Annotated in this window: 41 protein-coding genes; 17 read left to right on the top strand and 24 right to left on the bottom strand. The window is 33.6% G+C overall.

All coding sequences use genetic code 11. From position 1 onward, the window contains the following. From CWS20_RS29265 to CWS20_RS00885, 10 genes are all read right to left on the bottom strand, one after another. A partial coding sequence (locus CWS20_RS29265) for a zinc-ribbon domain-containing protein (protein ID WP_162299508.1) occupies window positions 1-143 on the bottom strand: 143 nt, incomplete at its 3' end. Window positions 144-399: 256 nt separating this feature from the next. Then, window positions 400-978 carry a signal peptidase I gene (gene lepB, locus CWS20_RS00845; RefSeq protein ID WP_101226184.1) on the bottom strand — a complete coding sequence of 193 codons (579 nt, stop codon included), beginning with the start codon at window positions 976-978 and terminating at the stop codon, window positions 400-402. Between the two features lie 14 nt (window positions 979-992). Beyond that, window positions 993-3,524: a hypothetical protein gene (locus CWS20_RS00850; RefSeq protein ID WP_101226185.1), complete on the bottom strand. Its 2,532-nt coding sequence runs from the start codon at window positions 3,522-3,524 to the stop codon at window positions 993-995. Window positions 3,525-4,409: 885 nt separating this feature from the next. Next, window positions 4,410-5,372 (bottom strand): hypothetical protein, encoded by a 963-nt coding sequence (locus CWS20_RS00855; protein WP_101226186.1) that lies wholly within the window; start codon window positions 5,370-5,372, stop codon window positions 4,410-4,412. A 415-nt stretch (window positions 5,373-5,787) separates the two neighbouring features. Then, window positions 5,788-7,416, bottom strand: a complete 1,629-nt coding sequence (locus CWS20_RS00860; RefSeq protein ID WP_101226187.1) for a S8 family serine peptidase — start codon at window positions 7,414-7,416, stop codon at window positions 5,788-5,790. Window positions 7,417-7,498: 82 nt separating this feature from the next. Then, window positions 7,499-7,699, bottom strand: a complete 201-nt coding sequence (locus tag CWS20_RS00865; RefSeq protein WP_101226188.1) for a hypothetical protein — start codon at window positions 7,697-7,699, stop codon at window positions 7,499-7,501. A 28-nt stretch (window positions 7,700-7,727) separates the two neighbouring features. Then, window positions 7,728-8,438 carry a hypothetical protein gene (locus tag CWS20_RS00870; protein WP_101226189.1) on the bottom strand — a complete coding sequence of 237 codons (711 nt, stop codon included), beginning with the start codon at window positions 8,436-8,438 and terminating at the stop codon, window positions 7,728-7,730. After that, entirely contained in the window at window positions 8,435-8,977 is a 543-nt protein-coding gene (locus CWS20_RS00875) for a hypothetical protein (RefSeq protein WP_101226190.1), read from the bottom strand. The genes CWS20_RS00870 and CWS20_RS00875 overlap by 4 nt, the downstream gene beginning before the upstream one ends. Window positions 8,978-9,349: 372 nt before the next feature. After that, complete coding sequence (locus CWS20_RS00880) at window positions 9,350-10,252, bottom strand: Abi family protein (protein WP_158236985.1); 903 nt, start codon at window positions 10,250-10,252, stop codon at window positions 9,350-9,352. A 128-nt stretch (window positions 10,253-10,380) separates the two neighbouring features. Then, a complete protein-coding gene (locus CWS20_RS00885) occupies window positions 10,381-11,886 on the bottom strand; it encodes a hypothetical protein (protein ID WP_101226192.1) in 1,506 nt (501 codons plus the stop codon). 205 nt (window positions 11,887-12,091) lie between these two features. Between CWS20_RS00885 and CWS20_RS00890 the strand changes: the two genes are divergently transcribed. After that, window positions 12,092-12,412 (top strand): ribbon-helix-helix domain-containing protein, encoded by a 321-nt coding sequence (locus CWS20_RS00890; protein ID WP_101226193.1) that lies wholly within the window; start codon window positions 12,092-12,094, stop codon window positions 12,410-12,412. A gap of 5 nt (window positions 12,413-12,417) precedes the next feature. Beyond that, entirely contained in the window at window positions 12,418-14,385 is a 1,968-nt protein-coding gene (locus tag CWS20_RS00895; protein WP_158236986.1) for an AAA family ATPase, read from the top strand. 1,900 nt (window positions 14,386-16,285) lie between these two features. Here CWS20_RS00895 and CWS20_RS00910 read toward each other — a convergent pair. Next, window positions 16,286-16,696, bottom strand: coding sequence for a zinc-ribbon domain-containing protein (locus tag CWS20_RS00910; RefSeq protein WP_101226197.1), 411 nt, complete (start codon window positions 16,694-16,696; stop codon window positions 16,286-16,288). A gap of 107 nt (window positions 16,697-16,803) precedes the next feature. Beyond that, on the bottom strand, window positions 16,804-18,366 hold the full coding sequence (locus tag CWS20_RS00915; RefSeq protein ID WP_142385354.1) for a hypothetical protein: 1,563 nt from the start codon (window positions 18,364-18,366) through the stop codon (window positions 16,804-16,806). A 343-nt stretch (window positions 18,367-18,709) separates the two neighbouring features. On the opposite strand from CWS20_RS00915, the gene CWS20_RS28450 reads away from it, so the two are divergent. Genes CWS20_RS28450 through CWS20_RS00930 form a run of 3 tightly spaced genes read left to right on the top strand, consistent with a single transcriptional unit; the run spans window position 18,710 to window position 19,964 of the window. Then, window positions 18,710-19,204, top strand: coding sequence for a hypothetical protein (locus CWS20_RS28450; RefSeq protein ID WP_193816190.1), 495 nt, complete (start codon window positions 18,710-18,712; stop codon window positions 19,202-19,204). A gap of 3 nt (window positions 19,205-19,207) precedes the next feature. Next, window positions 19,208-19,402, top strand: a complete 195-nt coding sequence (locus CWS20_RS00925) for a ribbon-helix-helix domain-containing protein (RefSeq protein ID WP_101226199.1) — start codon at window positions 19,208-19,210, stop codon at window positions 19,400-19,402. A 37-nt stretch (window positions 19,403-19,439) separates the two neighbouring features. Continuing rightward, on the top strand, window positions 19,440-19,964 hold the full coding sequence (locus tag CWS20_RS00930; RefSeq protein WP_101226200.1) for a hypothetical protein: 525 nt from the start codon (window positions 19,440-19,442) through the stop codon (window positions 19,962-19,964). Between the two features lie 46 nt (window positions 19,965-20,010). Here CWS20_RS00930 and CWS20_RS00935 read toward each other — a convergent pair whose 3' ends face one another. The 3 genes from CWS20_RS00935 to CWS20_RS00945 all read right to left on the bottom strand — a co-directional run bounded on the left by CWS20_RS00935 (window position 20,011) and on the right by CWS20_RS00945 (window position 23,693). Further along, window positions 20,011-21,276: a hypothetical protein gene (locus CWS20_RS00935; RefSeq protein ID WP_101226201.1), complete on the bottom strand. Its 1,266-nt coding sequence runs from the start codon at window positions 21,274-21,276 to the stop codon at window positions 20,011-20,013. 15 nt (window positions 21,277-21,291) lie between these two features. Next, window positions 21,292-21,894, bottom strand: a complete 603-nt coding sequence (locus tag CWS20_RS00940; RefSeq protein ID WP_072502011.1) for a hypothetical protein — start codon at window positions 21,892-21,894, stop codon at window positions 21,292-21,294. A 149-nt stretch (window positions 21,895-22,043) separates the two neighbouring features. Beyond that, on the bottom strand, window positions 22,044-23,693 hold the full coding sequence (locus CWS20_RS00945) for a S8 family peptidase (protein ID WP_101226202.1): 1,650 nt from the start codon (window positions 23,691-23,693) through the stop codon (window positions 22,044-22,046). Between the two features lie 276 nt (window positions 23,694-23,969). Between CWS20_RS00945 and CWS20_RS00950 the strand changes: the two genes are divergently transcribed. Together CWS20_RS00950 and CWS20_RS27835 are read left to right on the top strand one after the other, a co-directional pair. After that, complete coding sequence (locus CWS20_RS00950) at window positions 23,970-24,161, top strand: hypothetical protein (protein WP_101226203.1); 192 nt, start codon at window positions 23,970-23,972, stop codon at window positions 24,159-24,161. A gap of 692 nt (window positions 24,162-24,853) precedes the next feature. Beyond that, on the top strand, window positions 24,854-24,994 hold the full coding sequence (locus tag CWS20_RS27835; protein WP_158236987.1) for a hypothetical protein: 141 nt from the start codon (window positions 24,854-24,856) through the stop codon (window positions 24,992-24,994). Between the two features lie 536 nt (window positions 24,995-25,530). Here CWS20_RS27835 and CWS20_RS00955 read toward each other — a convergent pair. Then, window positions 25,531-25,743: a hypothetical protein gene (locus CWS20_RS00955; RefSeq protein ID WP_139293181.1), complete on the bottom strand. Its 213-nt coding sequence runs from the start codon at window positions 25,741-25,743 to the stop codon at window positions 25,531-25,533. Window positions 25,744-26,358: 615 nt separating this feature from the next. Here CWS20_RS00955 and CWS20_RS00960 point away from each other — a divergent pair. The 4 genes from CWS20_RS00960 to CWS20_RS00975 all read left to right on the top strand — a co-directional run bounded on the left by CWS20_RS00960 (window position 26,359) and on the right by CWS20_RS00975 (window position 29,210). After that, complete coding sequence (locus CWS20_RS00960) at window positions 26,359-26,637, top strand: hypothetical protein (RefSeq protein ID WP_101226205.1); 279 nt, start codon at window positions 26,359-26,361, stop codon at window positions 26,635-26,637. A 183-nt stretch (window positions 26,638-26,820) separates the two neighbouring features. After that, complete coding sequence (locus CWS20_RS00965) at window positions 26,821-27,984, top strand: Alp7A family actin-like protein (protein ID WP_101226206.1); 1,164 nt, start codon at window positions 26,821-26,823, stop codon at window positions 27,982-27,984. A 13-nt stretch (window positions 27,985-27,997) separates the two neighbouring features. Next, entirely contained in the window at window positions 27,998-28,336 is a 339-nt protein-coding gene (locus CWS20_RS00970) for a hypothetical protein (RefSeq protein WP_101226207.1), read from the top strand. A 61-nt stretch (window positions 28,337-28,397) separates the two neighbouring features. After that, window positions 28,398-29,210, top strand: coding sequence for a hypothetical protein (locus CWS20_RS00975; protein WP_101226208.1), 813 nt, complete (start codon window positions 28,398-28,400; stop codon window positions 29,208-29,210). A 52-nt stretch (window positions 29,211-29,262) separates the two neighbouring features. On the opposite strand, the gene CWS20_RS00980 is transcribed toward CWS20_RS00975, so the two are convergent. Further along, window positions 29,263-29,835 carry a helix-turn-helix domain-containing protein gene (locus CWS20_RS00980; protein WP_101226209.1) on the bottom strand — a complete coding sequence of 191 codons (573 nt, stop codon included), beginning with the start codon at window positions 29,833-29,835 and terminating at the stop codon, window positions 29,263-29,265. A gap of 414 nt (window positions 29,836-30,249) precedes the next feature. On the opposite strand from CWS20_RS00980, the gene CWS20_RS28455 reads away from it, so the two are divergent. After that, window positions 30,250-30,711 carry a hypothetical protein gene (locus tag CWS20_RS28455; RefSeq protein WP_072501994.1) on the top strand — a complete coding sequence of 154 codons (462 nt, stop codon included), beginning with the start codon at window positions 30,250-30,252 and terminating at the stop codon, window positions 30,709-30,711. A gap of 361 nt (window positions 30,712-31,072) precedes the next feature. Here CWS20_RS28455 and CWS20_RS00995 read toward each other — a convergent pair whose 3' ends face one another. Continuing rightward, the gene (locus CWS20_RS00995) at window positions 31,073-31,765 is read right to left on the bottom strand and encodes a hypothetical protein (RefSeq protein WP_101226211.1); all 693 of its coding nucleotides are present in this window, start codon (window positions 31,763-31,765) and stop codon (window positions 31,073-31,075) included. A 367-nt stretch (window positions 31,766-32,132) separates the two neighbouring features. Between CWS20_RS00995 and CWS20_RS01000 the strand changes: the two genes are divergently transcribed. Next, window positions 32,133-34,814, top strand: a complete 2,682-nt coding sequence (locus CWS20_RS01000; protein WP_101226212.1) for a type IV secretory system conjugative DNA transfer family protein — start codon at window positions 32,133-32,135, stop codon at window positions 34,812-34,814. Between the two features lie 25 nt (window positions 34,815-34,839). Further along, window positions 34,840-35,520: a hypothetical protein gene (locus CWS20_RS01005; RefSeq protein ID WP_101226213.1), complete on the top strand. Its 681-nt coding sequence runs from the start codon at window positions 34,840-34,842 to the stop codon at window positions 35,518-35,520. Between the two features lie 25 nt (window positions 35,521-35,545). Here CWS20_RS01005 and CWS20_RS01010 read toward each other — a convergent pair whose 3' ends face one another. Then, window positions 35,546-35,938 carry a hypothetical protein gene (locus CWS20_RS01010; RefSeq protein ID WP_142385355.1) on the bottom strand — a complete coding sequence of 131 codons (393 nt, stop codon included), beginning with the start codon at window positions 35,936-35,938 and terminating at the stop codon, window positions 35,546-35,548. 263 nt (window positions 35,939-36,201) lie between these two features. On the opposite strand from CWS20_RS01010, the gene CWS20_RS01015 reads away from it, so the two are divergent. Next, window positions 36,202-36,441 carry a hypothetical protein gene (locus CWS20_RS01015; protein WP_101226215.1) on the top strand — a complete coding sequence of 80 codons (240 nt, stop codon included), beginning with the start codon at window positions 36,202-36,204 and terminating at the stop codon, window positions 36,439-36,441. A gap of 649 nt (window positions 36,442-37,090) precedes the next feature. After that, on the top strand, window positions 37,091-37,681 hold the full coding sequence (locus CWS20_RS01020) for a GIY-YIG nuclease family protein (protein WP_101226216.1): 591 nt from the start codon (window positions 37,091-37,093) through the stop codon (window positions 37,679-37,681). Between the two features lie 367 nt (window positions 37,682-38,048). On the opposite strand, the gene CWS20_RS01025 is transcribed toward CWS20_RS01020, so the two are convergent. From CWS20_RS01025 to CWS20_RS01045, 5 genes are all read right to left on the bottom strand, one after another. Then, a complete protein-coding gene (locus CWS20_RS01025) occupies window positions 38,049-40,157 on the bottom strand; it encodes a hypothetical protein (protein ID WP_101226217.1) in 2,109 nt (702 codons plus the stop codon). Beyond that, on the bottom strand, window positions 40,150-40,536 hold the full coding sequence (locus CWS20_RS01030; RefSeq protein WP_101226218.1) for a hypothetical protein: 387 nt from the start codon (window positions 40,534-40,536) through the stop codon (window positions 40,150-40,152). The genes CWS20_RS01025 and CWS20_RS01030 overlap by 8 nt, the downstream gene beginning before the upstream one ends. Window positions 40,537-40,694: 158 nt before the next feature. Continuing rightward, the gene (locus tag CWS20_RS01035; protein WP_101226219.1) at window positions 40,695-41,078 is read right to left on the bottom strand and encodes an ankyrin repeat domain-containing protein; all 384 of its coding nucleotides are present in this window, start codon (window positions 41,076-41,078) and stop codon (window positions 40,695-40,697) included. A gap of 18 nt (window positions 41,079-41,096) precedes the next feature. Beyond that, on the bottom strand, window positions 41,097-41,933 hold the full coding sequence (locus CWS20_RS01040) for a S1 RNA-binding domain-containing protein (protein WP_158236988.1): 837 nt from the start codon (window positions 41,931-41,933) through the stop codon (window positions 41,097-41,099). Window positions 41,934-41,982: 49 nt separating this feature from the next. Next, entirely contained in the window at window positions 41,983-42,204 is a 222-nt protein-coding gene (locus tag CWS20_RS01045) for a hypothetical protein (RefSeq protein WP_101226221.1), read from the bottom strand. Window positions 42,205-42,466: 262 nt separating this feature from the next. Here CWS20_RS01045 and CWS20_RS01050 point away from each other — a divergent pair, with 262 nt between their 5' ends. Further along, on the top strand, window positions 42,467-42,763 hold the full coding sequence (locus CWS20_RS01050) for a helix-turn-helix domain-containing protein (protein WP_072502000.1): 297 nt from the start codon (window positions 42,467-42,469) through the stop codon (window positions 42,761-42,763). Window positions 42,764-42,831: the final 68 nt, after the last annotated feature.

A 42,831-nucleotide genomic window follows, 5' to 3' on the forward strand; every position in this document is an offset into this window, starting at 1 on the left:
TTTTTATACTTTCTTATCTTTGAACAAATCCAATAGGCTTCATAATCAGAACCGTAAGAAGTATTAAAAGGAGTATTTGTCCCGTTTTTTGTAGGGTGCCATTCTGTTATAAGGTTCGGAGAATGATCTTTAACTGTAAACAAAATAAATTCACCTTTTTCTAAAAAATAATCAACTGATATTAGATTAGCACCTTCTTATATTCTCGTCTCCTGTTTTATATATGTTTTCAAAAAGGAACTCTTACTCCTATTTGACTTAGTTTTTTGCTATATACTAATCTTACTATTCTATGAATTTCATCTTTGGGTTTACCATTTATAACATTTACCATTTCTTACTTGTCTAGCTTTTTACCTTTTTATTCTTAAAAACAGCAAAAAAAGACAGAATGAAATCTCACTCTGTCTCGGCATATGTTACCTCACTTACATTCCAAACTAATTTATCAAACGGTGCCAATCGTGTTAGTGCTTTTCCTTGGATTGAATCAAGCGGGACCAAACCAAATTCCCGACTATCCATACTGTTTTGACGATTATCCCCTAAAACAAAAATATATCCTTCTGGAATAATAGATTCATTTCCTTTATCTCCAAATACAAAGTCGCTAGTAAATGGTTCTCTAAACTGGCTTTTTATTTTTTCTAAAAAAGGTTCATCCATCGCTTGTTCATTTATATAAAGCTGATCATTTTCATATCGAATAGTATCCCCCGGCAATCCAATCACTCGTTTAACAAAATCCCGTCCATCTTGACTTTTAAAAACAATCACATCAAACCTTTCTGGATTATGTAAATAGTAAGGTACTCTACTAACAATCAAACGATCTTCATCTGCTAATGTTGGATTCATAGAAGCTCCGTTCACTTCGCAAACATATCCGAATAAAAGGCGAAAAATAAACATGATACAGAGAAAGAACAAAACCCATTTAATTAAACTAATAGTTTCTTGAAAGATCAATTTAGTCATTTAGCACCCCTCCCTTATCCAACTAATCCATCGATTTCAGATTCAAGTTCAGCAATCCTCATGAAATCTTCTTCAGATAATTCCGATTTAGAGAGGATTCTCCGTTTTTCCCCTTCCAAATACTCTTTTTTCTGTTCGCGGGAGAAGGATTGTCGCTGTTGTTCTTGTGCTTCAAATTTCTGGCGAGATTGTTCTTGATAAAGACGGTTTTGCTCTTGTTGTTTCTGTTGCTGCTCTATATAGATTTCATGTTCTTGACGAAGAGCGTCTGCTTCTGTTTCCGCTTTTTGGCGCATAGCTTCTTTGTATTGTTCTTGTTCCAATCGCTGTTCTTCCACTTTTTCTGCCTCTCTTCTCCTTCTTTCCTCCATTTCTTGTTTTAGTCTCTGTTCCTCTTGTCTTAACCGTTTTTCAGCTTCTTGACGTTCTTTATTTTCTTTCTGCTGTTGACGATATTCTATTTCCCTTTGTTCGCGGGTCTTATTTGGTTCTCGGACAGCTTGTTCGACAATTTTCTTTTCATCCTTCACATCTGGATTGGAAGGACTGCTATTTACATCCGACTTCAAATTCTTTTTCTCCGCTTTTAACTTCGTTAATTCCTGCTGTAAAGCTTGGCGAGTTTGTAGATTTTGTTGCATTAAATGGTGAGGCTTACTTCCAGAAATACGAGGACGATTATAAGATTCATAAGCCGCTTCTAAATTTTTTAGTTGAGCTTCTATTTCCTTTTGACGTGCTTCGTATTGAATTACCTGTTTCTTTTTTGCATAATCATTTTTTAGAATACGCAACTCTTTTTTAGCCATCAAAACTTCTTCTTTTTTAGCAGATAGAATTTGTCGCTCACGATCTTTTAAATCCTGTAATTGTTGAGCTTGCTTTCTTTTCAGCATTTCTCTCTTTTCGGGGGAAGCCTGAGCTAATTCCTTTTTATGTTTTTCAAGCATGGCCGCTTTTGAAGTTTTAAAATTTGCCTTAGTAAGTTGATATTCAGCCTTCGCATTTTCCTTTATATCCCGGAACTTAGCTGCTTTATTATTAATATCATGAGTAAGTTCAGCAGTCCTTACCTGTCGATTCCGTTTAGCGATACTTTGTTCAATAGCTGCTAATTTCTGCTTTTTATAAGAAGAACTAATAAAGCGTTGACTTTCAATTTGCGCTTTTCCCAATTCTAATTGAGATAACATCTTTTCTTGTTTAGCAATAGACAATTTTTCATCGTAAGATATCTGCTCTCTTAATCCTTGTTGAACCGCCATTTTTTGATTTAATTTCACTTTTAATACATTTTGAGTAGCCTGAGCCTTCTCTTTTTCAGAAGCAAGAGGATTCGCATGAACTTCCTCCCATTTTGATAAAGCTCTATTTCTCTTTTCACTCAATTGGCTAATCTTCTCATTGGTTTGAACAAAACTTGTATGTTTATCCACTTTCAAACCAGCTGTATGTTGTTGAATAGTCGCAGTCTTTTCCTTAGACTTTAGCTCAGCCATTTGTCTTTTTCTGGTTTTATCAGACACAAAGCTATTTAATCCTTTTTTACTGGCTAAAGCCTGTGATTCTCTCCTTAAATCATTTGCTTTTTGCTGATAATTCTTTTCTTTAACTCTTGCCTTTTGCGCCTCTCTATCTGAAGCAACAATCCTCTCTTTGTTTTCAAACTCTTCTTGAACCTTTTCTAAGGAACGATTAGCTGCTCGTTTTTTTGATTCTTCCAATGATGATTTCAATTTTTGCTCTTTGATTATTACAGCACGCTGACCTTCCTGTTTTTTATAATTTGTCATCGAGGTTTGTAATTCTTTTTTCGCCCAAGCTTTTTTGTCATTAGCTGATAAATTTTGTAAAGCAGGATCTGTCTTTAATTTATGTTTAATTTCCCTAATCTTTTGGTTCTTAAATTCCTCTTTACGAGTATCCTCTTTAGTCTTATTAAAATTACCTAAATCCTTCTTAACTGCTTGGTTCACTAAATGTTCTTTTTCAAATTTCGTTAAATCTTTGGTCCTTGGGTCTTGATTTATCTTTTTTGTATGTTGTTCACGAAGTTCTTTTGCTTTATCTTTTCTAGAGATATTCCCATTAACATTTTCTGCTCGATTACGGACCGAACGTTTTTCTTTTGAAACAAGATTTCTATCACGTTTATTATCATATCTTTTTCCAATCATCGAAGATTGACTGGTATAACGTGCGGAAGTTGAAGAATTAGAAGTGGTAGCATTTTTCTTGGTTTGCTGTTTTTTAAAGTCCTTTTCTCTTTGAACCCTAACCTTTTCCTCTGCCCTCTTCTTACGTTTTAATTCTTCTTGCTTTCTCTTTTCCAGCTGTCTCTTTCTATCTTGCTCTAATTTCCTCCTACGCTTTTCATCCTGTCTTCGCCTTTTATCGGCTTCACGTTGCCTTCTTCTTTGTTCATCAGCTTGTCTATTTCGGTTGGTTGTTCCCCAAGTATTATTTCTTTTTTGACCAAAAGTACCTCTACGGTTAGAGCTAAATCCCCCACCCCCAAAACCACGTTTTCCTCCCATTAATGGCATAAGGATTCCTCTCTTTCATAAAATCATAAAAATATATAGATAAAAGAATAATATCACACAATAAACATAAAATTTTTTTTAAATGCTATGTATTTGATATACAAGGGAAAGAAAACGAAGGGAAAGGGGTGAATAGTGGAGTTATATCGATTTTGTGGATAATGTGTATAACTTCCTCCGGCCGAAAGAATCATAGAGATTATCGACCAAATAAATTGCGATCCAGTCCTCCCCCTTTTCCCTTCGTTAAGGTTTTTGGGTTTTTATCTTATAAGAAGAATAGAAAGAAAATTGTAATGAAAGTATTAATTCATTTATTGGGGTTGTTGGAGGACGTAGCCCACAGCGGGAGGCGTAGTGAGGTGAAACCGAGCGTGGGTTTTTAATAATGGAACAAAACTTTATATGATATAGAAACTATATTTGGTAATAATAATTAGTTAGATTTGAAATGGAAGTTAAATGATATTTTTATGTTCTACTTTTTAAGAGAAGATTACAAAAAGAAAAAAGAGTAAGAACAAAACAAAAAGATTGGTAGAAAGAGAATGATTAAGATTATAAGATAGAAAATGTTGGCGAGAAAAATGTCGAAATCCCTTGGGAGAGTAAGGTTTAAAAAATAGATTGATAATTAAATAGATAGGGTTCAGTACAAGGTTTTTTTGAGATACTTAGGAATCAGTACAAGGTTTTGAATAAAATAGTTAGGAACCAGTACAAGGTTTTGAGTAAATACTTAGGAATCAGTACAAGGTTTTTGCTAAAATACTTAGGAACCAGTACAAGGTTTTTATAATGACTTGATACAAAATCCTTGTGATTGAAGATGAATTAAATAAAAAAAGAGCAAACCATTTTGAAATGATTCGCTCTTTTTTCATCTTAGTCATGCTGCCTAAATTCTTCTCGGACGAATTCGGTATATGGATCAATACCGTTCCCATCTCTTCTGAACATAAGGTCAGGATGAATTTTATATCTAGTTTTACCTTTGGTATGTTGGAGCATAATAGCACCAGCTTCCATCAACACTTTGAAGTAATAATCAATCGTGCGATTATCAGTTACATTAGATAGTCGGCATAATTCTGCTTTTGAAATGTGTTTCAGTGCTTTTGGATTACGTTGTAAGGCTTCTAAAACAGATTCATCACCCCGGCAGATATTTTCATTCGGGTTTTTCACTAGATAATAAGTTTGATAGTGAAAAAAAGGAAGTACCGCGTGTATCATACCTAATGCAGCTGTTTGTTTTCTATCTGTATTTTTTCTACGTGACTTTCGTTTCTCAATCTTTTTAATTTCCTGAATAACTTCTTTTAGCTTATTCTGAAAAAGTTTAGTTGTGTATTGAGAAGGTTGATAGAGATTTCCTTTTCCAAAATACAATCCAGTTGAAATGTAATTAGCTTTTCTTGAATCGTCTGGGTCTTTAATCTTTTTGAAGAATCCCTTTTCAACAAACTTGTTCATCAATTTAGTTACATCAACACTATGTATGGACCAAATATCAGATAGATGTTTATTCGTTATACGATGGATTTCACCGTTTTCATCAACCATTCGTAAAGGGTTGTCTCCATATTGAACATATGGCATGAGTTCCATTAGATATCGTCGTTGATGAATGGTTAAGTCCTTTAATGCTTTATTTGGTTCTAGAACAAATTGAATATAATCCCCGCGTTGATCTAGTTCTCTTTCTTCTTCTCTTTTTAACTTTTCTTGATATGCATCGATAGAATTTCGATGGACAATTACATGATCCCCTGTGAATTCGTGGATTTTCCGTCCAGACACATCAAAGACAAAGTAGAGCTGTTCTTGTTTTTTGTCTTCACTCATACATCGTTTTCCTTCCCTTTCCCCTATTGGAAAGAAAAAGACAGAAAAAAAGCGTGGTTTGTTCTTCACAAGTTATTAAAACACATGATATAATGATTCATAGATTAATAACTTATGAACAAAAACCTTCTGTCTTTAGGATTTCTTTATTTAACTAGTTTTAGCGGGCTAATAAATAAAGAAATGTGGTTCCAGAGGGTTTTTTTTTATTGATTTTTTGCGTTTCTCTCTATTTAAATCTCATTATACTATTTATTTCGACAAACGGTTAAGAAAAATATAAAAAGTATAAACTTCTCGCTTATAATAATAAAATATAAAGGTTTAAAATGCAATTTCTATTTTGGAAGATTGATATTAAATTTTACAAACAAACAAAAGACCTCTCCTAGCCAGTAGGAAAGGTCTTTTTTTCTTAACGAGGGGAAACGGTAAAAGATACAGAAGAAGAAACACCATCGATATAACGAGGTGCTACCTCTAGCGTATAGATACCAGTTGCGAGTATTCGAGTGCTGAAGTTATAAGTGTAAACTCCATTTTTGATAAGGTAATAGTTTTTACGAACCTCTTTTCCTTGCTCGTTTCGAAGAATTACAGTGATATAACCATTATAAGGATTGCCATTTTCATCTAAAACTGTAGTTGAGGCTTTTAAATTTTCACCAGATGTCACTTGATTACTGTCTTGAAAGATTGTGATTTCAGGTTGAGACTCTCCAATTTCAAAAGAACCTATTTGTTGAGCTTCATAGCTTTCGTGACTAAGAGTAGCTTCAACTACATAATTAGTAGCAGTAAAACGTAATTGGCTGAGATCTAGTGAAAAATGATATTCTCCGTTAGTATTTGTTTTTACAGAGTAAAGATAGAATTTTTCTCCCCCACGAATATTCAAACGAACATCTGCATTCGCTAGAGGGTTTCCATTTTCATCTGTTGCTACTCCGTTTATTTCTAGTAAATCCCCTACTTGATAGCTTTCTTGACTAAATTCTAAGGTAAAAGTGGAAGGTTCCTTTACTTCCACTTCATCTTCATTTGGTTTGGTGGCTGCTTCTTCCTTATTTTCGGAAGGTGTCTCAACGGTTTGGTTTGGCAATGATGGAATTTTAACTAATCCATATCCATATTCAGTATCTCGGCCAACGATTCCTAAATCCTCTGTATTTTGTTGGAGTAGGGAGCGAATTTCTACGTTACTTAATTCTGGATAGGCTTCCTTGTAAAGAGCAAGTAATCCTGCTACAAATGGAGCTGCTTGGGATGTACCACTTGCTTTCGCAAATTGATTGTTAAGGAAAGTGGAATAGATATTAACTCCCGGAGCAACTACTTCAACTTTTGAACCAGTCGCTGAGTTGGACCAACGGATTTTAGAATCATTTACTGCCCCTACAGCAATGACAGAATCATATTTTGCTGGGTATAGAACATTATCCCCAGTTGCCTCTACATTCCCATAATTACCTGCAGAAGCTACAATCAAAATGCCTTTACTGTAAGCTTCGTCTAGGATTTCTTTCATTTCTTCATTTTCATTATTTAAGCCAATACTCATGTTGATAATATCCATATCGTGATCAATCGCCCAACGGATACCCTCGATAACATCTGCATTAAAAGCTTCGGAATTTTGATTCATGACTTTTACAGCATATAATTCAGCAGCAGGAGCAATTCCAGTAATACCGGTGTTATTATCCTTACCTCCGATGATTCCGGCTACATGAGTTCCATGACCGTGATCATCTTGGTATGATGTTGTGTAATCAACTGTAGAAACTCCACCAGCAATCGTTAAATCAGAATGTGAAGCAATACCAGTATCTAGTACCGCGATTTTCACTCCTTTTCCTGTATATCCTTTAGCTACTAATGAATCAATGCCTACAAGGTCATATCCCGGTTGTGAGAGGTTTCCTTGTGCGACATATGTCTGGATTTGCTTATCTACTGTTTCGCTTGCAAATGCGTTGTATGGAAGGCTAGTAATTACCATTCCGCTTAATACTAAACTTGTTACGATTTTTTTGATTTTCATTTTGTTTTTTTCTCCTTGGTTTATTTTTTTATAAATTTTTGATATAAAAAAACCACACTCGATATGAAAGTGCGGTTTTCGCTTATTTTTCAACTGTAATGTTATTGATTTCTTCTAGAGTTAAATCAGCAAAAGACATATCGAATCTTTCACTCTCTTTCGGCAACTTAATCATGACGTAACCATCTAAGGCCACAATTTCTAAATCTTCCATCTGAGATTCATAAAGTGAGTTTAATTGTTTGATAAGAGCTGTTTTTTCTAATGAACTTAAAGAACGCATATTTGTGTTTCCTTCTTTCTATTATTTTTTAAGATAATGGATATGGAGCGGTACCTAAATATTTACGATATTCATCAATTGATCGAGCATGTTGTTCTGGGATTAATGGAATTGAACCGAATGGTTTCTGTTCATTTGAAAACAATATAAGCAGACCAAGTGGATTGTCATTTCCCTCTAGATATATCACTTGTTCTTTAGAATAAAAGAGTTGTATTTTCTTAATCGCTTTAAAGTAATAGCGGTACTTATCTGCTTTTTTCTCTGTGTTGCCTTTTTGACTTCTTATAGGAAGAACAAAAGGGATAGGTTTTCTTTTTTCTTTTAACGAAGGAATAAGCGGGATTAGAACATTTGCTATGAAATAAAGGAATCGTTCTCTATTAAGCGTTTGGACAGAAGTCCGTAAAAGTTCAATTCTAATTTCATCCATCATATGTTGAAAAGGTTGTTCCATTCGATACAGACTTGCAACTTGATGGGCCAATTCTATATCCTCGATTTTCTTAATGATATCTCGGTTAAATGCTTCTTCATTTTTAGGTAGGCTCCAATCAGTTAATGGAGAATGAGTAGGTTCCAAGATAACTGTTTGTGTAGTGTTTTTCTTTTCTCCCCCCTTTCCAGTAGTAAAGTCTAAAATGTCATTGTAAATAGTAAATGTGACGAGTGATTTATGTTCAGCCACCTCTTCTTTTGTTAAAAAGGAGCGCGGTTGTTTCAATAATTGATAGTTCATTTGGATTCTCCTTTATTAAATGTAATTAGAAAGCTGTGTCGATCTTTATTAAAATGCTTATTTTCAACCAGAATAGCTTCTTCTTCGCGTTGGATAAATGGACGTATATATTCAGATATATAAGTCTCCCAACCTCCAATTCGGCTCGGTACCACATAAACGCTATAATCCGATGGTTTAAGGTGTACGTGATAAAGAGAACTTGCAGCTTCGAGAATAAATTGCTCAATGTAATTTCGTTCTTCTTCAAGAGGGATAAATGTCGAGAAAATCCCCTCTGCTTCTTGTAAAGTTCTTCTTTTATAAGGTTTATACCGTTCTGGTTCGGATTCCTCGTATTTATTAAGCTCTTTTAGTTTGCGAGCAAGGTGTTCCATCCGTGAACGATCAATGCTCTTTTTCACTTTAAAAATCGATTGTTTCAATGGAACAATAATAGATACCTTTGGTTGTCTTGTTGCTGATGTGAAATAAGTAAAGTGATGAAGAGTATCTCCGAGTAATTCTCTATTCTCTTCGTTCTTAATTTTTAATTCCATGTGTATGTCTCCTTTGACTTTATGTTAGTAAAAATAGAAAAAACCGCGAATCTCCTTTTATTGAAGGAAACCCACGGTTTTCGTTTCTTTTTCCTATTCTTTTTTTGGCTTCATTTATACGTTAATTTATGCTCGATCTATTTTTTGAGAAGAATTCTGTTCTCTCATAAATGAAACGATTTCGTCCAGCTGTGTAATTTGCTGATTGTCTAAGAAGGTATTTACTCGCTTTCTATCCCCTCTCATTTTCTTTTCCCCTTTCTAATCTTTTAAATATCATACACACGTTTGGTAGATATTCGAATAGTTGGATGGAAACATATTAAAAAAAAGAAAGTAAAAAACGACAGAACTGTATAAGTCCTATCGTTCTTATTTTCGAGGTTGAGCTTGAGATAATAAATCGTTCCAATTAGACGGGAAACCGATATGGACAAAATCAATATCCTGTTCATATTCGGAGATAAGAGCTTCTAAATCAATATGAAATCTCTGCCCTTCGTTTTTAGAAAGCAGTCTTAGAGTAATATAAATACCTGCAAATATATACCCTCTATCAAAAAGTTTTTGCTCTTCTTTAAATAACTTAGGGGGAAAGGTCAGTCGTTTATTATATAGTCTGGCATAATGAGCGCAAACGTTACGAACGTTCGATAAAGTCTGTAGCCAACTTTCTAAATAGAAATACGGGACTTTATAGTAATGCTTGGCGATAAATTTCTTTACGTCTTCATTTAAATTTCGATAGAACTTTGATAAAAAACCAAACGATGTCACTTCTATTGCAGCCCATATAGGCAATTCACCAGAGTACTTACGAAAATGATGTTCAACAAACAGTTCCCCTTTTCGGCTTTTCTGAATGAGCTTGTCTAATTCTTCTAACGATTCTCGGTGGAACTTTTCATTAATGAAATTCTCTTTATCTTTGTAACCGAGTGGGCCGAATTTGTGAGCTACTTCATATGAAATATGAGTGCGGAAAGCTATTTCAATGGTTTCTAATGCACCTAACAATAACAATCTTAACTTACGGTCAAATTCATATAATGATAGCAATCTGTCAAAGGAAGTTCCTTCAATAAAGTCATCTTTGGATATGGGATCTTTTAAAGTGAGAGCGTATGCGGATAGTCGGTAATAATTAATTCGTTTGAGTGTGTTTTCTGCGAGGTCTGGGTTATCGATATCTAATTTTCTTTTTCGATAGATCTCAATTTGTTCTGAATATGTAGTAGGTGCTTTTATCTTGGATTTATCTTCTTCGGGATTCAACGATATCATTCCTTTAGATAAAAAAAATGACCCACATTGGTCCGCTTTCAATGAAGAGGCGTTGTGGGTTCTGTTAACTTTAAGGTAACATTACATATTCGGAATGTCAAGAATAAGGGAAATACTTGTTAATCAAAAAATAAATCAAATAATGATTCTTCAAATTCCTTATCACTCATTTTAGGGGTAGTTGTATAAGGGTTTGTACTATTGCTCTTGATTGCCTTTTTAATTATGTTCTTTTCCCTTTTAATATCACTTTGTTTATTTTGCAACACTTCGTACTTTCTGTAATTTAACCAAGGATAACGAACAAAATGTTCCTGTTTTTTGTTTGAATTATGTTTAGTTGGCTTCTTCTTATTATCCGATTTATCAATTTGTATAACTTTTAAAGGAATTTCCGGTTTCAAATACTTTGCAATATACGAATTAATATTTGTAGTTTGAATTGATTTAAGGTGTCCGTCACTAAAAATACGGATGAATTGAAAGGTTCTATCCTTACTTCCATATTCTTCGATGATATATAATTCGTTTTCGTTTGTACTTTTACTGAATTTAAAAGGTAATAATGGTAAGGTTTGTTTTAGATAATCCTTGCTATCCACTTCTAATTCCAAATTGACAGTATCTTTTCGAGGATTAAACTCATTTAACCTTGTAAGGCGCTTTAGTCCAGACTTTAAAGAAATCCTTCCGTAAAACGTAAGTATGATTATTTGGTTAAGTCCAATCTTCTCATAGATAAAAACAATTTCTTCATCAATTAACCCAATCTTACTTTTATGATTGAAATACTCTATTCTATTTAATTGGTGAAGTTGGTGCAGTAGTTCTGAAATTTGGCTCTTACTTTGATTGGGACCTACTCTTTCGTTCCACCGTTCAAAAGCATGTTCAGTGACCGTTATTGAAAGTGATGCTCCAAAAAGATATTGAATAGCTGGTTTATTTATCGCCTTTTCATCTGCTCTCATCGATATAGTTTGTATCATTTCATAAGATAATTTTATCGAGTTAACAGGAAATTCCTTTACGAAAAGATTTTCATTATGTATGAGTAATTCCTCGAAAGTTACTGAATTTGCTAAAGAGTTCATTTTTCTTTGTTCCTCTTTCCCTTTTGTTAGTCCCTGTTTCTTTTTTGTTTTTTTCCTCAAAGCCTTCTTTCGTTCTTTTTTCTCCATCTTTTGTTGTTCTTGTAACGATTTCAACTCTTCAGCTGCTTTTACTTTTGTGCGTGAGGGTTGAGGGAATATTTGTTTGGACAAAATATCTGGTTCAATCGATAGATATACGTAGCGATTCTCAATGTTTTCTAAATCATTTAAAAGTGGTTTAAGGGAAATTCGTCCATAGAACGTATCAATAACGGCTACCTTATTCTGTTTATGTTGTATGTAAAAACGAAAAACAATGTCGTTATCAATGACACCGAAGTTTTTCTGGTAATGGATTTCTTTAGATTTATGTAAATCAGTAAGTAATGAGTTCAATTGTTCCTTTTTAGCGGAGGGTCCAATTCTTTGATTCCACTGTTCCTCTGCGAAATCAGTCAGTATAACCTTTTCAATATTACTAAGGATTTCTTCGTTTATATTTTTTATCGTCCCTTTGATTTCATGAGACATACCCTCCGCTCCTTTCGTTCTTTAATTAATGGACTGAATATTTAAATTATAATATATTAAGGTTTAATACACAAAGTGAAAATAAACATAAAATGTCTTTAAAATCTTATATTTTTAACTTTTTCATTGCAACAGACCATTCGCGGTGGTATATTATTTAAAAATAACGTATAAATGACGTAGAAAAAGAAAGAGGAAAGGGAAAATGAAAACTTACAATTACAACTATCCAGTCGCTCTAAAAGAAGGCTGGCAAACATATCAAGAACAAACGTATTGTACGAATGAATCTCATGCGATTATCAATCTATTAAATGCCGGATTACAACATATTGAAATAGAACCTATTCTATTTAATCCTAAAGAAACCGTGAGTTTCACTATGAAGTTACCTGAGCCTTTATTGAAGCGGATTGACGAATCGAAAGAAAAGTTAGGGGTCAAAACACGAAGCAAAGCTATTTTTCTATTAATCGGAAAAGGGTTAGCCAAACATCAACAAGATCAGAACGAAGGAAAGGAATGACCGGGATGTTTTTTAAAAAGAAAAATCCATCTACAACTAAGCAAACTGAAGTACCAGCATGGGAAAAAATAGGTTTGTCGAAAGAACAATATGATGAAGCTCTTACTGTGATTTATGGACCGAAAGATGGGGACTTCACTTCATTTTTAAACAGACCTACTTCTTCATCAGCTGTTCAAATGAAACAAGAATCTGTTTCAGTAGCAAAACCAAACGTAGATCCACTTCCTCATGAGGCCCATTATGTTTCGCACAAAACAGAAGTTGAAAAAACACCGAAGGTTGTTTTTACTCCTTCCACTTCCCCTTCTACAGTAAACGGAGGTGAATTAGAAAAATACTTAAAAGCATTAGAGCGTATGGTGGGTCTGAAGCCAGTAAAAGAAATGATTCATGAAATTGTGGACGATGTAAAAATGAGAAAAACCAGAGAAGCATTAGGACAAACAATGCCTGCTCCTTCTTTGAATATGACGTTTACTGGTAATCCCGGAACAGGAAAAACTACTGTCGCTCAATTGGTCGGAAAGATTATGAAAGCAGCTGGTGTCCTTGAAAAAGGTCATTTCGTTTCTGTAACTAGAGCGGATTTGGTCGTGGATTATATCGGAGGTACAGCGAAGAAAACAAAAGAGGTTCTTCAAAAAGCGTTAGGTGGGATATTGTTTATCGATGAAGCCTACTCCCTTGCTCGTGGCGGTGAACAGGATTTCGGCAAAGAAGCGATTGATATGATCGTAGAATTTATGGAAAGTCATAATGGGAAAATGATCGTCATCATGGCTGGATATACGGAAGAGATGAAAGGGTTAACGAAAGTGAATCCCGGTATTGAATCCCGCTTCCAAAATATTATCGAATTTCCTGATTACACTGCAGAAGAAATGGTTCTACTTGCTCGTGTTACAGCTCGAAAATATCAAGTGAAATGGAATACCGAGACTGAAAAAGTAATGCTTGAAGTTTTTAACCGTAAACAGATTAAAGGACGTAGTGATTCTGGAAATGGTCGATTAGTCCGAAATGAGTTAGAAGCAGCTATCCGTAGACAATCCAAGAGATTAGCAAAGAAACCGAATAAGACAAAAGAGGATGTGTTCTATTTACTCCCTTCTGACTTTGCCATCGAAAAGGAAAAAACTTTCAATTTAGAAAAAGAGCTAGAACAAATTGTTGGAAACGAAGAATTAAAAAGTCACATCAGTAGTTTAGCTGCAACCGTAAAAATACAAAAAATGAGAAAAGAAAAAGGTCTCCCAACATCGGAACAATCGCTTCACATGGTTTTCAAAGGGAATCCCGGAACAGGAAAAACCACAATTGCTCGGATTCTTGGAAAACTGTTTAAAGAATTAGGAATTGTGAAGAAAGGTCATATGGTCGAAGTTTCTCGCAGTGATTTAGTGGCTGGTCATGTAGGACAAACCGCTCCGAAAACGAAGGAAAAGATTCAAGAAGCTTTAGGGGGAATCCTTTTTATTGATGAAGCCTATTCTCTTTCAAAAGGTGGACCTCAAGATTTCGGCAAAGAAGCGATTGATGAACTAGTTAAAATGATGGAGGACAATAAAGATGAATTAATTGTCATTCTAGCTGGATATAATCGTGAAATGGACGAGTTTATGAAAGTAAATAGTGGTTTAGCCTCCCGCTTCCCTATCACAATGGAATTTAATGATTACAATGAAGAGGAATTAAAGCAATTATTCGTGATGATGGCGAAAAAGGATTCTTACCATTTGACCGAGGATGCAATGTTTGCGATTACAGCTATATGTAAAGTGGCGGTTAAACATAAAAGACCGGAAGATGGTAATGGCCGAATGGTTCGTAATATTTTGGAGCAAGCGAAACGCTATCAAGCAGAGCGTCTCATGAGATTAGATCGTGAACCATCTGTTGAAGAACTGCAGGAATTGAACATTACCGATTTTAAAGTTATTGGGGAACAGCTATTGCAAAAATTAAGGTAACCAACACTCTCCCTCGCTAGAGGGTAGGGTGTTTTTTTTATTTTTCCCCTATTTTCCTTACTTTTGATTATAAGTAAGGATATAGATACGCCTTACTTATAACCATAAGTGAGGATACGGTAAAACAAGAAGAAATGTTGTTATACCAAGGGTTTCACATTACTCACAATAATAAGTAGGGATTTTAAAGTAAATATAGGAGAAACCAGTCCTATCAAGGGTTTAAGCCTTGCTTATGATGAAAAGTAACGAAAGGAAAAAGTAGAAGGAAATAAAGATAAAAATCATAAGATGTTAAACAAAAATACTATCTTCACTCATGATTAACGAAGGTTTTCTTTCATCCTTACTTTTGATTGTAAGTAAAGATGGAGAAGATTTGCCAAAAAGCCTGATAAATCAAGGTTCTATTTTACTTATGATTAAAAGTAGGGATGAATAAAATAAGAATAAAAGGAATGGGAGAATCCTTTATTATCAAGGGATTTCCACTTACTTTTATACATAAGTAAGGATTTTATATGATTGATATCTTTTCCTACTTCTAATGAACATATGTTCTCCCCCTCCCAACAAAAAAACATAAAAGAAAGTCAAAAAAATAAAAAAAGAAAACCTCACCCCCAACAAGTGTTCCCCCCTCCCTCACTGGAAATAGAAAAAAGTAGTCCAAAGAGAAAGAAAGAAATAGTATTAGAAAGCTCCAGAAGGGGTCAGAATCGCTATTTTAGAGGAATTGGTATATTTCCCTTCATATAAGTGGTCCCGCTTCTTAGAAAGTAAATGAATATGGATAACAGCAGCCTTTTATTAGTCTTATATTTTAACCTCTTTAAAGGGCTTATAAAGGGTTCTCACCTCTTTTAAGGGTAAATGTCCTAATTAAAAAGGAAAAGGGAGAGAAAGGCTAGGAAATGCTTCATACAGGCTTCTTTTCCCCTTGGGATTGCTGGGATCTATGGGTGAGTGTATTTATAAAGAAAAAAGATAAAAAAGGAAAAGGAAGAGAAAGGTTAAGGATGCGGAACATGGATAGCACCTTTTGGACTTTTGCTAGGTATGGAGTGAGTGCTATGCCCTCTCTTCGGAATGAATAAAAGTATGCATAAACGGAGCGGGATATGATGATATGTATGGTTGAGAAAATCACAAGGATTTAAGAAAATATATGGAGCTAGAATTATGGGCGGGAGGAACGGAGTGACGAGCGCACTCCCATTAAAAAGTGGTTATACCAAAGGAAAATAAAGGTGTAAAAAATAGAAAAATAGATGGTTTGTAATGATAATAGTGGGTGTTCTTTTCAGCGGGATTTACCTGCTCAAAACCTTGCTATCACTCATATATAGGTTTGCTTACTAGGAAGCAAGGTGAAGTAAGCAAACCTATTTTAGTTTTGGCTTTGCTTAGTTGTCTTATATAGACTTGAATAAATATATTGTTCGAACAATAATTTTCGAAGGATTTAGGAGAAATTGAGAGTCATATACTTTAATGGATTTTTAGTTATTGTTATGTATTTTTATTCAACGAGATAATGCTGATAGGGAAACCCCGATTATGGGGCGTCTCCCTATCTATATCTAAGTTATTGAAACTATGGAGCGAAGTTTTGTACTACATCTCTTATTATCATTAGACCACCAATAAGGACGATTATAAGCAGAGCAACTAAAGGCAGAGCTACCTTTTTATTGGTTCGACTTTTAAAAATCAAAAACAATATAGCTGCAAGGATAATAAAGTAAATAATTGAATACATATTTTCCTCCTTTAAAACCGTATATATTTTCAAAATAGACTTTCTACCAAATTATAACACTCATTTCCTAGCTGTTGTATCAATAGGGTACAAAACCAAAAAAGACCACTTATTTAAAAGTGATCCATTTTGAAAACTTTATAATTTTTCCCCGCAATAACTACAAAAACGACTATCAGTAGGGATTTTTTCCCCGCAATATCTACAAAAAAACTTCTGCTTTTTATCTTCTGTCGTCTTATCATCGGGGGATTCCTTTATCGCTTCTTTTAATTCCTTATCTTCTTCGATTTCTACTGTTTCAGGATTTACTTCTTCAATAGTTACTGCAACCTCTTCTGGTGGTTCTGGAGCTATATAATAAGACGGATGGTACTCACACACGTCACAAGCTTCACTATCAAAGCAAAACGTCTCAATATGTTCTCTCGCATTATTAGGAGCGCCCACTACGTTACCTTTTTTTCCATCTTTATTTGTTGGATTAGTAGGACTACTGCAAAAATATGTACCGTACCAAGAACACCAACTATAAGGACATTTAGCCATTTTATCTTCCCCAATCCAATATCATTATTTAGTAGTTTAGTCCTTATCTTGTATCCAATCAATACCAAAATAGCCGAAAAAAAGACCGCTCTCTTTGTAAGAACGGTCTATTCTTTATCTAAGAAATCGAGTAAATCACTTGCACTTATAGCTTTTTGATCAATACCATAGAAATTATGATTACTTTTTTCCCATTCATCAAATGGCATGAGTAATACCTTTTGATAAATAAGGTTTTCTAACTTATTTCGCTTTGGTACTGTGTGCAGTACATCTTGCTCCATATTTTTTTTAGTATCATAAATCAGCAATAACTTAGTCTTTTTAAAGACTTGTTCTCTAAACATTTTGCTGTAGTGATTAATTTTAGCGTATGTTAATACATCACCTTCTTTAACCATTATTGGCACGATATTATGATGAACTAATGAAAGTTTCTTTTGCTCTTCTTTAAGTTTAAGATTTTTATAGAATGATGAAATAAGGAAAGGGGTTTTCATGATATCTTTATTTACCTCAACATCCCAATCTTTCATATTATCCTTTTTAATAATTTTCATATCATATGGATACATTGAAGATCTGTTCATGAAATTGATTGCAGCATTAAGTCTTTTTAAATCCTCTTTTTCCGTTTCTAAAACACTTAGAAAATAAGTGCTAAAAAAATCCTTTGCTCTTTCTAAGCTGATAACGGAAACCTTTAAATTTGCTGGTGCATCTTTAATTAACAGTTCCCCTATTCCATCTTTTAGGTTTCGGATACGTGTTGTTCTGTTTCCAAAGTATTTTTTAGTTGTTACAGAATCATCAAGTAAGACAAAGACTGCATGATGTTTGTGATTCGGCAATTTTTCCGCTATTTCAAAGTATTTTTCAACTTTTTGCTTAATGGTAGTTTGTTTTGCTTCCCCTACCACATCCGCTGTTTCAGATTTTTTCTCAAAGGATTGTTTTCCGGAGTCCACTTCTACATGAAAAAGATTCTTTTTAAATTGGAACACCCAATCAGGGAAAAGTCCTATATCTTTGAAATTAGAAGTAGCATAAGAATTTAAAGAAGTGACAAAATTGGCTTTGGCTGAGACGATTTCTTCCTTCGTTTTGTTAAAGAAACGAATATTGTCGTTTACTCCTAATTTTTCATCTTGATAAAAGCGATAAACATTTAGAGGTTTCTCGGTCGTATCATACTTACTAATAGGAAAAATTGTGTTTTGAGTAACATATTTACCGCCCAATTCCTTGTTTTCAGCAATAACGTTTAATACATCAACTAATACTTGGCGAATGCCAATCGTATGATCTCCAGTAGAGTTGTTTCGAATTTTAGCCGCTTTATTCACAAAACCTGTTTCTTTCAAGAAATCCATTCCATTTTCCGTGATTTCAACAAAATTGAATTGCATTCCATCTCGCTTACGAATATTGATATTCTTTTGTGAGACAAATTTAAGGTCGCTCATTTTTACGACTTTTTTGGACCATGATTTGTCTGTAGCCATATCTCCATAGATTTTATAAATATCAAGGAGCTGCTGTTGAGTGAATGGGCCATCTACTCCTAACAGAGCTAACGTGTAAAAATAAGGATCGGTGAAATAAAATCCTTTTCCATTTCGGTTTTGTAATACCTTGATTTCAAATTCTTGCTTCTTTAAAGTTGTCATTTTTTGTCCTCCATTTGTTTTTTTGTTTTTTTTTGCTCGAAGAATAGAAAAAGGCAACCTCTCCGTTCTGGAGAAGATGCCTTCTGGGTTTTCCTTCATAAGCATTTTGATTTTTGAAGTAAGCAAACCTTGTTGTAAAAAAATATTGTTACACCAATGTTTTAACTAACTTTCTATATATATTATAGCCTCAAATAGTCACCGTTTTAACCTTATTACATAAATTTTAACGTATAAAATACGTTATTTTTTTCAGTGTAACCCATAATGGATATCTTGTTGTTGCAAGTAACTACAAGTAGTTTTAGACTGGAGATAGTTCTTACGAATGAGAGGATAAAAAATGAGGGATAAAAAGCGAATCAGTCGAATTTTAAATGTTCTGCAGGAGATATGGGAGTACCAGCCGGACGTACGATTTAATCAATTAGTGAATAACCTTCAGTATCTTTATTCCGAGCAAAATAACGGATATGGGAAAAGACCGATGACGATAAAGGATGGCATTCAAGATGTTTCCACCCACTACCTTGATTTCTTTTATCTCGAAGATAATCAATGGGAAGAATTTTTAAAGAATTATTTAAAGGAAGTAGAGCAAGAAGGGCTGGAGCAACTAACTCCTTCTGTCATCAATGAGTTCATTCAGCTTTTTAAGGAGATTGGCATTGATGAAGATAGGTTATCCAATTCTTTATTCGGTGAAAACTTAAAAGCTTATCTATTGAAGAAAAATAAAGGTGTGCAGATCGATTTCATTCTTTCTGTTATTAGATACTCTGATCATGAAAAACGGAGAGATTTCTTTACAAAAATTATGAATGAACAAGGAGAATGAAAAATGGCAGATGAACAATTGCAAAAAAGAGGATTAAAGACAAGAAAACCGATTAGTAATTCCGTTGATATCGGGATTGTGAATGAGTTGGACCAACTTCACCAGCAAACGAAAATACCAAAATCAAAGTTGTTAGACGAAGCATTAGAGGATTTACTGGAAAAGTACCAGAAACAAGGAAAATATAAAAGAGATTAAGGGTTAATCAGTTCTGATAAGTATCGGGGAGAGATAAATGAAAAGTCTAGAAAAACAAAAGATCAAAACATTAAACAAAATCAGATTGATTGAAGTGGAGTATACACAAATCCTTCAATACACGAGTCCAGAAGGTCAAGAATCTCTTTTTTATAATTTGAATGAAGAAGAGCTGAAACAATTATATAAAGAACGGAAAAACCGTAAACTCGCTGCTTTCATTGTAGAATTATATGCAATTGTTGAACAGTTATTGTATAAGGTTTATCCGCTCTACCATGATGGTGAAGAGTACGAAAAAGAAGAAGGTCTTCGCAGAAATACGATACACGATCTTGAAATTAAATTAAGGCCGTTTCTGACATTTAACACTAACACCATTATGTTAAGTAATATCAGAAATTTTATCGTACATAGCAGGTTTTCCGTGAAGAAGGCTATGAAAGATGAAGATGCTATGAGAAATGTTCCGGTCGAAATAGAAGAGTCTGAACAGTTATTTGAACACCTAATCCACACTACGAAGCAGTATATTATGGGTATTGCCGAAAAAAGTTCATAAAAGTAGAAACACCTCTCATTTTTATCGAGAGGTGTTCTTTTATTGCTTATCCGATATTCTCCAATACCCTTTCTAATTCAGAAAAATCGGTATCATCTACGATTGTCTCGCCAATACTGTGTTTTGTTAAATATCGGACAATATTTGTATTGGTAACAGTGTATTTTGAGCAAAAGTTTTTGTTCATGAATTGGAGATAATCTTCCCTTACCTTTCGTTCTAACCGCTCATTTAAGGCTTCCTTTAGGATGGTGGTTGCTCTTCCTTTTTCTAGCTCACTTTCGGTTAAAATTTGAAGGCTGAAAGTACCCTTCGTTAAACAATAACAAATACGGCTTAAATCGTCTATAAGGTCTATATATCGCTTTTTGGTGGAATCGTCATAATGAATGATTACTATGTCAAAATGGACCGATTCTTCGTTTTTAATAATATTTTTGAAGTAACAACTACGGTCAGGGAAAATAGAAAGACATTGTTTCAAGAATTCATGTTGCTCTAATCTTTTTTGAACGCTCCAAAGCTTTCCGTTAAACCCTTTCTTGTTTTTCCAATCTATCGCAAGGAGTTCTAAGTCTTGTAGTTTAACACTTAAAGGCTCATATTGAGCCATCATTTGTCGAGTTTGTTGTTGTAGAGCTTCATATACAGGTGTTATTTCCTCCAACTCTCGCTTTAATAATACTAATTTTTTCTCTTTTTGAATCAGATTAACCAATCCGTTCATACCAACTTCTTTTACCTTTTCACGGTTAAATTCGGTACCGTCATAGTGAGGCGCAATTTCTTGTTCGAGTATTTGAATCTCTTTTTCCAAGGTTTCCTTTTTAGGTTTTACCGTTTTAAATTCTTCTACAATCGTTGGATCCATTTCTCCGAAAAATGCAGATGGAGAGGTATGAATTAATATTCCTTTTTTTACGAATAGTTCCGCTCTCATAAAATGGTCAAATAAAGTATGAAGGGATGGTTTTACTTTAAAACGAGCTGGTTGTTTCTTTTTCTCAAAGTATTGGCTCATACGTGATATAGGAAGGATGTAATTGTTACCTGCGATTCCAACTTCCCGAACCATCTTTAAGTTAATCAATTCATTGACTGCTGCTATATTGGTATTTTTAGACTTCCCATACATGGCATAAAACTGGCTTCTAATCATGTACGGAAAGTGTTGGTACATCAGTTCAAGGAATTTCTCATATTTTGTTTTTACAGTTAAATATGCGTGTGGATCAAATAAATCTAACCGAATGGAAAGAGATTCTGCTTTAAAATTATCATGATATTGTCGGATTTCTTCTAGTTTGTTCAACTCTAGCTCTCCTTTTTATACTCGATAGGTAATTATTCCGTTAAGGAAGGTATCTGCAAAAGCATGTTTCATTTGAACATCCTGTTCAGTGTAGTTTTTAGTCACACATTCGAAGGCTACATACCCTCCAGCCTTTTCCGAATAAATGGCTGCATCTGGTGTAGGTTTGAATCTCCCTCCAAACGTCTCTTGAATGTCATCGCGGAACCGTTCAAATAATGGTGATGCTTCCGCTTCTGCCCTTAACTCCCCTTCTGTTTTCCATGTGTCTTGAATATGTTTTGGTAAGCGTAAATAGGCTTGGGTTTGTTTTAAATCATGGTTGTACTTAGTTCCAGACGAATAATAGCGGTATTTCATTTGTAAATTCTCTTGGCAATACTGAATCCCCTTATTTGAAAGAACAACGATATCATTTTTAATCTCTAAAAATCCGCTATATTCCATATTCAATAATCGTTGTCCCTTTAAATCAAAATATTGTTCTAATTGATTTTTAGTAATAACACCAGTTCTCCATAAACATTTGAAGGCTTCTTGCTCTTTTGTTTTTACATGAACAATTGCTTTCGGTCTTTTCTTTTTGTACTCATAGACCGCTTTTTTCTTTGTTGCCATAGCAATTCTCCCTCTCTAGAGGTTCAAACATTTTGTATAACGGTATTTTATCATGCGAAAATGAACTTTTGTTTTTAAACCTCCTATTTTGTTTAATAAAAAACAAAAAACCTACCCTTTATGGATAGGTAATTTTGTTTTTTAAACTATTATTTCTTTTTTATATACACTTTTTTACTTACTTCTCCTTGTATTTCATTGAGATAGCTTGTCTTAGACTTTAAGAAATAATATCCCTCTACATACCGATCATAAGCGATAAATGAAAAGGTATATTCCCCTTTGCTATTGGTGAAACCTACGCGTTGCTGCTGAACATATCCATCTGTTTCACGTACGCTATCTAAATAAACTTTTACCTTGTTTACAGGATTACCAGTCTTATCTACTACCTTCATTGTAACCTTCACGATTTCTCCATGCTTAAAAGTTTCTTTGTTGACTTCCATCGTTGTAACTAGATTATCATCTACATCTTCATCTGTTGGTGTAGAAGATGCTGAGTCTTGCTCTGGTGTAGTTGGTGCTTGAGTAGATTCATTTTGTCCTGTGGTTTTCTCTACAGTTTGAGTTTCTGTACTAACTATTGCTTTATCAGTTTGAGTTTCATTTTCTTTTTCAGCTGGAATGTCAGGCTCTTGTTCAACAGGTTTTTCTACTTTGATTTCTTTAGGAAATTGAACTAATCCAAGTCCGTAAAGGTTATCCCTACCCTTAACCCCTAAATCCATTGCATTCGATTCTAAAAGTTGGCGAAGTTCATTGCTTGATGCTTTTGGATATTTTTCTTTCAGTAAAGCTAACATACCTGATACATAAGGAGCAGCTTGTGATGTTCCATCACCAGTTCCATATGTATTATTTAAATATGTACTTGTAATTCCTTTACCCGGAGCCATTACATCAAGATAAACACCTGTGGAAGAGAAATTTGCCCTTCTGTTATTGGTATCTGTGGCACCTACGGAAATAACAGAATCATATCTTGCTGGGTATGCCATCGAATTATCTGTTCCTGCGGAATTACCAGAATTACCAGCTGATGCGACAACTAAAATTCCCTGCTTATTCGCTTTGTCAATGACTTGTCTAAGTGCTTCAGAATCTGACGTTGTACCTAAACTCATATTAATAATATCGACATTTTTTCTAATGGCCCAATCAATACCCTCAATAATATCGGTCAGTTTCCCTGCCCCCTTTTTATCAAGTACTTTAACAGAATAGAGGTTAGCTCCGGGTGAAACACCGCGCGTTCCGTTTCCATCGTCTTTAGAAGCGATAACACCCGCTACGTGAGTTCCGTGTCCATTATCATCTGTATATGATGAAGTATAATCAACTGTGGAAACACCACCAGAAATAGTAAGATCCGAGTGAGGGGCGATTCCAGAATCTAACACCGCTATATCAATCCCCTTACCTGTTAATCCCCCTTCCCAAGCGGTACCGACAGATGTTCTTTCGTGGCTATATTGTTGAATACTTCCGAATGCTTGAAAGGTAGTGTTCGGTTCAACAGCCAAGATATCTCCATCATTTTCAAGCCTCTGAGCCTCTTTTTCTGTTAATTTTGCAGATGAGACTTGGAGTTTTTCATATTCCTCAATAGACTTACCGGAATATTTTTCGATTTCCTTTTTCATTTCTCTTTCGTCCATATTCTCTTTAAAAACAACCACATAATCACTTTCTTTTGTAGAACTTGGATTATCATTAGCATAGGCTGAAATCCCTTGTAATCCAGATAAAAATACTGATGTTGCTAAAACTGCAGATAACTTCTTACTTTTCTTCATAACTTACTCCCCCTAAAGATGAAAATATAATGTGTCTTTTTCTGTGTAATCTTATTAGATTAGTAATTTTTATATATGTATCTATATGTTTATCAGTCTATTTACCTCCTATGAACAGGTTTAAAATGGATATATCTACAAAGTATTTCATTTTTAACATGCTATACTTTAAGAATAAATCCATATTTAATAGGATTTTATGAAGTCATTATACACACAACTGATTACAACTACAAGTAGTTTATATCAGTTAGATGGGTGGTCATAATATTAGAAATGGAAGAAAATAAGGTCTGTTCATTTGAAATTACAGTACACAAATTACTATTTCTTGAACTACAAAAGCTGTCAGCTATTACTGGAAAATCTACAGACTTGCTACTCAATGAAGCGATCCTTTTGTTGTGTAAGCAATATGAAAAAAAGGAAATAAAGAAAACAAACCAAAAACCATTAGCTTCCCGCTAGTGGTTTTTTTGTCTTAGTTGCTTCAGTCGAATTCGATTCTTCAGTTATTCCCCTAAACATTTATTCGAATGGTTTTACTTAAAGAAAGTCTTGCATACTAGAAACTAACAGACACTTCGAGTTTGAAAAACTCGAAGAACGATAAAAAACACTTTGGGCGATAGCCCAAAGAACGGTCTCATATTCCCTTTGCACACTAGTAAAAAACTAACTTAATTATTTAATAACCTATCAGTATTACATTTATATAAATCAATAAAAGTGAAACCTTTTCAATCTCATAATCTTTCTTTTTTTATATTATTAAATGAAAATAAATAATAGAAAATAAATGGATAAATAAACTTAAAAATTGGGTAATAACTCTAAATTAATTGTTTTTTTCTTTTGTTTATTAAAAAAAAAGGGGTAATAAATAGAGAAATTAAAAGTAATTTACCTATTTTTTTATTTTCTTTATTTTCTTTTTTATAATAAAAAAAACAATAAATATTAGTTGATTAATTGGAGAAATGATGTAAGTAATTAAAAGGGGAAAGAAAGAAAAAAAAGAACCTTTTTTTTGTGACTGGTAGGTACAAACTGGTTTTCTTCTCATACTCCTTCTGTGAAGGAGTTAGGACATTTTGATTGAACGACATGAGCATCTCTAGTAGGAGATGCGAAAGGGAGAGAAAGCAAAGTGGACTACCATGAGAAGGAAACTAAACACTTCATCTGGTGGTTCAGCAGCAATACATGAAGTGGGGTTTTGGAATGCCTTTGCTGGTACCGACGAACCCATCTCCTTTTCCTGCGTAGCAGGAAACTCAAAGGAAGAGGCTGTCCTGTAGACAGCACTCTTTCTTTGAGGAGATGTGGTGAGTCCTAGTGCTTTTAAGGTAGCTTAGGCTACACCCACCCTAGTAGGTTTGGCAAGCTTTCCCCCGACTTGTTCGGGAAAAGGAAAGCTGATCAGCCAAACCACGTAGTAACTCAATTGGAAGGGTTTTTCCGATGACGGACTGAGCGTAAGCGAGGGAGGAAGAGAGGAAAAATCAAGACAATTAGAGTTACTTGGGTGGGGGTAGCCTAATACAATATGCTTACACCCCTTAAATGGGCGAAGCACTACTAATTATGGGATATAAGGTGGGTAACGCTGAACACAAAAATTGAACAAGCTAACTTTTTATATGCACAATACTTTTGTATATGGGTATGGTAGAAACGAAGGGAATGAACCTTGTTATTGAGAAAGGATATAAAAAGCAAGGGATATGGCTGTATGGATAGGTACAAATAATATGATTAGGAAGGTTATTTTTTAATATTAGCTTTGTACATAGGTGATAAAATAATGTGATTATACAGGGGTTTTAGAGGGATTTTATTGATGCATTTCTTTTGTTCTTTTCTTTTCCCCTTTTCTTTTTTTATTAGGTGCAGCTGTTGAAGGACTTATTGAAGGATAATTTTTGTGTGGGAGTCTGTCATTTTTTCTTTTTCTTCTTTTTCTTTTTTTACCCTTCCCCTTTTTCATTTCCCCCTCTTTTTTTGTCAAAATGCTCATGGTCATTTTTCCACTTTTCCACTTTTCCATGACAGGGGGTATGTTCAAATGTAGGTTCATCCATATTCAAAACCGGAAGGTTTTGAGTAAGGTTATTTTTCTTCTATAAGGTTAGGTTGAATGAGAAATGAGTTAACTCACCTTCATACTTAGCTGGTCTGAATAAGAGTAAACAGTCATACTTCTCCCTGTTCCTCTCTCCCCTATTTGAATTACTAATGCACTACATTTTTATTGAACCAGTGGTTTGATATTTAACCCTTTGTACCTTAATTTATGGTGGTCTAAATCTTATAAATCTACCTCCTTCTGACAAGTAAATATGAATGTAAAGTGACAATGAATAAATATTATCAATTACAATATTTTTATATTGTGAATTCAATTAAATAATCAATGCCTTTTTAACTATTTTTATCATAATGAAAACCAAAGAAGTATAATGTGATATACTATACATTTAAAATAGATTTATTTATATAAAACAATATTTTTATATAAATAAATCTGTTATAATTTACAAGGTATTTATTAATGTATATATAATTGGTATTCAATAGTTTTATAAATAAAAAAACAATATCTTAATATTGTAAATTTATTTAGTTGCTGATGTAAATTTATTTTATTTGAGGTGATATACATATGGGTAGAGGCAGGCCGAAAAAGACCAGTGGGTTTACCGCTTTAGTGGAACATCTGGAGGAAAAGAAAGGTGAGGGAAACAAAAAGAAAAAGACAGCTTCATTTACTCTTGATCCAGATATAGTTGATGAATTTGTCCTTTTAGCTGATGAATACACCAATGGAAATAAATCAGAACTATTAGAAATGGTATTAAAAACATTTTTTGAAGATGTTCAAAAGGTACGTAACAGCAAGAAGAAGTCTGTTTCATCATCAGAAACAACAGAAAACCAATAATATCAAGGGTTTTTGATAGTGTGTTAACACTTTTTATACTTTCAAAAAGTGTTAACACATAAAAATATAAATATTGATAAATAAAGAAAAGTGGACATAAAAGTGTTGACACTTTAGGTGCTTGTTAAGGTAAAATATGGACAAGGAGTGTTAACACTTTTTTATTTAGGAGGAATATAGAAAATGAGCGTACATATTAAAAGAATGAACATGGATTTAGGAAACTCGATGACCTTTGCTATGATTAATGGCAATGCCAATATTATTGAGATTCCAACTGCTGTTGTAGAGCTTTCTGAAACGAAGGCAAAGGGTTATTTCACTGATGATATTCCTAAATCAAAATTGAAAAACTCTTTAATGCTGAAAGTGGATGGAAAATATCTTTTAGTTGGTGAAGCTGCTGAAAAGTTTTTAGGAAACGATTCTCATATCGGTGTTGAACTTCATGAGAAATCAACTTCTAAACTATCAGAAATTATGTTCTTTGCCGCTCTTGCTTTACATGATGCAGAGCAAAGTATGGAACATGAAGAAAAAACCGATATTCAAATTGATTATTTCAGCACAATGCTTCCAATCTTTGAATTATTAGAAGCTGATAAGTTCTCTGATAAAACAAATGCGATGGCTGACCGTTTTAAAGGAGATTTTACTTTTGAAGTGGCTACAAATGGCTGCAGAAAAACAATTGAAGTAAAAACAGAGGTTTCTAAATGCTACACAGAAGGATTGGTTGCGAAATTTGCTTTAAAATATAACTTTGATCTTACTGAAAGTGAAACCGCAGAAAAATTTGACCGAAACTTAACCATTAATAATGACCTTGGCGGTGGAACGATTGATCAGGTTCGTTTACCAAAACGACTTGAAAATCCTAAATCACGTAATGATTTTAAAACTATTACAGAAGCTCCGTTTCTTGGGACAATTAAAGATTTATACGAACAAAAATTACGTAAGTACAACTTTAAGTCTGCAAGGGACGTTGAACACTTCATCGTTAAAAATTATGAATCTGGTAAATATATTGTAGTAGATGGAAAAACTGGTTTAGAAACAGATGTTACAGCAGTTGTTGAGAACGCTCTTCGTGAATACACAAACACTATTATGCCAATTATCTTTAGTTCTTTCTCTTCTGAGCAAGGTGAAGTGTACAAATACAATTATTTTGGTGGTGTTGCCCCCATTATTCGCAAATTCATCGAAGAATACGTAACAGCTAATTACAGTGAAGAAGTATTCAAAAAATACCATCATATTGAGCCTGACCGTACTGCTAGGTTCCTTAATTTATACGGATTAGAAATTATTAGCCGTCAAAATACATTGGTTAATAAGTAAGAGGTAATGGCATATGAAACGGAAAGCTCGAATTGGGATTGTCACCAATAAAATGAGCGAACAAGTATATAATCATCTGGAGCAAAAAGCACAAACTAATGAGTTATCTCAATACATCATCAGCTTAGTTGAAAAGGATCTCCAAAATTCCTTTCTTCAAGACCAGTTTTTTCTTGTGAAAAGTGAGTTGGAGGAAATGCACTCTACTATTAACAAGATGAAAAAGGTCTTTAGACAGAATGAAGAAGTAAATGTTCTGGCCAATGATGAAACTTTAGTTAATCTTGAAGTAGTTTCTGACGAAGAAGTAAGTAAAAGTGGCTTTGAAGAATCAGTTGAAATGGATTTTTAATATTAAGGTAGGCTCACACTATCCGGTGTGGGCTTCTCTTTTGCAAAATACAGGAGGAAATATGGATTACAAAACACATGAATTTTACACAAATAACCGCTTCCTTCATATCGTTCCCGAAGAATTACAAATGACACTTGACGAAGTAAATCGATTGTCTCTAGATGAAGTTGTTGAATTATCAGCTCATATTATCGGGCCTCATAATTGGTCTATGGGACGTAAATGGTTAGAGTTGAATGGCAGGCACTATATCATGCAGCGTATTTTTGAAAATGCCGGACTCAATAATATAACAGTTCCAGACATGGTACAGGAATTAATCGATGAAAAAGGAAAAGTATCGGACGAAGATATTTTACAGAAGCACCCACTACTGTTTGATTACATGGTCCATTATTATAAAAACGTTGAGAAATACTTTCGTGCTTATAAAATGGTTCGGAAATACGCACACTGGAAACCAAGAAGAAAACCGCTGGTGTTGATTTATTCAGAACTCGGAAAACGTTTCGAGGAATTGGTTGGAGAGTTACTAAATGAGATAAGGATACCCTACTCTAAATATAACTGTGGTATTAAAGGTTGCGAACCGGACTTCATCTTATCTCCCTCCCATTGGGCTGATGCTAAACTAAGTGAACATACTGTCTTTAACTCCGAGACTATGCAAAAATACGAACCTCATATCGAGGAATTGACCATTATCTACCTTCGCAAGACATCTCAATTGGAATATCGAAGAATGGTCTCTCCAAAAACGGAATTGGTTCATATTTCTCATTTTATGGAGGGTTTATCGAAAGAAAGACTTTCATATTATAATGAACAACTAAAAGATATCGAGACAAAAACGATTAAGTATTTAAGGTGATTATCAAGAAAATAAGCTTTCTCCCTAGTACAATCGTACATAGGTTGAAAGCTTATTTTTCGAATAACCTTTTAAAGAAACCTTTTCTTTTGGGCTTTTCCTTTTCCTCAACAGCAATCGCCAATTGTTTTTTCATTTCCTGTTGCTCTCTAATATGTTCCATTAACTTTCGATCCCGCTCATTGAGTTTTTCATCTATGTATGTTTGTTGTTTCTCCAGCTGCTCCACTAGAACTTTATTAAAGTCCAATTGCTTTTTCATTTGTTCTTTTAATTCTTCTATATCTTTTTGCATTTTCTCTTCGGTATTAACCGGCTTGAACAGTTCCCCGCCACTATCAAAATAGGTTTTCACTTGGTTAATGGAAAATCCTTGTTCGCGGTGAAGTTTCTTGATTTGCCTAATGGCTTCTAATGCTTCTTCGTCAAACAAATTATAGCCATTTTCAGCCTTTTTAAGAGGTATATAAGGTTTTAGCTCCCGCATCCAATTTCGAACGGTTGTAGAGGTCTCTCCGATAGCTTCAGCAGCCTCTTTAACTGTTAGTTTAACTTGTTCTTTCTCGCTCTCTTTATTCTCTTCTTGTTCTTTCTGAACTTCTACTTGATTATCACCTTTACTCATGTTCTTTTTTACCTCCCTTCAAACTTATGTTTATTTTCAATCCACGAAGTTTACATAATGTTTTTATTGTAGATAGTATTTTTAACTTCAGGGGATTATATTTGGGGTGATAATTAACTTAACCTATGTAATGAATAACCTAAGTCAAAACCTAAATTTAATAATCATCCCTTGATTATCACGTTTACTCATGTTTGAAATAACATCTCTTTAAACATAGGTTGATGCAAATAACCCTTATTTTTGGGTCGTTTGAAGCTGATTATCACGTTTACGTAGGTTGAGAAAAATCTACTTAATATATAAGTTAAATAAATAACATCATTTCTCCTTCTTAAAAATGAAATTATTAATATATTCCTCTATTTTAAAACATTGGCATGTTAAAATAAGGAAAAAGGGGTGGTCTTTATAATGTATGTTGCTTTGGTAGTAGGGGGAGTTTACGGAGCTATTCTCTCTTTATTTTCGTCATTTCTTTTTATGGGATTTGGTCAATCTGCAGCAGGGGGATTTACATCGCTATGGGGAGAAAATTGGCTATACTGGTCAACTTTGTTTCCGTTTATCATTGGTTTTAGCATTTTAGGATTTTATTTATATAAACGTAATAAGCAACAAACAAATAAGAAAATATGGATAATTAGTTGTCTAATTGCTTTCTTGATTACTTTATATAGCGGTACAGTAGGGGCCTTATTTGGTGAATATATGGTTCGGGGTACACTAGAATCAATAAATATTAGTGGAACACTAACATGGGGTTCAATATATTCTATTGTTTTTCTACCTATAACCACAGTTATTGCTTACGGTTTAATATATGGGTTGAAAGGGATATTGAATCGATTTGTTATAAAATCAGTAGAAGGGTAAGAATACAGATAGCTCCTATATGTCATAGGAGCTTTTTTTAGGGGTTTATTGCTTTCTGAATACCAAAAGCTCCATATACGTCTCCAAAAGTCGTATAGAGCTAATTAGAAGGTTTTCCCTCTATTTCAGTTGTCCATTCTTATCTAAATCCGCTATATTCGATAACAATCTATCACATTCATCTAAGACTAATTGAACTTTCGCATCTCTTTGTTCTTTTCTCTTTTTTGTTAATAGTTCCATGCTCGTAAATATTATGGACTCAGGAGGGTGGATCTTATTACTCTCACAATTTGAAGTCCTCATAGAATTCACCTCTACTAATGAGTTTTCTTCAAAAGATTGTTTTGCGTGTTAAAAATCATTTTTCTATCGGTATGACCTTAAACGTATACGAGTGGGGGAGGCTAATTTTTAATTGTTCTTTTGCTTGTTCCGCTTTTTCTTTAGTAGGGTAGGTTACTTCCTGCCCTAAATTATCGATAGAACAATCTTCAAATTGCATCTCGTTTCCTTTTGAATCGTAAGCAACCACTTTATATTCTGGAGCCTTTAATTCATCACCGGTCATTAAAAAGTGAAAAAAATAATCTGCTTGTCCATATTGAAGCACTTCACAAATAAAAGGTTTATCTTCCTCTACAACCGGTCTCTTTGTTAAAGAACTACCTTCTTGAATGCTTTCTGGATACATGCTGCCATTATCGTAAGTGAAATTAAGGATTTTCCCGTTTTCACCTTTTACGCTTAGTGTCATGTACTCATGTGCTTTTGCATATCCGGCGATATCAAACTTCTTCTTAAATACTTTCTCCGTTTCCTCAAACGCAAGATATTCTTCTTCCGTTCCATCATAAAGAGAATCCTTGTCATATCGAACCCACATAGCAACGAGTTGGTCATCTTCATTCTCCAGTTCGGTCACAACACCGGAATGATAGATTGGTCGTTCTTGTCCGATACAGTAAAGTGAGCTGCGGAGAATTATTTCTACTCGATCTCCTACTTCAAAATCAACTATCTGTGTGTGTCTATAACGATTTAAAAAATACATTAACATCTACCTCCTTTTTCGTATCCTTTTACTTTCATTATAGACTAATTCTGAGGAAGGAATTAATTAGGAAAGCAACTGATAAAAAAATCTTTAATCCTTTATTATCAATACTTCAAACAATGTCTAGGAAGAAATGTCCTAGAGATTGATGTTATTAAGTATTAATATTTTTCTCTTTTCTTTTGTCGTTTTTTGTCGTAAATTGGTATGTGAATCCTTCTATCTTTATTTAACTAGTATGTTTTTCAAAAACAAAGTGGACTTTTGAATGATTTTGATTGAATTAAAAATGATATTATATCCTTATATATTCTAAAAATTGTTCATAGAAAATTAAATAAAGATAAAAGGAGTATGAGTGAAGATGCGATTTGGTCTAATACTTGTCGCTTTGATAATGCGGTGGGTGACAAAATTATTGTTTGGCTTGGTCAAACTTATTGTATTTATCTTTGGTCACTTGATAAAAGCGATATTAGGGAAATATATGGACTTCTCAAATAACAGTAAAAACGAAGATTTAACGTGGAATATGAATGGGGTTGCTTATATTCTGCTGTTCAGCTCTTACTCGGTAGCAGCGGTTTTCGGATTCCTACGACTGTATTTTGGTAAAGCAGACGGACTAGGGGATTGGATATTATTTTTCTTATCTATTCCAATTCTACTAGCCTTTAAACAGTCAGCATTTATCGAAAATATGCCTTTGTTACGCAAAGAAAAAGAGAAAATTGAACAGGGAGAAAGGAAAATCGATTATCTTTCGTTCCTTTCTTTAGTTATTCCTTTTGTAACTTCTATGTTAGCGGGTTCCATAATTGCGATGAGAATACTTTATCCGTCTTATCCTACAATTGCTTTAGTTATTGTAGCGATTTTATTTTTTGGTTTATTAAGCTATCTAGCTATCAGATTGACAGGATTATCAGCAAAAGAAATTGTGGAGCAATCATTGGAAGAAGTAAACGAAGGAAAAGTTATTGAGTGGTCAGAAACCGAGAAAAAGTCTTCTTTTGACGAGTTAAGTCATATAGAGGAAAAAGAACTTCGAGAATTGGTAAGAATACAGCAAAGCAAAGAGAAAGCGGACTTGGATATTATTGATACCGCTCAAACTAAAAAACAGCCTCGATCAGCAAGAATTGCGATTCCGGAAAATTCACGATTACAACATATGCAGTTATTGGGACCGACCGGAACTGGTAAATCCGTTCTTTTGTTAAATATGATTATTCAGGATTTAACTCATCCCAAAGTAGGGTTATGTGTTGTTGAACCGTTTGCTGATTTAGCTTATAAAGCAGCTGTTATAAGTAAAAAAATAGGGAGAGCCTATTATTATATCAATCCTGACTATGAATTTACTCATAGTTTTAATCCGTTAGATGGAGATGATATTAATAATATTGCAGAAGCAAACGCAGAAGCATTTGTGGCAGGCTTGGGGAAAGAAACGCCAGTATTTTATCGAGATACCCAATCAGAGGCTTTGGTAATGGCTATTCGTTGCCTCAAGGAAGTAAAAGGAGATAATGCTACATATTTTGATATCTATGACCTCCTTCGTCCTTCTGGAGCGGGTTATCGAAAAAAAGTAATGCAACAACTTGAAGACAAGGGAAAAGAAGCTCTTCTGATTCAACTAAGGGATTATCACGATACCTTCGCTAATGAAAAAACTGAGGCAAGAGGGCAACAATACTATAAAGGATTGTTTGTTTACCTTTCTAAAATTACTCAAAATGAAAAGATGGCCAAGATCATCTGCCAAAAAAGTACTTTTTCGATTAGGGAAGCGTTTGATAAAGGTGAAGTTATTTTAGTAAGTACTGGTTTTCATGTTTTAGGGAGTCAGCTATCTTCTACGTTAGGTAGATTAATAGCTGTTCTGTTAAAAAATGAAGCTTTCTATCGAAATAAATTCGAAGAAAATGAAAGGGAAAAACTCCCGCTAATTGCTATGTATATGGATGAATTCCAAAACTATTTATTTAACGCTACGAAACAAGTATTTGAAATGGCTAGGAAAACACGATTCTCTATGTGTATCGCGCATCAAGACTTATCTCAATTAAGAGCTGAAAGTCCAGAGTTAGAAAAGGTTATTTATAATAACTCTCGCCAAAAGATTGTTTATGGCGGTATTGATTATGATGATTGTCAACTTATTGCGAAACAGGCTGGTGAAGAATATCGAGAAATTAAAGGAACAGGTGTAGATAAGTGGAATCCTTTCGATATTCGTCATAACTTTCAAGAACAAAAGCGTGAGATCATAACAGGCGCACAAATTTATAATTTACCCGCTTTCAATCCTGTTACATTTACACCGGGTAAGGTATTTTGCAAGTTTGTCATTAACAACGAACAAGAAATCTTTGACGATGGTAAAGGAGGACTTCGAAATTTCTTTATCGGTTTAGTTAAACCAATGTTCCCAAAGAGTTTCTTTAAAGAGGAAGAAGGTTTTATCCTAAATGAAGACTTAGCAAAACCTTCGTCAGATGTGAATATACATGAGAAAAAAGAAAAAGTTTCATCAACCCCCAAAAAGGATATAACTGATTTAGAATCCTATAAAAAAGAGGAAGATGAAGAAATAAAGATTGAACAATTATTAAATGAGGATATAAACTGGGAAAATTCAGAAAAGATTGCATTAAATATTTTAGAAACTAATGACAATAAGTTCGATATTCATTACAATGATATTGAAATAATACAAAATGACGTATTTGAAACCGAAATTACGGAAGAAACGAGTGATTACCTTTCGGAAGATAGTGTTCTTCCAGAAGAGTTATCTAGGGAAGTAGAAGAATTTCAATTAGATGATTCCAACTTAAATGAAATGGAAGAACTTTTACTCCAAGAATACCAACAAGAGTTAACATCAGATACAGTAGAAGAAACTAACGAAACCAATGATGACATAACAAAGAACAAAAAAGAAACAAAGGTCCAAGAGGACAAGGTAGCTCAGTCAAATAAGGAGCAAGTGGATGATTCCGATTTTCTAGAAGAATTATTTGCGGAAACATCATGATGAACGTAGGAGGTTTTAATAAAAAATGGAGATTACCAGCAAAACAACTGGAATCGAAGGTATTGAACTTCTGCCAAGAGATTTACTTATCGATTTACTAAAGAACAACTCCGAGCAACTAGATGATATTCTGCAAGGGTATTACATGTTACGTTTAAAAGATTTATTAGTATTAGAGGCTAACGATAATAAAAAAGTACTTAATCGAGATATAGCAAATCTTATAAATAAAAGTCCTTCTTATGTTTCGACACGTATTAGATCTGCAAAAGAAAACATTCCTGTTCCGGGTAAACAAGGAAGAAGAAGTTTCGAAACATATGAATTAGATGAAATTATTGGTGAAGATATTCCACTTCGCATTCAAAGTAAAATTGGAATTATTCCAACCAAGGATTTATCCGAAATGTTAAATGAAATAGCTAAAAGTTTTGATTTTTATACGAAAGAAATAGAGTGGAAAGAAGTATATAAAGACCAAGTGAAAGAAGAAAAGGATTCAAGACGTGGAAGAAAAAGATACATGCAAGTGAATCCAGATTTAGATTCCAAGGAATTTTTGGATAAGCGTTATCCATTACGTTTAATATCTAAAGAAGGCCGTTTAGAAAAAGATATGCTAGTAGGGTATTTAGAAGAAGCAGCTATTCGCTTTTTAAAGTTAGCGAATCAAGAGGATCTAACAAAGTTTACAAAGGTAAATTAACAAAGAAAGAGGTGTGCCTTATAGGTCACACCTCTTTTATACGTTTAAAATCAATTACAGTACCTGTTTTAAGGGTATTTTTAACAGAACCCGGTGAGTTGTCTTTTAAGACTTTATCCCGCCATTCGTCCATTTTAGATTGCTCGAAATAATTGTTTTCGAACATAATCTTAGCGTCCGTAATGAATTGCCATTCTAATGCATCCATATCTTTTACATAGTCAACAAATGCTTCAGGACAATCTTGATAAATCACAGATAAAACGGAAAATACCATATGCTCTTTTTCGTTCTGAGGTTCTGCATAAAAACAGACTACATATTGAAGTAAATTGAAAAAATCTGTTCGTGTCTTACATTGATTAAGTAGGGTTTTGAACTGAGATGTAAAACTTTCTGCTTTTAAAGTACTTGTCATGTTGCACACAATTCCCATATATACCACCATTACAATTAAAATAATAAAACAATATCTATTACTTGAGTCATAATTCGATTATCCTATTTTATTATAGCGGAATAATTTACTATTGTACGTGATGAAGGAATAATCGTTATGTATATCGGTGTTTTAGATAGATTTGTTTAGAGGAATTCTATGTAAAAATTTTACCATTTTTCTAGAGTCTTTGGTACTATTAAAATCATTTATTATATTTAAATAGGAGAGTGAGTTTTCATATGGAGAAAAAATTAGGAGTTATCGAAGAAAATGGAGTTATCTTTTTTAATGTTCCGATGGAAGATTCTAAAGAATACGGACGTGGTTTTTCTTTATTTCATAGATTGATTATTGAACACTATACAAAAACCAATAAGCAACTCCCCAACGAAGTAGATTTTAGGAAGGTATTATATTTTTATAAAGATATGAATACTATGGATATTCTTTCGCTACTTCAAAATCCCCAAATACACTGAAAAATGGGTATTCCCTTTTGTCTCCTTGGAAGTCCAGTTGATCAAGGCAAGATAATCTTCTTCTGTTACAGCTGCAGTCAACCGTTGATTAAATTTCCTTATTGAAACGAGCGGCAGTTGGACTTTCCTCTGTAATAAGCCCGTACCTTATGCAATCTTGATAGAGCATGTAAATGGCAATATATCGGTTAGCAAAGTCGCTTTGAAGGAGCTGCTCAAATAATCGCGATCCATTTTCCTTCTGCCCGTTTTTTGGAACTGTGGAAAGCTGTTTTCAGCTGTACCAGTGTGATCTCCGTAAAACTCATTTTTTGGAGCGGAGCCTTCGATTGAAATAACTTGTTTAATGTTTAAAGTGATAGATTTATATTCATTTGTATTCCTGCCTTTTTATTCGATTAATTTTAAATATGATACTCGGAAAATGGCGATGTTTTAGGATCGATAAAAAAGATAACAAAATGGTAACAATCTATTAGAATATAAGTTTTTAAAAGGTATCATGTTTAAAATAATACGGAGGACAATTGAAATGAAAACACAAATTTTATTAGAACATGATGCTATAAGTACCTTTATAAGTCTAAAAAATATCAAGAAGATACCAGACGGAATCCGTGGGGTATATTTTTGATATTCAGATCAGGAAGTGTTACTGTATATTGGTAAATCATCGAATATAAAGACTAGGTTAATTGCACACATAAAAGGTATTACCAATACAAAAGATTTTCACGAAGAAATAGCAAAAATACGATTTATTAAAGAAGAATGCCCTACTATGACCGAAATATTAGAAACGTATTATATAAATAAATTTCATCCTTTATACAACGAAAAGAAAGTATATATTGATAGTCAGCTAGACTTAAAAGAAGTTGCTGATATCAAACGAGAAAATATTTTTCATAGAAATAATGACCCAATTCAGTATTTATCTGAGTTGGCGAAATTAAACAATAATGGTTTTATTACTGATGATGAAGCATTTGTAAAAGACAATTTGTGGTATATCGTAATAAAACCGTGTTTTGAAAAAGTCAAAGCCTACTCGTCTATAGATTTTAAATTTCGAACAACCAATAGTATTTCAAATGAATTAAGTAAAACTGATTTTTTCTCAACTACTGTAAAAAAGATTAATGGTTCAGGCAAAAGAGTTTGGGTAATAAATTTACAGGATAAAGATATCCCCGTGAGTTTAATGAATAATCTAATCAGTGAAGCAGTATCTCGATAAATGAGTGCTGCTTTTTATATTGCATTAAAACTTTCTTACCTTTTCTTACTGGTTTCTTACCGGTTTTCTTACTGCATAAACCGTTGTTATATAAGGATTTATAAAGAAAAGTAAGAAAGTAAGAAAATTATATCATCACATACATTATAATTCGATTTTGAGTTCCGATTGTTCTAGACGAAATTTAAAAAATATATCCGCATAAGGTAGAAAATTATCTTACTTTCTTACCATATCCCTTCGCCCCTTGATACGACTGCGTTTTTTGGTAATATAGTGTTTCTTACTACCAGAATTAAATGTTACCTTTCTTACCTTCTTAATTACCAATGGTGTATAACCGTAAAAAAGAACCTATGAGGTCCAATTAATATGGACCATCATAGGTTTTAATGTTTGGCTCAACGAAGTGTTGGAAAAATTCCGGAATAGTTGAATCGGATAAATCGAACATCCAACAGTATAAGGTTTTTCCACTAATTTTCTTCGGTTTGCTATTTTTAAAGAAGGAATATGCTCGTAAATCACTTGCAATCGCATTAGTTGCAACGTAAGGTGATTTAAATCTTTGTTTTTTATGAGCGTTCCATGCCTCGTTAGGTGAGATATATAGGATATTATCGTCAATTTTATAATCAACATTCTTTTCCAATTCACCATTCTTAGCTAAGCTAGCAATCTCACTAAGGAACACAATGGCTTGATGTTGTTCCTCTACTTCTTTTTGGCTGTTCATCATTTCTTTTAAAGCGAAATACTTTAATTCATTGAAAAAACTTTCCGTGTAAAGAACTGTTCCAAATTTTTGGTCAATACATTTCATAAAAGTTTTAGTTGCAGCTAATACGATAGCGTAGTTTTTTCGAACGCGACTTGTAATCTTTTTGTAGGATTCCACGTCTTTCATTTCAGATATTAAGTTTTTATAATTTAGCACAAATGGTTCTCTCCATTCGTGAGCTGTCCGCATCATATATTGACCTAACCAATACATAATGTTCTCTTTTTCAATTAAATCATCAAAAGTATCTTCGTCATGGTGGAAGTTAAGAGCATCAATGAAAATAGTTCTGCTCTTAATAGCTGTTTCATTCGTTGCAACTTCTCCACTGAAGGTTAAAACAGCTCTAGCGGGAAACTTAATTAATTTGTCTGGATCTTTATCTCCACGTTGTAATCCTTTACGGTTAAATAAGGTTTTTAATTCCTCAGCAAACTTAAAGAAGAAATCCTTATCTTTTTTTTCTTCCCCTTGTTGTTGGGCTTCATCGTAACCATAAGGTAAATGAGAGTACCAACGTAAATGTTTACGGAATACATCAAGTCGTTGTGGGGGAGATTGTAGCACCGCTTCTACACCAGCAAACTTGTACATAAATGTAGCGAACTCGGTTTTTCCTGTGTTTCTGATACCAAATGGATAGAAGTAAGGGAATTGGCGAGAAAATTGAGTAATCGTACTTACTTGTAAAGATGCAACCATAAACCCAATACCTAACCAACCGTAATGACCATAAAGTTCATGTGTGCCAGATAGAACACTTAAAACATCATCTTTTGTTGGTATCTTCTTAATTGGCTTTTTGACAATATTATCTGTTCTATCAAACTCTAAAAGGACATTCTTTGTAGGAAAACGAAAAATATTATCCTGATCGGGATAGTATAATTCCCCATTGTAATAAGCATGTGTTGGAAAAATCCAAATGTCCTCTTGCATTTTTTTGTAGAGAGGGGTATTTCCAGCTTCATCTTCTTCATCGGCTTCTTCTGAAAGGAAATTCTGGTCATAGAGATAACCGATATATTTAACTTCCTCTACTACCTCACAGCGATTTTGAATCATAAAATCGTTTAGTTGGTTTAAATCCTCTTGGTTTCCTTTCCAGTTGAAATCTCCCTTTTGGCGACAGAAAGATTTAAAATTTCGGTTAATAGAAAGGGTTTCACCATCAAAAATAATATGTTTAGTTTCATATCCATTATCTAATTTCACATAATGTTTTTCATTGTCATCGTCATCCAAAATACGGTATAATGGAGTTAGAATAAAATTACTAATTGCTTCATGGTATTCACTACCGTCTTTAGCGGTTCTGATACTAAGAATTCTTGTTTTATCAAAATCAATAATAATCTTCAGTCTTTCTTCGACTGAATTATCTTCATTGGAATCAGACTCTTGGCGGGGGCTGGTTCCTTTTTCATTTTCTTCTGGATAAACAGCTTCCATCACTTCATCATATAACGGAATGCTCTCATCCTCACTTGCTGCGGTTTTCTTTCGATTTTCACGTCTTTTTTGGATTTCATCAATAGGTATGACTTTTTCCTCTAAAAATGGATTTTCTAATTCTTCTTGTTCGTCTGTACCAATCTGTATCTCCAGCTTAGCTAACTCTTGTTCCGCTTCTTTCTTTTCCTCTTCTGTTAAGTCAAAAGGAAATTGTTCTAGATAATCTTCGAGTTTACTCATGGGTGTTTCCTTCCTTCTGTAGCCAATATTCTAGTATTTGTGTGATTAATTTGGTTTGTGTTAATTTCTTTTTCCTTGTACCCTTTGGCGGTGGTGGAAGTTGTTCAACATAATGGTTGATATGTTGAATTATTTTTTCAAGTCTTTCATTTAATTGAATCGGTAGTTCGGTAATAAATTGGATTTTGGGTTCCTCAATCATTTGACGACTAATCTCTATCTTTCCTTGATCATAATCGGTTAAAAAAGTTTGAATGGCTTCCTCCACCACACCAATACGGTACATTCTTTTCTTTTTTTGGATAATATCCACTTTTTCTTTAAGAGAGCGTGGAATTCGATAATTGTTTAATACGGTTTGTTCCGCTTGTAGAAGCATTTTGTTTCCTCCTGTTCTATTGGATTATTGTTATTAAAATATAGCAAAATGTTTCTATACTTTTATTATACTAGATGAATAGATACGTTACAAACATAAAATTGTTTTAAATCCTTATATATTAATAAAATATAAGAAAAAAATAAAAAAATACCTAGTCAAATAACATGACTAAGTATCTCTCTTTTTTGATAAGGGATGAACGAAGGGAAAAGGCTTTGGAGTTGCTTTTCTTCTTTTTCGCTTTCTGTTAATAACAAGTCGATGGCATTTTTTCCGGTTAAATCTGTTTCTAGCGGGTTTGCACCGTAACGTAAAAGTAATTGTACGATTTCAAAAGCTCTCTTATCTTCTATATCTATCAGACTAAATTGGGAGGCAATCATTAAAATCGGTGTACCTTCTACTTTTATATTAGGATCTATTCCTTGATTTAAACGATATTCAAATTCTGCAGTATTTTTATTGATAATCAGAAAGCATAATCTCTGAATGATTTCTTCTTCGGTGTGTAAAACTGGATAACGCTTTTTGTTATTCAAAATCTAGGAACCTCTCTCTTAAAAAATTGTTTTAGCAATTACACGTAATTGCTTCTTTTCAGGTTCAAACTTGTGTACTTCTCCCTGTATTTTATCGCCAATTTTTGGTTCTGTAGGTATGTTGTAGATTAGTAAAGCTTCAAGCCCCGGTTTTACCTCGGCATAGATTTTAACACCTGTTTTGTCGTATACGATATTCACTATCTCCGTTATAACTACATCCCCTTTATTGTATTTATTTTTTTGCCAAGGGTTGCCCTGAGTAGCAGCGTGAGATACTTTTATGAATTTTGTAGTTTTATTGATTTTTAATACCTTTACTTGTATTTGGTCCCCTATATTGAAATATCCTTTCAACGACCTTCTAGCCTTTGATATAGTGGCTTCCTTCCTAGGAATGGAAACAATACATCCTCCCCCGATATCTACGTGTACGGTGTGATCTCCTACTCCTTTTACTACACTTTGAAGGACTTGTCCTTCCTTTAATTGATTAAGTACAACCTCAGACATTTCTTGAATGGCTGATTTACGGTCTGCTGTAACTACCGTCCCTTTTGGTGTTTGTTTAACGTTAATGATTTTTACATAAATTTCTTGGCCCACAAATTGTTTCATTTGATTTGGAATATCAAGTCCAGACCGTTCAAACCGAATGGCACCAAGAATACCATCAAAATTTAAAATCCAAGCAAATTCGTTTTCTCCTACTTTTTTTAATTCAGTGATTGGTACTTTTACTATTTGGTTTCGTTTCATTATTTTAAAGAGTTTTTCTACCTTTTCTTGCTCTTGATTGTGATTTTTTGCACCTTCTGGAGCAATAACAATATCAGTAGGATTTACAATTTCCATTTTTATGTAGACCTCCATGGTTTTTATTTTCAACGCTGTATTTTTAGTATCAGTTATCTTTTCTAACCAGTGCTAATTGGATAGGATCAATTTCGTTTCGAGAGATTACTCCTTTTTCGACTAAATTAAGGACAACCTTACCAACTCTATTTTGAAATGCTGCTTCATATTGTTTTTCTTGTTGTTTCATATTAGCTTGAAAGACTACTATTACATCCTCTTTTAAAATTTTATTGTCACGATACATATCTAGGATATTTTCGATCATCATATATATCCCCTCCTTTTTTAATATATAAAGGTTTATGGAGTTATTTTACTAGATAAAAAAATAATTTAAAACCACATTATGTTTATATTTATGATGTTTTTTAACGAAAAGCTACTTTTTATACTTCTTTTTTAAAAAATATAAGAGAAAAAAACAATTTTTCATTTGCGTAATAACATTCTTAATAATATAATATAAGTAACTTTAAAAGCAATTTCCATTTATATAAAAATTGATAATAAACGTTCGGAGGTATTTTCATATGATGATAGCAACTATTTTAATTGATTTCGATGATGTAAAGAATGAGCAAGAAAGAGAAGCAGAAATGAAAGTTCAGTGGGGCGAGTTTGTTAAGAATATGCGTATGGCAGCTGGGTTATCGAAAGCCAAATTTGCTGAAAAGTTAGGTGTATCACCGAATTCGATTAAACAGTACGAAAAAGCGCAAGCTTTCCCTCGCCATGCAGAAGATCTGGAATTAAAAATTAGGGAAGTAGTTAAGTTAGAAATTCAGCGTAAACGTTCAAAGATAGTTCAATTACAGTTAGCAGTTTAAATTACATACAATAAAAGCACTTAGATAACGAAATCTAAGTGCTTTTATTATTGTATCTTTTGAAAACC

Source organism: Cytobacillus horneckiae (genome assembly GCF_002835735.1).
GTDB lineage: Bacteria > Bacillota > Bacilli > Bacillales > Cytobacillaceae > Cytobacillus > Cytobacillus horneckiae.

Excerpts from the sequence above, each read along its gene's own strand:
- CWS20_RS00885 (WP_101226192.1), bottom strand. The coding sequence starts at position 11,886 with ATGTCTCATGAAATCAAAGGGACGATAAAAAATATAAACGAAGAAATC.
- CWS20_RS00915 (WP_142385354.1), bottom strand. The coding sequence starts at position 18,366 with ATGACAACTTTAAAGAAGCAAGAATTTGAAATCAAGGTATTACAAAAC.
- CWS20_RS00890 (WP_101226193.1), top strand. The coding sequence starts at position 12,092 with ATGAAAACTTACAATTACAACTATCCAGTCGCTCTAAAAGAAGGCTGG.
- CWS20_RS00950 (WP_101226203.1), top strand. The coding sequence starts at position 23,970 with ATGGAAGAAAATAAGGTCTGTTCATTTGAAATTACAGTACACAAATTA.
- CWS20_RS01025 (WP_101226217.1), bottom strand. The coding sequence starts at position 40,157 with ATGAGTAAACTCGAAGATTATCTAGAACAATTTCCTTTTGACTTAACA.
- CWS20_RS00980 (WP_101226209.1), bottom strand. The coding sequence starts at position 29,835 with ATGAGTAAAGGTGATAATCAAGTAGAAGTTCAGAAAGAACAAGAAGAG.
- CWS20_RS00865 (WP_101226188.1), bottom strand. The coding sequence starts at position 7,699 with ATGCGTTCTTTAAGTTCATTAGAAAAAACAGCTCTTATCAAACAATTA.
- CWS20_RS00930 (WP_101226200.1), top strand. The coding sequence starts at position 19,440 with ATGAAAAGTCTAGAAAAACAAAAGATCAAAACATTAAACAAAATCAGA.
- CWS20_RS01010 (WP_142385355.1), bottom strand. The coding sequence starts at position 35,938 with ATGACAAGTACTTTAAAAGCAGAAAGTTTTACATCTCAGTTCAAAACC.
- CWS20_RS28450 (WP_193816190.1), top strand. The coding sequence starts at position 18,710 with ATGAGGGATAAAAAGCGAATCAGTCGAATTTTAAATGTTCTGCAGGAG.
- CWS20_RS00965 (WP_101226206.1), top strand. The coding sequence starts at position 26,821 with ATGAGCGTACATATTAAAAGAATGAACATGGATTTAGGAAACTCGATG.
- CWS20_RS00995 (WP_101226211.1), bottom strand. The coding sequence starts at position 31,765 with ATGTATTTTTTAAATCGTTATAGACACACACAGATAGTTGATTTTGAA.
- CWS20_RS00860 (WP_101226187.1), bottom strand. The coding sequence starts at position 7,416 with ATGAAAATCAAAAAAATCGTAACAAGTTTAGTATTAAGCGGAATGGTA.
- CWS20_RS00910 (WP_101226197.1), bottom strand. The coding sequence starts at position 16,696 with ATGGCTAAATGTCCTTATAGTTGGTGTTCTTGGTACGGTACATATTTT.
- CWS20_RS00975 (WP_101226208.1), top strand. The coding sequence starts at position 28,398 with ATGGATTACAAAACACATGAATTTTACACAAATAACCGCTTCCTTCAT.
- CWS20_RS00855 (WP_101226186.1), bottom strand. The coding sequence starts at position 5,372 with ATGAGTGAAGACAAAAAACAAGAACAGCTCTACTTTGTCTTTGATGTG.
- CWS20_RS00970 (WP_101226207.1), top strand. The coding sequence starts at position 27,998 with ATGAAACGGAAAGCTCGAATTGGGATTGTCACCAATAAAATGAGCGAA.
- CWS20_RS00925 (WP_101226199.1), top strand. The coding sequence starts at position 19,208 with ATGGCAGATGAACAATTGCAAAAAAGAGGATTAAAGACAAGAAAACCG.
- CWS20_RS01015 (WP_101226215.1), top strand. The coding sequence starts at position 36,202 with ATGGAGAAAAAATTAGGAGTTATCGAAGAAAATGGAGTTATCTTTTTT.
- CWS20_RS00945 (WP_101226202.1), bottom strand. The coding sequence starts at position 23,693 with ATGAAGAAAAGTAAGAAGTTATCTGCAGTTTTAGCAACATCAGTATTT.
- CWS20_RS01030 (WP_101226218.1), bottom strand. The coding sequence starts at position 40,536 with ATGCTTCTACAAGCGGAACAAACCGTATTAAACAATTATCGAATTCCA.
- CWS20_RS00940 (WP_072502011.1), bottom strand. The coding sequence starts at position 21,894 with ATGGCAACAAAGAAAAAAGCGGTCTATGAGTACAAAAAGAAAAGACCG.
- CWS20_RS00960 (WP_101226205.1), top strand. The coding sequence starts at position 26,359 with ATGGGTAGAGGCAGGCCGAAAAAGACCAGTGGGTTTACCGCTTTAGTG.
- CWS20_RS01005 (WP_101226213.1), top strand. The coding sequence starts at position 34,840 with ATGGAGATTACCAGCAAAACAACTGGAATCGAAGGTATTGAACTTCTG.
- CWS20_RS01000 (WP_101226212.1), top strand. The coding sequence starts at position 32,133 with ATGCGATTTGGTCTAATACTTGTCGCTTTGATAATGCGGTGGGTGACA.
- CWS20_RS01045 (WP_101226221.1), bottom strand. The coding sequence starts at position 42,204 with ATGATGATCGAAAATATCCTAGATATGTATCGTGACAATAAAATTTTA.
- CWS20_RS00895 (WP_158236986.1), top strand. The coding sequence starts at position 12,418 with ATGTTTTTTAAAAAGAAAAATCCATCTACAACTAAGCAAACTGAAGTA.
- CWS20_RS27835 (WP_158236987.1), top strand. The coding sequence starts at position 24,854 with ATGAGAAGGAAACTAAACACTTCATCTGGTGGTTCAGCAGCAATACAT.
- CWS20_RS28455 (WP_072501994.1), top strand. The coding sequence starts at position 30,250 with ATGTATGTTGCTTTGGTAGTAGGGGGAGTTTACGGAGCTATTCTCTCT.
- CWS20_RS00850 (WP_101226185.1), bottom strand. The coding sequence starts at position 3,524 with ATGCCATTAATGGGAGGAAAACGTGGTTTTGGGGGTGGGGGATTTAGC.
- CWS20_RS00875 (WP_101226190.1), bottom strand. The coding sequence starts at position 8,977 with ATGGAATTAAAAATTAAGAACGAAGAGAATAGAGAATTACTCGGAGAT.
- CWS20_RS01050 (WP_072502000.1), top strand. The coding sequence starts at position 42,467 with ATGATGATAGCAACTATTTTAATTGATTTCGATGATGTAAAGAATGAG.
- CWS20_RS00955 (WP_139293181.1), bottom strand. The coding sequence starts at position 25,743 with ATGGAAAAGTGGAAAAGTGGAAAAATGACCATGAGCATTTTGACAAAA.
- CWS20_RS01040 (WP_158236988.1), bottom strand. The coding sequence starts at position 41,933 with ATGGAAATTGTAAATCCTACTGATATTGTTATTGCTCCAGAAGGTGCA.
- lepB (WP_101226184.1), bottom strand. The coding sequence starts at position 978 with ATGACTAAATTGATCTTTCAAGAAACTATTAGTTTAATTAAATGGGTT.
- CWS20_RS00870 (WP_101226189.1), bottom strand. The coding sequence starts at position 8,438 with ATGAACTATCAATTATTGAAACAACCGCGCTCCTTTTTAACAAAAGAA.